At 63.9% G+C, this 56,539-nt stretch carries 51 protein-coding genes, 1 tRNA gene and 2 pseudogenes (2 of these 54 cut by a window edge); 28 read left to right on the top strand and 26 right to left on the bottom strand.

Annotated features, from left to right (window positions below; genetic code table 11):
• A protein-coding gene (locus UP06_RS17010; RefSeq protein WP_045004023.1) for an adenylate/guanylate cyclase domain-containing protein crosses the window boundary here: on the bottom strand, positions 1-1,262 show its 5' portion. 520 nt of this gene lie to the left of the window's left edge; only the first 1,262 of its 1,782 coding nucleotides appear in the window; its start codon is at positions 1,260-1,262; its stop codon lies beyond the left edge, outside the window.
• 229 nt (positions 1,263-1,491) lie between these two features.
• Here UP06_RS17010 and UP06_RS17005 point away from each other — a divergent pair, with 229 nt between their 5' ends.
• On the top strand, positions 1,492-2,124 hold the full coding sequence (locus UP06_RS17005) for a LysE family translocator (RefSeq protein ID WP_045004022.1): 633 nt from the start codon (positions 1,492-1,494) through the stop codon (positions 2,122-2,124).
• Positions 2,125-2,131: 7 nt separating this feature from the next.
• Here UP06_RS17005 and UP06_RS17000 read toward each other — a convergent pair whose 3' ends face one another.
• The gene (locus UP06_RS17000; protein WP_045004021.1) at positions 2,132-2,884 is read right to left on the bottom strand and encodes a sulfite exporter TauE/SafE family protein; all 753 of its coding nucleotides are present in this window, start codon (positions 2,882-2,884) and stop codon (positions 2,132-2,134) included.
• 102 nt (positions 2,885-2,986) lie between these two features.
• Between UP06_RS17000 and UP06_RS16995 the strand changes: the two genes are divergently transcribed.
• Positions 2,987-3,877, top strand: a complete 891-nt coding sequence (locus UP06_RS16995) for a LysR substrate-binding domain-containing protein (RefSeq protein WP_045004019.1) — start codon at positions 2,987-2,989, stop codon at positions 3,875-3,877.
• A gap of 227 nt (positions 3,878-4,104) precedes the next feature.
• Here the strand turns inward: UP06_RS16995 and UP06_RS16990 are convergent, their stop codons facing one another.
• From UP06_RS16990 to UP06_RS16980, 3 genes are all read right to left on the bottom strand, one after another.
• Positions 4,105-5,070, bottom strand: coding sequence for a Bug family tripartite tricarboxylate transporter substrate binding protein (locus tag UP06_RS16990; RefSeq protein WP_045004017.1), 966 nt, complete (start codon positions 5,068-5,070; stop codon positions 4,105-4,107).
• A 17-nt stretch (positions 5,071-5,087) separates the two neighbouring features.
• Positions 5,088-5,870 (bottom strand): histidinol-phosphatase, encoded by a 783-nt coding sequence (hisN, locus tag UP06_RS16985; protein ID WP_045004015.1) that lies wholly within the window; start codon positions 5,868-5,870, stop codon positions 5,088-5,090.
• A gap of 564 nt (positions 5,871-6,434) precedes the next feature.
• Positions 6,435-7,325: an N-formylglutamate amidohydrolase gene (locus tag UP06_RS16980; RefSeq protein ID WP_045004013.1), complete on the bottom strand. Its 891-nt coding sequence runs from the start codon at positions 7,323-7,325 to the stop codon at positions 6,435-6,437.
• A gap of 343 nt (positions 7,326-7,668) precedes the next feature.
• Between UP06_RS16980 and cpdR the strand changes: the two genes are divergently transcribed.
• Complete coding sequence (cpdR, locus tag UP06_RS16975) at positions 7,669-8,028, top strand: cell cycle two-component system response regulator CpdR (protein WP_007597092.1); 360 nt, start codon at positions 7,669-7,671, stop codon at positions 8,026-8,028.
• A gap of 74 nt (positions 8,029-8,102) precedes the next feature.
• Positions 8,103-8,177: transfer RNA gene (locus UP06_RS16970), tRNA-Val, on the top strand.
• Between the two features lie 232 nt (positions 8,178-8,409).
• Here UP06_RS16970 and UP06_RS16965 read toward each other — a convergent pair.
• A complete protein-coding gene (locus UP06_RS16965; protein ID WP_045004011.1) occupies positions 8,410-8,985 on the bottom strand; it encodes a TetR/AcrR family transcriptional regulator in 576 nt (191 codons plus the stop codon).
• A 131-nt stretch (positions 8,986-9,116) separates the two neighbouring features.
• Here UP06_RS16965 and UP06_RS16960 point away from each other — a divergent pair, with 131 nt between their 5' ends.
• Together UP06_RS16960 and UP06_RS16955 are read left to right on the top strand one after the other, a co-directional pair.
• A complete protein-coding gene (locus UP06_RS16960; protein ID WP_045004009.1) occupies positions 9,117-10,100 on the top strand; it encodes a zinc-dependent alcohol dehydrogenase family protein in 984 nt (327 codons plus the stop codon).
• A 111-nt stretch (positions 10,101-10,211) separates the two neighbouring features.
• Positions 10,212-11,279, top strand: coding sequence for an alkene reductase (locus UP06_RS16955; RefSeq protein WP_045004008.1), 1,068 nt, complete (start codon positions 10,212-10,214; stop codon positions 11,277-11,279).
• Positions 11,280-11,390: 111 nt separating this feature from the next.
• Here the strand turns inward: UP06_RS16955 and UP06_RS16950 are convergent, their stop codons facing one another.
• A complete protein-coding gene (locus UP06_RS16950) occupies positions 11,391-11,915 on the bottom strand; it encodes a Cif family virulence factor (RefSeq protein WP_045004006.1) in 525 nt (174 codons plus the stop codon).
• Positions 11,916-12,030: 115 nt separating this feature from the next.
• Here UP06_RS16950 and UP06_RS16945 point away from each other — a divergent pair, with 115 nt between their 5' ends.
• Positions 12,031-12,582, top strand: a complete 552-nt coding sequence (locus UP06_RS16945) for a TetR/AcrR family transcriptional regulator (RefSeq protein WP_045004004.1) — start codon at positions 12,031-12,033, stop codon at positions 12,580-12,582.
• Here UP06_RS16945 and UP06_RS16940 read toward each other — a convergent pair.
• Positions 12,574-13,857 carry a heme-binding protein gene (locus UP06_RS16940; protein WP_045004003.1) on the bottom strand — a complete coding sequence of 428 codons (1,284 nt, stop codon included), beginning with the start codon at positions 13,855-13,857 and terminating at the stop codon, positions 12,574-12,576. The genes UP06_RS16945 and UP06_RS16940 overlap by 9 nt on opposite strands.
• Positions 13,858-14,194: 337 nt before the next feature.
• Here UP06_RS16940 and UP06_RS16935 point away from each other — a divergent pair, with 337 nt between their 5' ends.
• Together UP06_RS16935 and UP06_RS16930 are read left to right on the top strand one after the other, a co-directional pair.
• Positions 14,195-14,668, top strand: coding sequence for an L-2-amino-thiazoline-4-carboxylic acid hydrolase (locus UP06_RS16935; RefSeq protein ID WP_045004002.1), 474 nt, complete (start codon positions 14,195-14,197; stop codon positions 14,666-14,668).
• A 14-nt stretch (positions 14,669-14,682) separates the two neighbouring features.
• Positions 14,683-14,925: a hypothetical protein gene (locus UP06_RS16930; RefSeq protein ID WP_045003999.1), complete on the top strand. Its 243-nt coding sequence runs from the start codon at positions 14,683-14,685 to the stop codon at positions 14,923-14,925.
• A 75-nt stretch (positions 14,926-15,000) separates the two neighbouring features.
• On the opposite strand, the gene UP06_RS16925 is transcribed toward UP06_RS16930, so the two are convergent.
• Both UP06_RS16925 and UP06_RS16920 read right to left on the bottom strand, forming a co-directional pair.
• Positions 15,001-16,092, bottom strand: coding sequence for an enolase C-terminal domain-like protein (locus UP06_RS16925; protein WP_045003997.1), 1,092 nt, complete (start codon positions 16,090-16,092; stop codon positions 15,001-15,003).
• A 103-nt stretch (positions 16,093-16,195) separates the two neighbouring features.
• On the bottom strand, positions 16,196-17,419 hold the full coding sequence (locus tag UP06_RS16920; protein WP_045003995.1) for an ABC transporter substrate-binding protein: 1,224 nt from the start codon (positions 17,417-17,419) through the stop codon (positions 16,196-16,198).
• Here UP06_RS16920 and UP06_RS40840 point away from each other — a divergent pair.
• Positions 17,418-17,567, top strand: a complete 150-nt coding sequence (locus UP06_RS40840; protein ID WP_156163013.1) for a hypothetical protein — start codon at positions 17,418-17,420, stop codon at positions 17,565-17,567. The genes UP06_RS16920 and UP06_RS40840 overlap by 2 nt on opposite strands.
• Positions 17,568-17,797: 230 nt before the next feature.
• Here the strand turns inward: UP06_RS40840 and UP06_RS16915 are convergent, their stop codons facing one another.
• From UP06_RS16915 to UP06_RS16905, 3 genes are all read right to left on the bottom strand, one after another.
• Complete coding sequence (locus UP06_RS16915; protein ID WP_045004254.1) at positions 17,798-18,727, bottom strand: alpha/beta hydrolase; 930 nt, start codon at positions 18,725-18,727, stop codon at positions 17,798-17,800.
• Between the two features lie 137 nt (positions 18,728-18,864).
• A complete protein-coding gene (locus UP06_RS16910; protein ID WP_502691559.1) occupies positions 18,865-19,362 on the bottom strand; it encodes a hypothetical protein in 498 nt (165 codons plus the stop codon).
• Positions 19,363-19,489: 127 nt separating this feature from the next.
• Positions 19,490-19,906, bottom strand: coding sequence for a DUF3606 domain-containing protein (locus tag UP06_RS16905; RefSeq protein ID WP_045003992.1), 417 nt, complete (start codon positions 19,904-19,906; stop codon positions 19,490-19,492).
• A gap of 271 nt (positions 19,907-20,177) precedes the next feature.
• Between UP06_RS16905 and UP06_RS41555 the strand changes: the two genes are divergently transcribed.
• On the top strand, positions 20,178-20,324 hold the full coding sequence (locus UP06_RS41555; RefSeq protein ID WP_197087279.1) for a hypothetical protein: 147 nt from the start codon (positions 20,178-20,180) through the stop codon (positions 20,322-20,324).
• On the opposite strand, the gene UP06_RS16900 is transcribed toward UP06_RS41555, so the two are convergent.
• Genes UP06_RS16900 through UP06_RS16890 form a run of 3 tightly spaced genes read right to left on the bottom strand, consistent with a single transcriptional unit; the run spans position 20,321 to position 24,123 of the window.
• Positions 20,321-21,907, bottom strand: a complete 1,587-nt coding sequence (locus UP06_RS16900; protein ID WP_045003991.1) for an ATP-binding protein — start codon at positions 21,905-21,907, stop codon at positions 20,321-20,323. The genes UP06_RS41555 and UP06_RS16900 overlap by 4 nt on opposite strands.
• Positions 21,904-22,608 carry a response regulator gene (locus UP06_RS16895; protein WP_045003989.1) on the bottom strand — a complete coding sequence of 235 codons (705 nt, stop codon included), beginning with the start codon at positions 22,606-22,608 and terminating at the stop codon, positions 21,904-21,906. Before UP06_RS16895 ends, UP06_RS16900 begins: the two co-directional genes overlap by 4 nt.
• 12 nt (positions 22,609-22,620) lie before the next feature.
• Positions 22,621-24,123 carry a DUF4153 domain-containing protein gene (locus tag UP06_RS16890; RefSeq protein ID WP_045004252.1) on the bottom strand — a complete coding sequence of 501 codons (1,503 nt, stop codon included), beginning with the start codon at positions 24,121-24,123 and terminating at the stop codon, positions 22,621-22,623.
• Between the two features lie 189 nt (positions 24,124-24,312).
• Between UP06_RS16890 and UP06_RS16885 the strand changes: the two genes are divergently transcribed.
• Positions 24,313-25,650 (top strand): glycoside hydrolase family 3 N-terminal domain-containing protein, encoded by a 1,338-nt coding sequence (locus tag UP06_RS16885; protein ID WP_045004250.1) that lies wholly within the window; start codon positions 24,313-24,315, stop codon positions 25,648-25,650.
• On the opposite strand, the gene UP06_RS16880 is transcribed toward UP06_RS16885, so the two are convergent.
• A complete protein-coding gene (locus tag UP06_RS16880) occupies positions 25,647-27,269 on the bottom strand; it encodes an ABC transporter substrate-binding protein (RefSeq protein ID WP_045003987.1) in 1,623 nt (540 codons plus the stop codon). The two genes, UP06_RS16885 and UP06_RS16880, sit on opposite strands and share 4 nt — an antisense overlap.
• Before the next feature lie 84 nt (positions 27,270-27,353).
• Positions 27,354-28,235 (bottom strand): LysR family transcriptional regulator, encoded by an 882-nt coding sequence (locus tag UP06_RS16875; RefSeq protein WP_045003985.1) that lies wholly within the window; start codon positions 28,233-28,235, stop codon positions 27,354-27,356.
• A gap of 97 nt (positions 28,236-28,332) precedes the next feature.
• On the opposite strand from UP06_RS16875, the gene UP06_RS16870 reads away from it, so the two are divergent.
• On the top strand, positions 28,333-29,022 hold the full coding sequence (locus UP06_RS16870; RefSeq protein WP_045004248.1) for a peroxiredoxin-like family protein: 690 nt from the start codon (positions 28,333-28,335) through the stop codon (positions 29,020-29,022).
• 3 nt (positions 29,023-29,025) lie between these two features.
• Here the strand turns inward: UP06_RS16870 and hydA are convergent, their stop codons facing one another.
• Positions 29,026-30,480 (bottom strand): dihydropyrimidinase, encoded by a 1,455-nt coding sequence (gene hydA, locus UP06_RS16865; protein WP_045003983.1) that lies wholly within the window; start codon positions 30,478-30,480, stop codon positions 29,026-29,028.
• 270 nt (positions 30,481-30,750) lie between these two features.
• On the opposite strand from hydA, the pseudogene UP06_RS16860 reads away from it, so the two are divergent.
• The 4 genes and pseudogenes from UP06_RS16860 (at position 30,751) to UP06_RS16845 (ending at position 33,595) form a co-directional block, all read left to right on the top strand.
• A pseudogene (locus UP06_RS16860) lies at positions 30,751-31,811 on the top strand (amidohydrolase family protein).
• A gap of 14 nt (positions 31,812-31,825) precedes the next feature.
• Positions 31,826-32,895, top strand: a pseudogene (locus UP06_RS16855) (amidohydrolase family protein).
• Positions 32,896-32,903: 8 nt separating this feature from the next.
• Positions 32,904-33,317 (top strand): Rieske (2Fe-2S) protein, encoded by a 414-nt coding sequence (locus tag UP06_RS16850; protein WP_045003981.1) that lies wholly within the window; start codon positions 32,904-32,906, stop codon positions 33,315-33,317.
• Positions 33,318-33,388: 71 nt separating this feature from the next.
• Positions 33,389-33,595, top strand: a complete 207-nt coding sequence (locus UP06_RS16845) for a hypothetical protein (protein WP_045003979.1) — start codon at positions 33,389-33,391, stop codon at positions 33,593-33,595.
• A gap of 10 nt (positions 33,596-33,605) precedes the next feature.
• Here UP06_RS16845 and UP06_RS16840 read toward each other — a convergent pair whose 3' ends face one another.
• Entirely contained in the window at positions 33,606-34,451 is an 846-nt protein-coding gene (locus UP06_RS16840) for an SDR family NAD(P)-dependent oxidoreductase (protein WP_045003977.1), read from the bottom strand.
• A 186-nt stretch (positions 34,452-34,637) separates the two neighbouring features.
• Here UP06_RS16840 and UP06_RS16835 point away from each other — a divergent pair, with 186 nt between their 5' ends.
• From UP06_RS16835 to UP06_RS16820, 4 genes are all read left to right on the top strand, one after another.
• Positions 34,638-36,134: an aldehyde dehydrogenase family protein gene (locus UP06_RS16835; protein WP_045003975.1), complete on the top strand. Its 1,497-nt coding sequence runs from the start codon at positions 34,638-34,640 to the stop codon at positions 36,132-36,134.
• Positions 36,135-36,253: 119 nt separating this feature from the next.
• Entirely contained in the window at positions 36,254-37,381 is a 1,128-nt protein-coding gene (locus UP06_RS16830) for an alkene reductase (RefSeq protein ID WP_045003972.1), read from the top strand.
• 81 nt (positions 37,382-37,462) lie between these two features.
• On the top strand, positions 37,463-37,966 hold the full coding sequence (locus UP06_RS16825; RefSeq protein ID WP_045003970.1) for a GFA family protein: 504 nt from the start codon (positions 37,463-37,465) through the stop codon (positions 37,964-37,966).
• A 108-nt stretch (positions 37,967-38,074) separates the two neighbouring features.
• Positions 38,075-39,736 (top strand): thiamine pyrophosphate-binding protein, encoded by a 1,662-nt coding sequence (locus UP06_RS16820; protein ID WP_045003969.1) that lies wholly within the window; start codon positions 38,075-38,077, stop codon positions 39,734-39,736.
• A 159-nt stretch (positions 39,737-39,895) separates the two neighbouring features.
• Here UP06_RS16820 and UP06_RS16815 read toward each other — a convergent pair whose 3' ends face one another.
• Entirely contained in the window at positions 39,896-41,275 is a 1,380-nt protein-coding gene (locus UP06_RS16815; protein ID WP_045003967.1) for an LLM class flavin-dependent oxidoreductase, read from the bottom strand.
• A 252-nt stretch (positions 41,276-41,527) separates the two neighbouring features.
• Here UP06_RS16815 and UP06_RS16810 point away from each other — a divergent pair, with 252 nt between their 5' ends.
• From UP06_RS16810 to UP06_RS16785, 6 genes are all read left to right on the top strand, one after another.
• Entirely contained in the window at positions 41,528-42,925 is a 1,398-nt protein-coding gene (locus tag UP06_RS16810; protein WP_045003965.1) for a M20 family metallopeptidase, read from the top strand.
• A gap of 98 nt (positions 42,926-43,023) precedes the next feature.
• Positions 43,024-43,935, top strand: a complete 912-nt coding sequence (locus UP06_RS16805) for an amino acid ABC transporter substrate-binding protein (RefSeq protein WP_045003963.1) — start codon at positions 43,024-43,026, stop codon at positions 43,933-43,935.
• A gap of 141 nt (positions 43,936-44,076) precedes the next feature.
• Complete coding sequence (locus UP06_RS16800) at positions 44,077-44,808, top strand: amino acid ABC transporter permease (RefSeq protein WP_045003961.1); 732 nt, start codon at positions 44,077-44,079, stop codon at positions 44,806-44,808.
• A 4-nt stretch (positions 44,809-44,812) separates the two neighbouring features.
• Positions 44,813-45,505, top strand: a complete 693-nt coding sequence (locus UP06_RS16795; protein ID WP_045003959.1) for an amino acid ABC transporter permease — start codon at positions 44,813-44,815, stop codon at positions 45,503-45,505.
• 12 nt (positions 45,506-45,517) lie between these two features.
• A complete protein-coding gene (locus tag UP06_RS16790; RefSeq protein WP_045003957.1) occupies positions 45,518-46,249 on the top strand; it encodes an amino acid ABC transporter ATP-binding protein in 732 nt (243 codons plus the stop codon).
• Between the two features lie 187 nt (positions 46,250-46,436).
• Positions 46,437-47,297, top strand: coding sequence for a D-amino-acid transaminase (locus tag UP06_RS16785; RefSeq protein ID WP_045003956.1), 861 nt, complete (start codon positions 46,437-46,439; stop codon positions 47,295-47,297).
• A gap of 141 nt (positions 47,298-47,438) precedes the next feature.
• Here the strand turns inward: UP06_RS16785 and UP06_RS16780 are convergent, their stop codons facing one another.
• The 3 genes from UP06_RS16780 to UP06_RS16770 form a co-directional block, all read right to left on the bottom strand.
• Positions 47,439-47,900, bottom strand: coding sequence for a carboxymuconolactone decarboxylase family protein (locus tag UP06_RS16780; protein WP_045003955.1), 462 nt, complete (start codon positions 47,898-47,900; stop codon positions 47,439-47,441).
• 52 nt (positions 47,901-47,952) lie between these two features.
• Complete coding sequence (locus tag UP06_RS16775; RefSeq protein ID WP_045003954.1) at positions 47,953-49,572, bottom strand: MDR family MFS transporter; 1,620 nt, start codon at positions 49,570-49,572, stop codon at positions 47,953-47,955.
• A gap of 118 nt (positions 49,573-49,690) precedes the next feature.
• A complete protein-coding gene (locus tag UP06_RS16770; RefSeq protein WP_045003952.1) occupies positions 49,691-50,872 on the bottom strand; it encodes an HlyD family secretion protein in 1,182 nt (393 codons plus the stop codon).
• Positions 50,873-51,172: 300 nt separating this feature from the next.
• On the opposite strand from UP06_RS16770, the gene UP06_RS16765 reads away from it, so the two are divergent.
• Positions 51,173-52,084, top strand: a complete 912-nt coding sequence (locus UP06_RS16765) for a LysR family transcriptional regulator (RefSeq protein WP_045003950.1) — start codon at positions 51,173-51,175, stop codon at positions 52,082-52,084.
• Positions 52,085-52,197: 113 nt separating this feature from the next.
• Here the strand turns inward: UP06_RS16765 and iaaH are convergent, their stop codons facing one another.
• Positions 52,198-53,622: an indoleacetamide hydrolase gene (iaaH, locus tag UP06_RS16760; RefSeq protein WP_045003948.1), complete on the bottom strand. Its 1,425-nt coding sequence runs from the start codon at positions 53,620-53,622 to the stop codon at positions 52,198-52,200.
• Positions 53,623-53,699: 77 nt separating this feature from the next.
• Positions 53,700-56,539, bottom strand: partial view of an indolepyruvate ferredoxin oxidoreductase family protein gene (locus UP06_RS16755; protein ID WP_045004247.1) — the 3' portion only. Its footprint extends 610 nt past the window's final position; the window shows 2,840 of its 3,450 coding nt (coding positions 611-3,450); its start codon lies off the right edge, out of view; the stop codon is at positions 53,700-53,702.

Genomic DNA, 56,539 nt, shown 5'->3' with positions numbered 1-56,539 from the left:
ATGGCGTGGGCCCAGGACAGAACTGAGAACGCGAAGGACGAGCGCGGGTCGAGCCGGACGCTGTTTTCGGCGAGGTTCATCGCCTCGGCCCACAATTCGCGCGTTCCCTTGATCCAGCCGAACTGGATGCTCTGGATCTGGATCGTGGCGAGGTAGGCGTGTGCAATCGACAGTTTCGGATCGAGTGCGATCGCCTCCTTGAACAGGACCATGGCGGAATCCAGGTCCTCCTTGGTCTGCCGGTAGTAATGCGAAAGCCCCTTGAGGAAGCGGTCCCAGGCTGTCACGTCGGTGGTGAGGCGCGCGGGTGCGGAGGCCTCCGCGCGGACAATCTCGGTGGCGATGGCGGCGGACAGGCTGGTCGTGATCTCGTCCTGCATCGCGAAGAAGTCGCCGATGTCGCGGTCATAGCGGCCGGTCCAGAGTTGCTCGCCGGTCTCCGGCGCGATCAACTCGGCGGTGACGCGGATCTTGGCTCCGGCACGCCGCACCGAACCCTGGATCAAATAGGTGGCGTCGATCTCGCGCGCGATCAGGCGGGTGCTCGCGTTCTTGCCCTTGAATGCGAAGGTCGAGTTGCGGCTCAGCACACGGTAGAAGGATTGCAGCGACAGTGCGTGGATCAAATCCTCGGTCAGGCCGTCGGAGAAATATTCGTCCTGGGCGTCGCTGAGATTGGCAAAGGGCAGCACGCCGACGATCGCGGTCCGCGACAGGGCCTCCTTCGCCTCGGGCACGCGCGTAGTCGCGCCCTCGGGCGTCCAGGTCCAGATCCCGACCGGATCCTTGATGTTCTTGAAGCGGTGATTGCCGCCATCGACCAGCGGCACAGTGAGATGCTTGCTCGCTTCCTTGTAAGCCTTGGCCGAAATCGCGAACCCGCCCGGGCTCGCCACGGATTCGAGGCGGACGGCAATGTTGACGTCGTCGCCGAACACCTCGTCCTCGTCGGCGATGACGTCACCCATATGGATGCCGAGCCGGAACTGCATGGCGCGGTCGGCGGGCAGGTGGTCGTTGCGCTCCACCATCAGCGTCTGCATCGCGATCGCGGCTTCGGTGGCGCCGACGATAGAGGGGAATTCCAGCAGGAAGCCGTCGCCGGTGTTCTTCACGACGCGGCCGCCGTGATTGAGGATGATGGGGTGGATCGCGCTGCGATGGGCCTTGAAGGCGGCATGGGTGCCGGCCTCGTCACTGCCCATCATCCGCGAATACCCGGCGACATCGGCGCAGACGATGGCGGCCAGACGTCTTTCCATATCCTCGGAGCTCCAAAGGAGCGGAGACCTGCCACCGCGTGGCAGCGGCCCGCGAATCCCGCATTTCAAGAACCCGGCCTTTATAGAGCAGATGAGGCCGAGCGAAAGTATGAACCGCATTGCAAATTCGATGCAAATCCCACGCAATTCCGGCGGTGGACGATTGGGTGCGAACCGATTAAGCCGAATCCCTTCAGGCCGCCCGGCCGGGGCGGCGGGGGCTTCTCATATGCTGGGCATTCACGAGATCTGGCTGTTCATCCTGTCGGGCGTGCTGCTCAACATCACGCCGGGACCTGATACGGTCTATGTCATCGGCCGCAGCATGCAGATGGGCTGGCGCGGCGGGGCTGCTGCGGCATTCGGCATCAGTTGCGGCTGCTTTTTCCACGTCGCGGGAGCGGCCATCGGTCTTTCGGCCCTCCTGATGGCCTCATCCACCGCGTTCTCGATCCTAAAGCTGGTCGGCGCGGCCTATCTGGTCCTCACCGGCCTTCAGATGCTGTGGTCGCGGCCGGCGCTTGTGGCGGTCAAGGACGAGGCGGAGCGGAACTCGCTGCGGCGGGTTTTCCTCCAGGGCGTCTTCACCAACGCGCTCAATCCCAAGGTCGCGCTGTTCTTCCTGGCCTTCCTGCCGCAATTCGTCGCGGTCGATGCGCCCCACAAGCCGCTCGCCTTCCTGACGCTCGGCCTGATCTTCATCTGCACGGGAACGCTGTGGTGCCTGGTGCTGGCGGCGTTCGCCGCGAAAGCCGCCAACCGGTTGCGGCAGTCCGAGGGCGTGATCGCCTGGGTCAACCGGACCCTGGGCTGCCTCTTCATCTATCTCGGCATCCGCGTCGCTATGCTGGAGACGCGGTAACGTTCCCTTACGCGAATTCCTTCAGCAGCGCGCTGCCGGCCAGATAGACGCCGAGCAGGACCATCGCGATCAGGAACCAGCGGCGAAACGCTTCCGCCGGCATCCGCACCCGCACCGACTGGCCGATGAACATGCCGGCAAAGGCCGTGGCCATGGCGACCGCGCCAGGCACGGCATTGGCTGGCGTCAGCAGGCCACCCGCGGTCAAGTTGAAGGCGAGCGCCAGCGTCGCCGTCGTGAAGAACACGCCGAGTGCCTGCACCAGTTCGTCCTTCTCCATGCCGATCGCCTGCATGAATGGCATCGAGGGGATCACCTGCACGCCGGTCGAGGCCGAGATCACGCCGGTGATGACGCCGACCACACCACCGACCCATTTCTCGTTGTTCGGCGCGACGTGGAACTGGAACTTGTTCAGCCCGATCACGGCATAGATGACGAGCAGCACACCCAGCACGACCGTGCCGTAGCGCGCGTAGGGACCGGTCAGCGCACCGGCATTGAGCCAGCATCCGATCACGGTGCCGATCATCAGCGGCCATAGCCGCTTCAGGATGTCGCGCAAATGAGGGCCGACAAAGGTCTGCCAGATGTTGGTGACGATGGCGGGCACGATCACGATGGCGATCGCGCGGCTGGGGGCCATGTTCACCGCGAGCAGGCCCATGGAGACCGTCGGCAGGCCGAGCCCGACCACGCCCTTGACGAATCCGGCGATCAGGAAGACGGCGGCGATAAGAATGAGAAGCGGGTCGATCATCCCTGCACATTGACCGAAGCCGCGCGTCGGCACAATCTGGAGGTTACGGAGAGAGCCTTCGTCCTGGCCGAAGGCTGAGGAGACCTGCCAAGGAGATCTGCCATGCGTTTCGACCTCGTCGATCTCCAGCTTTTCATTGCGGTCGCCGACCAGCGCAGCATCACCCGCGGCGCGGAGCGGTCGCATCTGGCGCTGGCTTCGGCCAGCGCGCGGATCAAGGGGCTCGAGGACGCCTTCGGCGTCGCGCTCTTGAAGCGCGGCCGCCGCGGCGTCGAATTGACCGCGGCCGGCGAGAGCCTGCTCGACCATGCGCGGGTCGTGATCCACCAGGTCGACGCCATGCGCGGCGATCTTGCGGGCTTTGCCAGCGGGGTGCGGGCAAGCGTTTATTTTCTCGCCAATACCTCGGGCCTGTCGGAGCATCTGCCGAAGGCGCTCGCCGGCTTCCTGCGCGAGCATCGCGACGTTGCCGTCGACATCGAGGAACGCGAGAGCACCGACATCGCGGCGGCGATCACCGCGGGTGCCGCCGATCTCGGTTTTGCCGCCGAGCACGCGCTGCCCGACCATATCGAGCGCTTCGTCTTCAGCGAGGATCGCCTGACGCTGGTGACGTCGCGCCGCGGCCCGTTCGCCGGCCGCCGCCAGATCGATTTCCAGGAGGCGGGGGCCTGCGAGTTCGTCGGGCTGACCAGCGCCACCGCGCTTCAAGTCCATATTTCGAAGCACGCCGCGCGGCTCGGCATGCGCCCGCATTTTCGCGCGCGGCTGCGCGACTTCGACGCGATCTGCCAGATGGTCGCCGCCGATGTCGGCGTTGCACTCGTGCCCGAAGCCGCCGCCCGCCGCTGCGCAAAACTGATGCCGCTCGCCATGGTCCGCCTGCGCGACACCTGGGCCAACCGCAAGCTCGTGATCTGCGCAAGGAGTTTCAAGACGTTGCCGCGGCCGGCGAAGATGCTGGTGGAGCATTTGCGCGCGGCGGCGATGTGAGCGTGTTGATGTGAGCCGACGCTGCGGCTGCGCGCACAACTGCGCTCCCTCCCCCCTTGCGGGGGAGGGTGGGGGAGAGGGGTAGCCCAGGAAAAGGTATCTCTGTCGCGAAGAAAGTTTTTTGAGCGATCGATGGAGTCCCCGTGTGGACCCCTCTCCCTAGCCCTCCCCCGCAAGGGGGGAGGGAACGCACCTGCTTCGTGGGGGCGCTGAGCTCAAACGGTTGATTACTTCGCTGTCTCCACCCCAGCGTCCTTGATCACCTTCGCCCATTTCGCGGTCTCATCCGCGATGAAGCTGCGAAAATGCTCCGGACTGTCGCCGATCAGCGTCGCGCCTTGCGCGGCGAGCCTTTCCTTGACCGCCGGATCCGCCATCGCCTTCGTCGCCAGATCATGGAGCGCCGCGACGATCTCCTTCGGCGTGCCCTTCGGCGCCACCATGCCGTACCAGTTCTCGATACGGAGATCAGGAAAGCCCGCCTCCGCCATGGTCGGCACATCCGGCGCAGTCGGGGCGCGCTCGGGTGAGCCGACTGCGATTGGCCGCAAGGCGCCGGCCTTGACCTGTGGCAGCAGCACGGGGAGATCGAGGAACGTCATCTGCACCTGCTGGCCCAGCAGATCGTTCACCGCGGGCGCGGCGCCGCGATAGGGCACGTGCACGATGTCGATCTTGGCCGTCAGCTTGAACAATTCGCCGGCGAGATGCGGCAGGCTGCCGGGGCCGGAGGAGGCGAAGTTCAGCTTGCCGGGCTGCGCCTTGGCCAGCGCAATCAATTCGCCGATGTCCTTGGCCGGCAAATTGGTCGCCACCACCAGCATTTCCGGCACGGTCGCGACCAGCGTCACCGGTGTCAGGTCGGCGAGCGTATCGTAGGCGACCTTCTCCATGCTCGGGCTGATCGCGAGCGCGCCGGCAGAGGAGATCGCGATGGTGTAGCCGTCGGGCGCACTCTTGGCGACCGCATCGGTGCCGAGCACGCCGCCCTGTCCGCCGCGATTGTCGATTAGCACCGGTTGGCCCGACAGTTCCGACATGCGCTGGCCGATCACGCGCGCGATGATGTCGTTGGGCCCGCCGGCCGGGAACGGCACGATCAGCTTGATCGGCTTGGCCGGAAAATTCTGGGCGGAGGCGAAGGTGGGAAACAGCAGCAGGATTGCGAGGAGGAGCTTACGCCAGTTTTTCATGCAGGCCCCTTGGTCGCCTAGCCGTTGAGCAGTTTCAGTGCTTCTTCGTGAACGCGTGCATCACCGGCAGCGATGATACGGCCGCCGCCCTGGGCCGGCTTGCCTTCCCAGGTGGTGACGACGCCGCCGGCGCCGGTCACGATCGGGATCAGGGCTGCAATGTCGTAAGGCTTCAGCTCGGTTTCGACCACGAGATCGACGTGGCCGGCCGCCAGCATGCAATAGGAGTAGCAGTCACCGCCATAGCGCGACAGCCGTGCGCCCTTCTCGATACGGCCGAAAATGGCGCGGTCGCGCTCGTTCATCAGCAGCGGGCTGGTGGTGTAGGTCGTTGCCTCCGCCAGCGAGGCGCAGCGGCGAACCTGGAGCCGGCGCTCGCCGGACGGGCCTTTATAAGTGGCCGAGCCGTTGTCGCCGGAGAAGCGCTCGCCGATGAAGGGTTGGTGCATCATGCCGTAGACCGGCGCGCCCTTGTGCAACAATGCGATCAGCGTGCCCCAGATTGGAAAGCCGCCGATGAAGGATTTTGTGCCGTCGATGGGGTCGAGCACCCAGACATAGTCCGAGTCCTCACGCTCATTGCCGAATTCCTCGCCGACGATGCCGTGCTGGGGGAAGTTGGCCTTGATCAGCCGTCGCATCACCGCCTCTGCGGCGCGGTCGGCTTCCGTGACCGGATCGAAATCCTTGGTCTTGCTCTTGTCGTCGATCGACAGCGAGGTGCGGAAGAACGGCAGAATGGTTTCGCCGGAGGCAGTGGCGAGCCGTCCGATGAAGGCTGAGAAGTCGATCACCGTCACGGTGCATCCTCAAAACGAAAGTCGGGTGAAGCTCGCTTCTGCCTAGCTCAAATCGTCTGAGACGGGCAGCGCTGTGTTGGCTTGCACCCCGGTATTTTGAACGCGAATGCCGGTTGCCTCATCTGAGCCATATGCTGGCCAAATATCGATCATTGAGTTGAATACTTAGTTCCGAACATGCCTCGTTCGTATGCAAACGACTATCAACCCATTGAATTTCCTTATCAAAGAAACTGAATCCGGGTTTCTTTGTAAGCAATTGAGCTATGTGTTTTTGCATGGGAAACCGCTCAAAAGCCCTTGCACTTTGTGCGTCGCGGCCGCATATTGTTGCGGTGCGGTAGCGCTCTGCGTTACCGCTGCCCTCCTTGGGCGTTTCCTCCCTAGACTTGGGCCGCTTCTTCATCAGAAGCGGCCCTTTTTTCTTTGAGCTTTCTTTCAGCCTCCGTCTTCACTTCAGGCGCGTGAAAACGCGAAGCGAAGATTCGGCGCGCGATACGCTTACACTCGCAGCTGTGTCTTATCGTTTCGTTGATCCCTGACGCGACCGCGCTGACGGCGCACTTATTCCGCGGCGGCCTGGAACGGGCCGAGATCGCTGAACGGGATCGTTGTGGCCAGCACGTCAGCGAGCACCGCGAAGTCGGAAGCGATCTGGCCGAAGCGCGGGCCGCGCTCGCGCCGCCGCTCGTCCATGTAGATCGCGCGGTTGAGCTCGAGCTGCACTGCGTGCAGGCCGCTCGCCGGATTGCCGTAATGCTCGGTGATGAAGCCGCCGGCATAGGGCTTGTTGCGGCCGATCGAATAGCCGAGCCCGGTCATGGTCTCCTCGATCCGGTCGGGCAAGAGCGGTGTGCAACTTGTGCCGTAGCGGTCGCCGATCACGAGTTCGGGCCGGCGCGGCTCGTCGCGGGACACGCCGACCGACGGCATCGAGTGGCAGTCGACCAGCACCACGGTGCCGAACATCTGGTGCACCTTGTTGATCAGCCGGCGCAGCGCGCGATGATAGGGCTTGTACAGCGTCTCGATCCGCGCCAGCGCGTCGTCGACCAGGATGCGCTCGCGATAGATCTCCTGGCCGTCGCCGACCACGCGCGGAATGGTGCCGAGGCCGCCGGCGACCCGCATCGAGCGGGTGTTGGCAAAGCTCGGCAGGCGGCCGGTGAACATCCGGGGGTCGAGCTCATAGGGCTCGCGATTGACGTCGACATAGGAGCGGGGAAAGTTGACCCGCACGGTCGGAAAGCCGCGCTCGCTGAGATGGCCGATCAGCTCGTCCATGAAGGAATCTTCGGAGCGCCGCAGCGTCGGCACGTCGATCCGCGACGCGCTCAGGAATTCGTCCGGATAGGTCGAGCCGGAATGGGGCGAGTTGAAGATGATCGGCGCGCGCCATTCGGCGGGCTCTACGATCTCGAAAGCTGGCGACTTGTCGCCGTCAAACCGGGTCATCTTCTCAGGCTTCGTCCCTTCGTGCCGCACGATCCGGCAAGGTCCCGGATCGAAGTGATTCGGCCGGTCGAGCGGCTCTTATGTGTCGTCATTGTCCGGAATCGCAACCATTCTGCCAAGCGAAAAAGCGTGATCGGCGCTGGAACATGTCTTAACCGTGTGGCCATCGAGGCGGGGACGGGCCGGCGCTGGTCGATTGATTCGTGCTGCATTCGGGTTCACAAGGGTCGCGCCGGTCGAGCCAGGGTAAAGATTTTCACCCGAAATTTACCCTCTGTCGGGCTTAGTGACCTCTGCTGCTGATGCCGCCTTGTAATTGTCTTGGGGATTCAACGTTCCTGTCATGCCAAAAATCCTGCTCGCCGAAGACGACAACGACATGCGCCGTTTCCTGGTCAAGGCGCTGGAAAACGCCGGTTTTCAGGTCTCGTCCCACGACAACGGCATGGCCGCCTATCAGCGGCTCCGGGAAGAGCCGTTCGAGATGCTGCTCACCGACATCGTGATGCCGGAGATGGACGGCATCGAGCTCGCCCGCCGGGCCTCGGAACTCGATCCCGACATCAAGATCATGTTCATCACCGGCTTCGCCGCGGTCGCCCTGAACTCGGATTCGGACGCCCCCAAGAACGCCAAGGTGCTGTCCAAACCCGTGCATTTGCGCGAATTGGTCAGCGAAGTGAACAAGATGCTGGCGGCCTGAATCGGCCCCCTTCCGTCCTTGCACCGGCTCCCTTGAGCCGTTATAGGGACCCGACCCGATCTAGACGACATCTAGGGCGCGTAGCTCAGCGGGAGAGCACTACCTTGACATGGTAGGGGTCACAGGTTCGATCCCTGTCGCGCCCACCATCCTTCGCTCGCGATAGCCGAGAGAAGGATGCCGCGCCGAAGCCCAAAGGGCGCAGGCGGGCTTTTCGCCGCGAGCTACGGCTAGGCAAGCCACGACCTTCGCTCGCGATAGCCGAGAGAAGGATGCCGCGCCGAAGCCCAAAAGGCGCAGGCGGGCTGCCGCCGCGAACTTCGGCCAGCCAAGCCATCCCCAACAATCGGTCAACACGAAGCGTGTGCCACCAGCCCATCGCTAGGCGAGCAGGGTCATCACCTGGTCGATCACGGCCTGAACCTGCTTCGCATCGGAACCCTGGTGCGCGAGCGTCATCAATCCCGTGTGCACCACCATGATCGTGTGCGCGGTGAGGTCGGGATCAAAGCCCTTCTTGAACTGAGCCCGGTCGGCACGCAGACGCGCGCGCAGCAGCTCCTCGAGGCGCCTGTTATAGCGCTCGATGCTGTTGCGGACCTTGGTCTGGTCGAGTGAGCCGTCGGTCGCCGAGTTGATCGACAGGCAGCCCCGCAATCCTTTCGCGCCCGAGCAATACGGCACGAAGCCCGTGAGCCATTGCCGGATGACCTCGCGGGCCGGACCGGGCTGGGCCAGCACGCGCTCCGCCCAGCCGAGGATGCCGTCGTGATAGCGATCGAGCACGCGCAGGAACAGCGTGCTCTTGTCGCCGAACGCCGCATAGAGGCTCGGCTTGGCGATGCCGCTCGCCGCTGTGATCTCGTCAAGCGATGCGGCCTGGTAGCCCTTGCGCCAAAACACTTCGCGCGCGACTTCGAGCACGTCGTCGGGATCGAAACTGCGTGGTCTTGCCATACGACCTGTTTATGCACTCTCGCCGCGGATGTTAAGCCCTCAAGGAGATGTGACCGGATCAATCTGCCGTCTTGTTGACGCTCGTTTCATTTAATACTATCGAGTACAGAATGAAACAAGGGAGACGGCGGATGAAGGCGGTTCAAGTCGTGGCGTTTGGAAAGCCTGCTGATGCAGTGAAGCTGAACGACGTGCCCGACGTCAGCGCGCCGGGCCCGGATGAAGTCGTGGTCGCTGTCGAGGCCGCCCCGATCAACGCCACCGATCTCATGATCATGGCGGGACGATACGGATTTCTGCCGCCGCTGCCGGGCACGCTCGGGATCGAGGGTGTCGGCCGCGTGGTCGCGACCGGTGCCAACGTGAAGACCCTGAAGGAAGGCGATCGAACCCTGATACCGATCCTGAATCCGACCTGGACCGAGCGGGTGAAGTTCACCGCGACGTGGCAGCGCCCCTTGTCGCCGCAAGCGGATATCCAGCAACTCGCGATGGTTGGGGTCAATCCGGCGACGGCGTATCTGTTGTTGACCGATATCGTGAAGATCCCGAACGGCGGCTGGGTGATCCAGAATGGCGCCAATTCGGCAACGGGGCGCGCGGTCATCGCGGTTGCGAAATCACTGGGAATCAAGCTGGTCAATGTCGTTCGACGCGAGGACGTCGTGCCGGAACTGCGCGCGCTCGGAGCGGATGTGGTGCTCGTCGATGGTCCCGACCTGCAAAAGCGCGTGGCCAAGGAGACGGGTGGAGCGCCGATCCATCTGGCGCTCGATATGGTCGGCGGCAATTCGACCCTGAACCTGATGAACTGCGTTGCCCCGAAGGGTGTGGTTGTTCTCTACAGCGCAATGAGCGGACAGCCCTTCGCCGGATCGAGCCTCAGCGCGATTTTTTCCGAAGTGTCCGTGCGCGGCTTCTGGCTCGTGCATTGGCACAAGACCGCCAAGGACGCGGCCATGGGTGAAATGTACGATCATTTGACAGCGTTGGTGACGTCAGGCGCGCTCACTGCGCCGGTCGCGGCGGCCTATGGTCTGGAGCAATTCTCCGAGGCGATCACCCAGGCAGCAAGCTTCAAAGGCAAGGTGATCTTTACGCCGAACCGGGCCTGATCGGAGATCGAAAATTCCCATACGCCCTGCGTTTCGAAATCAATTTCTATACCGCATAGTATAGAAATCTGGAACAACATCATCGCGATCCCATCACCGGAGAACTAGTTCATGCCGTCTCTCTTCGACCCGCTTTCCATTGGCGACCTGACGCTTCCGAACCGCGTGATCATGGCGCCACTGACGCGGCTGCGCGCCGATGAAAACAAGGTACCGACCGCGATCATGGCCGACTATTACGCGCAGCGTGCGTCCGCCGGGCTGATCATCTCCGAGGGCGTGCCGGTTTCGCAGCAGGGCGTCGGCTATCGTGGCGTTGCCGGAATCTGGTCCGACGAGCACGTGAACGGTTGGCGAAGCGTGACCAGGGCCGTGAAGGCTGCCGGGGGGCGGATCTTCATGCAGATCTGGCACGTGGGCAGGATTTCCGATCCGGAGTTTCACAATGGACAGGCGCCGGTAGCGCCGAGCCCGCTGGCGGCCAAGGGCAATGTCAGCCTGCTGCGTCCCGAGCGTCCCTTTGTCGTGCCGAGGCCACTGCCGACGGCGGACGTCGCGGCCGTGGTCGGAGATTTCCGCCGGGCCGCGCAGTTTGCCGAAGCGGCCGGGTTCGACGGCGTCGAGCTCCACGGTGCCAATGGTTACCTGCTTGATCAGTTTCTCCAGGATGGATCGAACCAGCGCACGGATCAGTATGGCGGCGCCATCGAGAACAGGGCGCGTCTCATGCTCGAATCCGTCGATGCGGCGATTGATGTCTGGGGACCATCTCGCGTCGCCATGCATCTGGCGCCAAGGGCGGACGTGCACTCGATGGGCGATTCCGACCGGGCGAGCACCTTCGGCTACGTCGCGCGCGAGCTCGGGCGGCGCAGGATCGCATTTCTCTGCGTCCGCGAGCATGTCGCGGCCGACAGCCTCGGTCCCCAGCTCAAGGCGGCGTTCGGCGGCGTCTACATCGCCAATGAAGGTTTTACCGCAACGACGGCGCAGGACGCCCTCGATGCCGGATGGGCCGATGCCGTCGCCTTCGGCAAGGCCTTTATCGCCAATCCCGATCTTCCCGAGCGGCTGCACAGCGGTGCCCCGCTCAATGCCCCGCAACCGGCGACGTTCTATGCGCCCGGGCCCGAGGGCTACACCGATTATCCTGCCCTGCAATTGCAGGGCGTTGGCTAAGGCGCCGTTCTCGATGACACCTGTACGACCCGCACCTCCTGGCGAGATGCGGGCCGTCTGCACCGGCGCTGCCGGCACGAGCGAGGCGAGCGCGGGGGCGGGGAAGCGCCGTTATTTCAGCTCCGTGTTCGCGACCGGCATGATGGACGCGACGTGCCAGCCGCTGGCGTCCTGAACGTAGGTCTGGCTGATCAGAAAAATGTTTTGCTGCGGCGGTTTGCCCGGCAGGCCGCGCGTGAAAACGATGGGGACAAGAACCTGCATGACATCGTTCGAGATCACGGCGACCCGGAATTTCGACATGTCGGGTTCGAGGTGCCAAATACCTTCGTAGTATTCCTTGAACCGGGCAGCGACCGCATCGCGGCCTCGCGTATCGACGTTTCTCGCGAACAGCAGCGTGCTGGGTGAATCCAGCAGCATGGCCTTCACCGCGTCGGCGTCGTGGGCATTCTGCGCGGCGATGAATTTTTCAAAGATGGTTTTGGCCTCAGCGTCATTTGCGGCGGCCTGCGCCGGTCCGCCCGCGCCGATCGTCGCGACCAGGACGAACAGCATTGCAATGGCCGAAAGACTGCGGAGCCGTGCCAATGGCCGTGGTTTGGCCAGGGCCGCCGACGTCATCGAATAGATCATGCTTACCTCGTTGTTTCGGCACCGGTCGCCCGGGCACCACTTAATCATTATCATCATCATGATTATATTCATGATAGATATCATGTAAAATGACGGATCATCACGAGGTGCACAAATGAAAGTGAGCAAAGAACAGGTGGCGGAGCATCGCACGCGGATCATGGTCGCGGCCGCGCGCCTGTTCCGGCAACACGGCTTCGACGACGTCACCGTCGCCGACGTGATGAAGGAAGCCGGTCTGACCCACGGCGCCTTTTATGGGCACTTCCCGTCGAAGGAAGCCCTGATCGCGGAAGCGGTCGGGCACGTGTTGCCGTCGGCCGCCAACAGTCCGGACCCGCGCCGATCGGCGGCGGATTTCGCCGACGGCTATCTCAGCGTCCGGCATCGCAACAACCGCGCCACAGCCTGCCTGTTCTCGAGTCTCGGAACGGAGGCGGCGCGGGGCTCAGCCGAACTTCGGCACCGGATGACGCAGGCCATTCGCTACAGGATCGATCACCTGACGGTGGACGCCGATGGCGACACGCCTCACACCAAACGCCGCGCAGCGATCGCCGCATGGGCGTCGATGGTCGGCGCGATGGTGCTCGCCCGCATCGTCGACGACGAGGAATTGTCGCGAGAGATTCTGTCGGAGACGCGCGCATCCCTGCCGCTACGTTAGCGGCAGCAGATGCTCCGGGATCGGCACTGGCGCCGCCGGCACGAGCGAGGCGACCGAGACGTGCGGCCAGGTCAGGCCGTTGAAATCCAGCATCACTTTCTGCGAATACTGGATCTGCGTCGTCGCCACCCGGACGCGGCCGCCGGCAAACCCCTTGTTGGGCACGAACGGAAGCGTGGCGACGAAGCTCGGAACCAGCGGCACCGTGCCCTTCTGCAATGGCTGGAGAATGATCGGCGGCTCCCCGGACGGGATGCGCGGCACGTCGATGTCGTAGATCACCGTCTCGATCCAGAACACGGCATCCATCTGGAAGGCGTTGGCGTTGGCGCCGTTGCCGCCCGGCGGCGGAGCGGGCACGCCCTGGAGGAACGCGATGTTCGAGGTGCCACCGGCGAAGTTCGGCGCCTGTGGATGCGGTCCCGCTGAAGGCACGGCCGGCAACGGGCCGCCCGACAGCGGTGAGCCGGGCTTGGTCGAGGTCTCGATGATGATGGTATGGCTGATGGTCTGATGCGCGATCTGATTGCGCAGCACCGTGTTGGGGTCGGTGATCATGGCCTGGGTGAGCTTGCCGGAGGCGATCAGCGCCGTGAGATCCTGGGGCAGCCTGCGCGTAGACTTGTTGGCGGCGGTCTGATTCTGGAACGTGAACTTGTTGTTCGGGTTGCCGCCGAGGAATGGCGTGATGTCGACCGCCGCGATGGTCGGCTTGCCGGCGACGGGCGGCAGCGCGGTGCCTTGCGCGGTGATCGTCGTGCCGTGCGGGATCGAGGCCATGCGCGCGACGGTGAACGGCTCGTGCGGGTTGGTGCTGGCGGGCACCGCGAGCCAGATGCCGGGCTCGAAATGAATGCCGACCGGCGTTCCCGTCGTCACGTCGTTGATGGTCTGGAGATACGGCACGCCGTTCAGGAAGGCGTCGGCTTCCGGCCCCGAGCCGCGATTCGGGATCGAGCCGAGATTGTTCGAGAACGACAGTGTCTCATCGGTGAGGTTCAGCTCCAGCACGTTGTCCGCGGGGTCGGTGGTGTTGATCGGACCCGGCATCTGTGTCGGCGTCGTCGTGCTGTCGGGCCGGAAGATCGTGTTGAAGCCCTGTCCGGTGAACGTGCCCGTGAAGGCGGACAACGGCCCGAGCGTGGGCGGCAGCGTGAAAGGCACCGCGGCGGGGACGGCGGCCTGCGCGGCAGCCCTGAATACGATGTCGACCTGGTGGATCGAGAAGTTCGCGGTCTTGGAGAATGCGCTGGTGAGCGGCTTGGGGTCGTCCATGGGGCGGTCCTTTCGATGGCTGCAAGCTCGACTGTCGATGCCGGCGCGGGCGCACGAGGCGGCGTTCGCATCGCTGGGGTCAGCGAGACGCCGGACGGAATTTTTCGAAGCTAATCGCGATCTCTGAGGTCGTCGTCCGCCTCACCCCGAGCGAGAGGACGCATTGCCTAATCCAACTCTGTGTTCGACAATGAATGATCGAAAAATTGGTGCGGGGTCGTCTGCCCCGTTCTCCTGGTTACATCTTGAATATGATACAACCTTAGCGATGCTCCAAATGTGTTCCATTTCACAGGGCACACTGAAAGCGCAGCATCCGGGGACGAGAAGGCCGCCCATGAGCATATCCGTCATCGAACAGGCCAGGATCCAGGCGCAGGTCCTGGTGCCGCTGGTCAAAGCGCTCCAGGCCGAGCTCGGCGAGGGCCGCGCGAATGCGCTGGTGCGCAACACGCTCGGCGATCTCTATCGTCGCTTCGGTGAGGAGTTCTGGAAAGCGAAGAGCGAGGCCAATCTCGGCCAGGCTGTCGCCTCCGCGTTCAAGACCTACGCCCGCGACGACGCGCTCGCTTACGACGTGATCGAGCAGACCGAGGACGCCTTCGCGTTCGACGTGAAGCGATGCGCCTACGCCGAATTCTACCAGTCGCTGGGCGAGCCGGAGCTCGGCTTTCTCCTGGTCTGCACCGCCGATTTTGCAACTGCGGAAGGGTTCGGCCCCGACATCAAGCTCACGCGCACGCAGACCATCATGCAAGGCGCCAATCATTGCGACTTCCGCTACCGGCGCAATAAAGGGGAATCACAGTGAAGGGAATACGGACAATGCGAGCGAGCTGTCTTGCCGTGATGGCGTTGTTGCTGATCGCGTCGCGCGCAGACGCTGCGATCATCGACTGGCAGGCCGAGCTGCAGCGCTGCCGTACGCTGCGCGAGAACATCGCGCCGTTGCTCCAGGCCGGCGAGGGGATATCCTCCGTCGGCCGCTCCAACAGATCCGTGCGTCGCTGTATCTGGATCCAGCGTCTGGCGGTGCGCAAGAAAATCTCCGGCGCGGAGGTGTGGTAGGCATCTCAATCACCGTCACCCCCGCGCAACCGCGTAGCTGTTGCGCGGGGATGACGGGGCTGAGGCCATCTTGGATCACCCGACCAGATATGTCTTCACCGCCGCCTCATCCCATTCAATACCGTTGCCGGGCTCCTCGCCCGGCAGCGCAAAACCGTCCTTGATGGTGAGGCGGCTCGCCAGCACCGCGTCGGCCCAGTCGACATATTCCAGCCAATGCGCGGTCGGCGTCACGCAGAGCAGATGCGCGCTCACCTCCGAGAACAGATGCGTCGACATCTCGATGCCGGCGGCATGCGCCAGTGACGCCGCGCGCATCCAGCCGGTGACGCCGCCGATGCGCTGCACGTCCGGCATCACGAAGTCGCAGGCCTCGGCGGCCAATGCCGATTGCATCGCAAAAGCGCTGTCAAAGTTCTCGCCGATCTGGACCGGCGTGCCCAGCGCATCCGCAATGCGGGCGCAGCCGTCATAATCGTCGTGGCGGATCGGTTCCTCGATCCAGGTCAGCCCCTCGTCGTCGAGCATCTCGCCGCGGCGTATGGCTTCGGTCACCGTCAGCGCCTGATTGTAGTCGCACATCAGCGTCACCTGATCGCCGACGGCTTTCCGCACGGCGCGCACCACGGCGAGATCCTCCCGCGCATCGGGCCGGCCGACGCGGATCTTGGCGGCCTGAAAGCCCTCGGCCAGCAGCTTGTGCGCTTCGTCCACCGCGGCACCCGCCGGCATGATGCCGAGCCCCTTCGAATTGTAGGCCTTGACCGGCTTCGGTGCGCCGCCGAGCAGGCGGGCCAGCGGCAGGCCTTTGCTGCGCGCCAATGCATCCCACGCCGCCATGTCGATGCCGGATTGCGCCAGCCGTTGCAGGCCGGCGAGCCCGAGCAATGTGAAGCGCTGGGTCAGCTTGCGCTCGATCTCGAACGGCAGCAGCTCGTCGCCCGCAAGCAGCTCTGACATCTCCGCGACCATCGCCGTCAGCGGTTTCAGGGCCGAAGGCGTGATCGAGAACAGATAGGCGTGCCCCACGGCGCCCTGATCGGTCTCGCAGTCGATCAGCACCAGCGGTGCCTTCGCAACCGTGCCGGTGGAGGTTTTGAGCGGCAAATTCATCGGCACGATCACGGGGCGCGCGACGAAGCGTTTGATGCGGATGGTCTCGGTCATGGGATCTCCCGGCGGAGCGGATGCAGGTCGGCGCCGATCTTATACATTCGTCATGAAACGAAAAGGCGTCTGCTGCAACCACCATAGCCTGGCGTTGCGTGGCTCACCGCGCCGCGCCTTCCGTGAATGCGGTCTCGATCACCGCCCCGAAGGGTTGCCAGGAGCGGCCGTCAAACTGGACAAGCCGCATTTGCTTGATCGGCAGATAGCTGTCTGGCGAGGTATTCATCCTGATGTTGGGTAGCGCAACGGTGGGGTGATAATCCTTAAGCGAAGCTGCCTGACGCATGATGTTCTCGCGCGACAGGTCGTCGCCGCATTGCTTCAGCACCTGCGTCAGCGCCTCGGCCGCGGCGTAGCCATAGAGCGCGGCACTGTTGTTCGTGCTTTCGACTTGATGGTATTTGTCCATGAAGGCGAACCAGTCCTTCATGGCGGGATCGTCTTTCCATGCGGGATCGCTCGGATCCTTCAGAAAGGCCGCCGAGATCACGCCGGCCGAATTCTCCAATCCTGCGGGCGCCATCGCATTGGCGATTGAGGCGGAGGCGTCGTTCACGATGAAGACCGGGTGCCAATTGAGCGACGCCGCCAGCTTGATCACCTGGGCCGCCGTCGACGGCACGCCGAGAAAGACGAAGATGTCGGCGCCCGCGCGCTTGAGGATCGAGACGTGGCCTTCGAGATGCTCATCGGCAATGTCGAAGGCGATGTCGACGAGGACAAGACGGTTCAGATCGCCAAGACCTTCCTCGATACCCCTGAGGAGCGCGCGTCCGAACTGGTCGTTCTGCCAGAGCACCACGATCTTGCGATGCGGATAATAGGCCTGGATGTAGTTGGCGTAGATGCGCCCCTCCGACCGGAACGCCGGCTGCCAGCCCATGGTCCAGGGAAACGCCTTGGCCTGGCTCAGCTCCTCGTCGCCGGAGGCGACGAAAAGCTGCGGGACCTTCTTCTCGTTCAGATACCAGCGCGTGGCGAGATTGCCGGGCGTGCCGAACGACCCGAACATCAGCTGCACGTCGTCTTTCTCGACCAGACTGCGCGTGAGCTCCAGCGCGGCCATGGGATCGGAATTGTCGTCGCGCGTGATGAAGCGGACCTTGCGGCCGTTGATGCCACCGCGATCGTTGACCATGTTGAAATAGGCGGCTTCCGCCTTGCCGATCGCGCCGAATTCCGAGAGCGGTCCCGAATAGGGCACGATATTGCCGATGCGGATTTCATTGTCGGCGGTGGATTGCTCTGGCTGCTGTTGCGACATCGCCCCGAGCGAGGCGAGAGCGGCGATCAAAACGAACAGCAGTCTGCCGGTGACGCGCATGCTCGACACCTTGTCGTTGGCCCCTCACAGAGGTCGGCTCGATCTGCACCAGGGCGAGTTGATCTACGTCAAGCGTTTGGCAATCCTGTGGCTGAGTAACCGGCCCGACGAAGCGGCAGGCGTGCTGACGCGCCGCACTTCTGATTGAGAAAGTCCCCGTGTGGCACCCCTCTCCCTAACCCTCCCCCGCAAGGGGGGAGGGAACGCACCTGTGGGGTGCGGCTGGCTAAGTGGCTAACAATTCGCGTTGAGTCTTCGCTCTGAGCTTTTGAACTCAGCTCTCGCCGCACGGCACACTGCGCTCCCTCCCCCCTTGCGGGGGAGGGCGGGGGAGAGGGGTGGCTCGGAAAATGGTGCGAATAGTTGTCGTGTCGCCCCTTACGGCAGCCCCCGCGCCTCGAGCTGATGCACCAGCAGCAGCGTCGGTTCGGCGAGGCTGTCGCCGGAGCCGTCGAGGCCGAACGCGGCGGCTATGCCGTCGCGGCTGCGCAGGAGCGTGAGGCGCGGGCAGTGGCCGGCGCCGCACAGCGTCTTCTTCAGGGTCTCGCCCTGTGTCACGATTCTTGCGGGATCATCCGTGGCCCAGGCCAGCACGATGGGCTCGTCGAAATTGAGAATGCCGGGAAAGACCGACCGCTTGTCATATTGGGCGGCATCCTGGCCGAGATAGGCCTTCTCGCTGTCGCTGGCGTCCTTGCCGACGCGATAGATGCCGGACACCAGCACCACGGCAGCGACATCGGCGCGGTCGGCCTGGAGCTCGGGATGCGCCAGCAGGGTGGCGATATGGAAGGCGCCGGCGCCATAACCGACCGCGACGATCTCGCGGGCATCGCCGTTGAACAGGTCGATATTGCCGTGGATCCAGGACAGCGCCGCTGCGACATCGGTCGCACCCTTCGGCCACGTCGCCGCGGGCGCCAGCCGATAGTTGACGCGCACCCCGATCATGTCGTTGCGCGCGGCGAAGCACATCGCCTGGTCCTGGATTTCGCGCGACAGGTCCGGCGCCGCACGGTCGCCGGTGAAGGTGTCGCCGGCCACGAACAGCAGCACCGGCCGCGGTGTATCCGCCTTGGTCGAGCTGGTGGCGACATCGAGCACATTGGCCTCGCTGTCGCCATAGCGCAGGCCGCGCGAGAAGGTGACCTGCTCGCACAGCCGCGCGGTGCCGCCGGCCGTCGTGTCGGAGTCGGTCAGGCCGACGCGCACGAGATCGGGCGGCGCTGTCAGCCGCGCGGGCAACGGGCCGTGCGCGGAGGCGGTTGTCACGGTCAGAACAAGGAAAAAAGCGAGATAATTCTTCATCATGTGGGTGCCGGCCTTGTGCGCTTGATACTGACGCGCGGGTTTGGCCTGTCTTTTCAGTTCGCCTTATTAGTTCGTCTTGTTGGTTTAACTTGCGGCGATTTCACGGCACCCCTGGTTCGTCCTTCAAGCTCATCTCAATTTCCCGGCTGGAACGTGCAATCCGCCCCGCTGCCGTCCTTTTGCCGGATGGCGTTGGGATCGATCGTGCAGCTCAGTTTGCTCAGGCTCTCGAAATTCGATCCCGCCGCACCATCCGGCGGAACACCGGCCAGCGCCTCGGTGGCAAAGATCTCGTTGGCGGTCGAGCCGGCCACGGTCTTCACCTTCTTGCCGAAGGTGACCTCGCAGTTGCGTACCGTGATGTCGACATTGCCGGTGCGGCAGACGATCCTGTCCGCAGTCACCACGATTGCCTTCTTGTAGGGGATGTCGCTGTTGGCGGCGAACAGCATCGCCATCGCCTTCTTCTCCGCGCCCGACAGGAGCGGCGACAGCGGCGCGATCACGCCCGCCAGCGCCAGCGCAACCGAGCCTGAGACCTTTGCCGGCGTGCCGCCAGACGCGCCCGCGACATTGGAGGCGGCGGCGACAACGAGCGCAGCGGCGGTGCAAGCCGTCACGATGAACTTCATTTTCATGTCTCCTGGCCGATCAGGGCTTCGATGTCGCAAGCGGTGTCAACCTACGACAGAACCACCGGCTTTGGCAGCCTGAAGCGCGACCGGGCGTGGCGCGACGGCAGAACAGATGTCCGACGCCTCAGCTGGCCGTCTTCCGCTTGGCGGCTTTCTTCGTCTTCTTCTTGACGGTCTTCTTGGCCGCCTTCCTCTTCGCTGCCTTCTGGGCGGTCAGATACGCCTCGACCTTCTTTGCGGAATGGCCGGCGGCGGCGATGGCGGCCTTCAGCTTGGCCGGCGTGATCTTGAATTTCTTCGACCAGTAGCGGACTTCATAGGCCTCGCTCAGCGCGATCCGGCTCTTGTCGGCGGCGCGGTGTTTCTGGAGCTTGATGTATTCCTCTACCTTCCGTGCGGAATGGCCCACCTTCTTGACGGCGTATTTCAGCTTGGCCGGGGTCACCTTGAATTTCTTCGACCAGTAGGCGACTTCGTATCTCTCGGTGAGCGCGATCAGCGCGCGATCGGCGCCGCCCCGCTTTGCCTTGTCGTCAGCCATGCTTCCCTCCTGCCGCAAATGCGTGCATCCAGTCTAGCATGCAATCGGATTTGGAAGGCAAGGTGCGAGCCGCGCAGCGGTTTGCGCGGCGCCGCCGTTTTGCCGCGCCGTGTCCAATGGTTGTCGCGCGTCAGATGCCCCATGCGGGAAGGGTCCCGTCTACTGTGCATGGGGTTGTTTTCGACTTTTTTGCCATTCGCGTGTCCGTGATGGAACCTTATGCCGGCTGACGCGACTTACCTATACGCGGGGAGAAACGTGCGAGGCTGTCATGTCTGAGCAGTGGAAGCATACCGCCGATCCGGCCGAGATCATGCGGGCGACCGGTCACCCTGAACTGGAATATGCCGCGGGCTGGACCATTGCCGGCCTGGTCACCATCGGCACCATCGTCGCCGCCTGGGTGTTTGCGATCTAGGCGATAGGAAACTGAAGCTCGAAGGCCGCGCCCTCGTCGGTCGGCTTGAGCCTGATCGAGCCGCCATGGCTCGCCATCACCGCGCGTGCAATCGCGAGCCCCACCCCGGTGCCGCCCTGGTCGCGGCGGGTCGTGAAGAACGCGTCAAAGATCCTGTCGCGGTTCGGCGCCGAGATCGGCTCGCCGTCGTTGCTGACCATCAGCAGCAAGGTCGTACCCTCGTCGACCGCCTCCAGCCTGATTGACTTTGCCTTGTGCCGCATCGCGTTGTCGGCGAGATGCGACAGCACGATCAGCGCCTTCTCGCCGGACATGCTGATCGCCCGGTCGAGGCTGCCGCTGGCCAGAATCGCGCTTTCCGGAAACCGGCTCTTGAGATCGGCGATGACGGGCGCGAGCTCGGTGCGCTCGTTCTGCGGCAGGCTCTCGGCGCGGGCGAGTTCGCGCAGCCGCTGCGCCATCGCCTCCAGCCGCTTGGTGTCGGAGAGGATGTTGGCGATGAACGTCTTCTGCTCGGCCGGCGTCAGGCCCTCGGGCCTGCCGTGATACGAATCCTGCAACAGCTCGGCCGCGCCCTTGATCGAGGTCAGCGGCGATTTCAGCTCGTGGGTGAGGTGGGCCGAGAACGTCGCGATGTAGTCCGAGCGCCGCGCCAGCTGCTCGGCCATGCCGAGGAAGCTGTGCGAAAGCTGCGCGAACTCGCGCGTGCCGTAATGGCTGAGCGGCTGGAAGGCTTCGCGGTCGCCGCGGCCGATCCGCGCCGCGCGATCGATCAGCTCGCGCATCGGCCGGGTGATGGTGCGCGAGAACACGAGGCCAATCGCGATGGTGCCGAGGATCACGGCGAGCCCCGCCAGCACGAATTTGGCCCTCTCCTGGTAGAGATGGTCGAAGATGTTGCTCGGCGTCCGCGTGGTGTAGATCACGCCGGCGACGCGGTTGTTGACGATGACCGGCATCGCCGAGAACACGTGGACGCCGAGGCCGCGGCTGAAGGAATAGATTGGCGGCGGCGGCTTGTCCGGCACGCGGTTGCGCAAGGTGGCGCGGTATTGCCCGTGCAGCGCGTCCGCGACCTCCTCGATGTGGGCGAGCGATTGCCCGACCTCCTGCCGTCCGGCGATCACTACGCCCTGCGGGTCGAGGATCCGAAATCCCGCCAGCGTCACCTTCTGCGTCTCGCGGATGATCGGCGTCAGTTTTGCGCCGATCTCGACATAAGCCTGCTGCGCGGGCCGGGGCGCGGCCTGCGCATCCGGCCGCCGTCGCAACAGGTCGTTGGCGGTGAGATCGAGCGCGGCACGGATCGGTGTGAACTGGTCGCCGGGGTCGGGCAGCACGTTCGGCGCGACCTCGGCGCCGAGCGTCAGGCCGCTGTCGAGCCGCGCCGTGACCTCCTGCGCATAGATCGTCGCAAGCACGCGGCTCTGCGCGATCAGCTCGGCCTGGGTCTGGCGGATCAGCTGGTTGTCGTAGAGGCGGAAGAAGAACAGGCCCACCAGCGGCAGCACGGCGACGGTCGCCAGCACCGCGAAAATCACGAGCCCCAGCGACGGCCGCCATTTGTCGGGCGCCGCGCTCATGCCTCTTTCTCGCAGCGGCCGAGCTTGAAGCCGACGCCGTGGATTGTTTCGATCACATTCTCGCAGTCCTGCGCCGCGAGCTTGGCGCGGATGTTGCGGATGTGGCTGTCGATGGTGCGATCCGAGACCTGGATGTTGAGCTGATAGGCCGCCCGCATCAGCTGCTCACGATTGAACACGGACGTCGGCCGGGTCAGGAACGCGCGCAAGATGCCGAACTCGATCGCGGTGAGCTTCAGCAGGGTGCCGGCGAAGGAGGCGACGTGCTGCTCGGGATCGATCAGCAGGCCGCCTTGCGACAGCGCGCCAGGGCCGGCCTTGGCGTCGCCATTGCGGGGGCTGAGGCGGCGCAGGATGACGTTGACCCGCGCCACCAATTCGCGCGGGCTGAACGGCTTGGTCACATAATCGTCGCCGCCGATCTCGAGGCCAAGGATGCGGTCGATCTCCTCGTCACGTGCCGACAGGAACAGGATCGGCACGTCGGAGTTTTTGCGCACCTCACGGCAGACGTCGAGGCCGTCGAACTCCGGCATGCCGATGTCGAGCACGATCAGGTCAGGCATGTCGGCGGCAAAGCGGCTCAGCGCCTCCTTGCCGTCGCGCGCCTCGATCACGTCCATGCCGGCTTTCTTCAAGGCGACGCGGATGACCTCGCGGATGTGGCCCTCGTCGTCGACGATGAGAATGCGATGCGCCAAGACTATCTCCGCTCAACCCGCCGGCTGACTGTTGGACTGGCTCTTGGCTTGGGCGTCAAGCCTGCGCTGTAGCCGCCAGCTTCGAAAGCCCCCGGCCCGCCAGGCCAGGTCCTGCCGTTGACTTTCTACAAGCCGATCTCGGCGTCTCGCAAGACAGTAGTCGCCCCCGCGAAGCGAGATGACTTTGTCAATTGCAGGCAGCGCCTGCGGGCCCAATGTGAGGAGGTAGTCGGCATCGATCTTCACGCCCTGGCCCCACATTTCGCTGCTGTGGCTCAGATTATAGTCGGCAATGAACGCATCGAAGTTCACCAGCGAGGCACCGTAGAGCACGATCGTTAACGCGATCAGATTGGCACTGACAAGCCACCGGTTGGACCGATCGAGCGCGATGCGCGCTACGATCAGGACCAGCCCGAGCGCCACCAGCCCCATCCAGATGAAGGCCGCGATGCGCCAGTAGGTCAGCATGTAGATGTCCACGTAGAGATCGAGGCGTAGGATGGAGGAGGCGACCAGCAGGACATTCTGCCCGACCCAGAGATAGACCAGCGGCCGGATCACCGTCGATTTCTCGGCCGGTCCACCCGGACGCATCGCCACCAGCACGAAGGCGGCGGCGAGCAGCGCGGTCGCGATCAGCGGATAGGCGCCGCGATGGGCGTAGGCCGCGTAGGTCATGCTGGCAGGCAGCGCCAGATGGCCCCAGAGGTAGATGCCGTCGAGGAGCGACTGCGCCGCGAACAGCAGATTGAATAGGATCAGCGAGCGCAGGATGGCGGACGGTCCCAGGAACTCGGCCGGAATGATGGGTGCGAGAGGCTCCGGCTCGGCGGTATCGGCGATGGCCTCGGTAACCACTTTCCTGCGCCGCCAGCGGATATGGATGAATGGCCAGACCAGCGCCAGCATCGCCGTCCAGAACAGCACGCGCGGGATGCTGACATAGTCGAGGATGAGCTTTGGATTGAGCAGCGACACCCACTGCTCGATCAGGGGATTGGCCGCGGCGAACAGCGCGACAAAGACGGTGCCCAGCACGATCGGCAACAGCCAAAGGGCGAGGCCGCGGGTGAACGCCGACATGTTGAAGATTTGGAGCGCCTCGGGGAAGAATCTGAAGGGACCGAACAGGACGAAATTGCGCAGCGCGCGGGCACGGTCGGCGAGCCCTTTCGTCTCCGGATTGGTCGCGAGCAGCAGCGCAACGACCAGCGCAGTGACGAGGATCAGGAATGACTGCGTATTGAGCTCCTCGACCGCCGGCACGAAACCGAGGGTGACGATCGCACCGCCGATCGCCGCGCGCCGAAAGTCCAACACCGCGTGATTGAAAAGCACGGACACGCAGGCGATCGCGATCGTAAACAGCGTGACCGACAGCCCGATCCGCTCGCCGTAGAACAGCCAGTCGGCAAGCGCGGCCAGCGCCAGTGCGAGGCCGACCTTGGTCGGAATCGAGGAGTGCCTGATCGGCTGAATGTCCGCTGCGATCGTCGAAGCCAGGCTCGTCATGTTCAAAAGACCTTTCGTGGAGAGGGACACCACGAAGTCTGGACGGGCCTTGTGCAGAAGCCGGGATCATCGTCTGCACAAGTTCAGGAGTCTTTTGCAGATTTCGTGCAGTCGCGCTTTTGCCTCTCGCACGGCGTGAATCGCTTTGATAGGTGCGAAGCATTCGCCATCTCGCACATGTTGCATCCCATGCAATTCCTTCGTCGAACCGGTCTCATCCTGCTCTGGCTGGCCGCGCCCGTTGTTGCCTTCGGGGCCACCAACAAGAACGATCCCTATCTGCTCGTGCTGCGTGGCGCCGGAAACATTGCGCTCGTCGTCATAAGCATCATGATCGTCATCGTCCTGATCCGCAGAGGGCGGTGGCGAAGCATGACCGGCAAACTCCTCATCATCCTCTGGTGCTTGCAGCCGCTCCTGATGTCGGCGGCGCATCTCAAGTTCGAGCTGCGCAAGCACGAGGTTCTTGCCGCCAGCACTGCCGAGGCGCGGCAGCTCGGGCCTCACTTCATGGTCGGCTATTCGTCGTTGCCCGAGGTGGCGCGCCTTGCCGAACAGGGATTGATCGGCGGCGTCTACGTCACCCGCCACAACATCCGGGGCCGGACGGCCGATGCGCTGCGTGCCGAGATCGCTGTACTCCAGGACAAGCGGCGCGCAGCTAGCCTGCCGCCGCTGATCGTCGCCGCGGATCAGGAGGGCGGCATTGTCGGGCATCTCTCGCCGCCGCTGACAAAAGTGCCGGCGCTGGCGACGCTCGCGGGGCTTGCCCCTGACGATCAGCAGGTCAAAGCGGAGGAGTTCGGCCGCATCCATGGGCGCGAGCTTGCCGGGCTCGGCATCAACCTCAATCTCGCGCCGGTGCTCGACCTCAAGCCGCCGGTCCGGCGCAACCGTCTCGATTTCCATACGCTGATCGGCCAGCGCGCGATTGCCACCGATCCTGTTGTCGTCGTCGCGATCGCGAGCGCCTATGTACACGGGCTGGAGGCCTCAGGTGTTGGCGCGACGCTCAAGCATTTCCCGGGCATCGGCCGCGTCCGCACCGACACGCACCATTTCAGTGCCAATCTCGATACACCGGTCAGGGAGTTGGAGGCGACCGATTGGCTCCCGTTCCGCGAGGTGCTGTCTCAATCGCACAGCGCGCTCATGGTCGGCCATGTCACGCTCACCGTGGTCGATCCCGATCGCGCAGCATCGCATTCGAAGGCCGTCGTCGAGGGGATCATCCGCGACAAGTGGAAGTACCAGGGCGTGGTGATGACCGACGATCTCGTGATGGGTGCGATCTACCAGCACGATGTCTGCAAGGCCGTGGTCGAGGCCATCAACGCGGGCGTCGACCTGCTGCTGGTCGCCTATGACGGTGCGCAATTCTATCGGATCTTTGCCTGCGCGCTGGACGGATCACGCCAAGGCAAGCTCGATACAGCAATGTTGCGCGCGAGCGCAGCACGACTGGAAAGAGGCTCTCCGAAAGATCAGGCGCGAGCCGCCTCAGGCGTCGTCGGCCTCGCCCGTTAGCCTTTCGCGAACTGACGGTAGTCCGGCTCGCGGTGAAACCAGAACTCGTAGCCGGATACGCCTTTCTGCATGGCGACGTCGTGGATCGGCTGGTTGAGCGGGATGACGGGAACATCGCTCATGCAGAGTGTGATAAAATCCTTTACGGCCTTGTCGTACTCTGTCGCGTCGGTGGTGAACCGCGCCTTGTCGATCAGCGTGTCCATCGCCTTGTTCTGGTACGAGGAGATGTTGAAGATCGAGTTGTTGCCGTGGAAATTCCAGTAGAAATAATACTCGGGATAATCGAGCCAGCCGCTGAAACGATTCAGCGCGAGCGGCAGCTCCTTCTTGTTCAGCGTCGTGCGCCAGTTCGCGCCCGGTATCTTCTCGATCGACGCCTTGATCCCGATCTTGGCGAGGCTCTCCTGGATCAAGATGGTCGTGGGCTCGCCGACGGTCGCAGTCCCCGTGTCGAGCGACAAGGTTGTTTCCAGGCCGGACTCGAAGCCCGCCTCTTTCATCAGCGCCTTGGCCTTGTCGAGATCGGTGACATAGGGAGATGGTTGCGGCCACACCGGCTTTGAAACCTCCGCTGCCCCGCCATACATTGGAACGGCGCGCCCGAAGAAGGCGCTGCTCTGGATCTGCTCATACGGCATCGCCCAGGCGATGGCCTGCCGAAGCTTTACATTGTCGAACGGCGGCTTCGCCGCATTCAACGCCACGTACCAGAGCGCGTTGGGGATCGGCACGCCCGAAACCTTGACCTTGCCCTCCTTGATGATTTGCTCGAAATCGCGCGGTGCAAAACCGCTGGAGAGGTCGGCATCGCCCCGCTCCAGCATCGCGCGGCGCGTGCCGGCGGAAGGAACGTCGCGCGCGATCACGCGCCTGATTTTCGGCAGCGGCCCGCTGGTCCAGTCGTCGAAGCGCGACAGCACAGTTTCGCTGCCAGGCTTCCAGCTGTCGATCTTGTAGGCGCCGCCGCCGGCCTCGTTGTTCTTGAGCCACACCAGCGCCCAGGGGTCTTCGAGTGTTGCGTTCTTCTTCGCGAGTTCGGAGTTGATGATGAAGGGCACGACCACCGCGACGTTGAAGAGCAGCATCTTGTCCTTGCGCACATAGTCGATGCGGAAGGTGTGGTCGTCGACGACCACGAACTGCTCGGGCTTCTCCAGCGATCCCGCCGACATCTGAAAGGTCGGAAAGCCGCCGACTTTCACCGCGCGGTCGAACGACCATTTGACGTCCTTGGCCGTGACCGGCGTGCCGTCGTGGAATTTCGCGTTCTGCCGGAGCTTGAAGGTGCAGGACATGCCGTCGGCAGCAACCTCCCAGCTCTCCGCGAGCTCAGGGGCGAGCGTCGCGCGATCATAGGACAGTGTGCCGTCCGGAAGCGTCTTCGACGCATAGGTCAGCAGGCGATCGTAGCAGTTCCAGGACAGGCCGTTCACGGTCTGATTGGAGCCGACGCCCTGCATGTCGAGCGAGTTCGGCCCGAGCTCCTGCACCACCAGCAGCGTTTCCGCGCGCCCCTGCGCCCAGGCGAAGCGCGGCGCGACGGCCGTCATTCCGGCGATGCCGAGGCCACCGAGGACGACGTTACGACGGCCTATATGAAAAGACGAATCGCTCATGGCTGCCTCTGTGCGAGAGTTGTCCGGGATCGAGAGGCAAGGCGTATGCCACCAGTGCGCTTCAAGGTGTCGCACTTGTCTGGGTTATCGGAGCTCCTCCGCCAGAAAGTCGACCAGCGCCCGCACCTTGGTCGAGGGACGCCGGCCGCCTGGGAAGACAGCATGCACGTCGACGGGCGAGAGCTTGTAGCTCTTCAGCAGCGGCACCAGCGCGCCGACCTTGATCTCGGGCCCAGCCATGATGGGCGATGTCACGGCGATGCCGAGCCCCGCCAGCACGCATGCAAACACACCGGGACCCGAATCGGCACAGATGCGACCGCGGACATCGACGGACATCTCCGTGCCGTTGCGGCTGAACGACCATGTGGTGCGGCCGAATAGGCCGGGGCCGAAGATACAATCATGCGACGCGAGATCCGCCGGCGTCTTCGGCGTGCCGCGCCCGGCAAGATAGGACGGCGCCGCCACGAGCAGCCGCGGGAGCGTTGCCAGTTTTCGTGCACCAAAGCCGGAGTCGATGAGCGGGCCGAGGCGAATGGCGACGTCGGTCCCCTCGGCAACGAGATCCTGCCGCTCGTCGACCACGGATAGCTCAACGCGCAGCAGGGGATGTGCGGCAAGGAACTTTGGCAGGCGCGGGATGATGTTTCGCGTGCCGTAGACGATAGGCATCGTGACGCGCAGCGTCCCGCGCAAGGAGTCGACGCCGCGCGCGGCGTCCTCGGCATCCTCGATGTCGGCGAGAACCTCGCGCGCACGGGTGAGGAACAGCGCGCCGGCATCCGTCACGGTGATGCGTCGCGTGGTCCGCAGCAGCAGCTTGACGCCGAGCCGCGCCTCCAATTCGCCGATGATGCGCGACACCGAGGGCTGCGACAGGCCGAGCTCGCGTGCGGCCTTCGAGAAGCTGCCGCTCTCCGCCGCCCGGGCGAAGACAGCCAATTCCTGCAATCGGTCACTCATTTGAAATCCAGATAAATGTTCTCCGTAATCGCCATATACCCCTTCATTTCCAAATGATCCAGATAGAGCGGGCCAACAGCAACCGATGGAGCTTCTCATGGCCCTGCAAGACAAACTTCAAGACAAACTCGATGCCCTTAAAGCCGACTTCGAAGGCGGACGCTTTCCGCTCAAGCCCACCAAGGAGGCGCTCGACACCATGCACCGCGCCACCACTGGGCTAATCGCGACTGGCCAGGCGCAACGCGCGAAGAAGGCCGGCGACGTCGCGCCGGAGTTCATCCTGAATGATCCAGACGGCAAGCCGATGTCCTCACGCGACCTGCTCGCGAAGGGGGCGCTGGTCGTGTCGTTCTATCGCGGCGTCTGGTGCCCGTATTGTAACCTCGAGCTTCAAGCGCTTCAGGAGACTTTGCCGGAGATCGCCGCGCGCGGCGCCAGCCTGGTTGCGATCTCGCCGCAGACAGCGCCGAACAGCCGCAAGTCGCAGCGCGATAACAAGCTGGCCTTCCCTATCCTGAGCGACGTCAAGAGCAAAGTTGCCGACGCCTTCGGTATCCGCTTCGCGCTGCCGGATGATCTCGTCGCACTCTACAAGTCATTCAAGAACGATTTGCCGACGTTCAACGACGATCCATCCTGGGTGCTTCCGATGCCCGCGCGCTACGTCATCGGCCGCGACGGCATCATCGCCTATGCGGAAGTGAACCCGGACTACACGCACCGTCCGGATCCGTCTGAGCTCTTGCCGGTACTTGACCGGTTGCGGGCGGGCAAGGCGGCCTGAGCCCTAAGGCGTCACCGCTCCGCGGCTTACGGCCCGCGGGGCGGTCAGCTCTTTCCAGGTCGAGTTGGCGACATGCACCGGCGAGAAGGCGGGACGCTCGACGTAGTGGCCATCGCCGGCTTCGGCACGCAGATCGCCATCCTTCCAGACGATGCGGCCGCGCGACAGCGTCGCGGCCGGTCCGCCGGTGCAGGAAAAGCCCTCGAACACGTTGTAATCGATCCGGCTCATCTGCCGCTTGGCACTGATGGTTTTGCTCGCTCTGGGATCCCACACCACGATATCTGCATCCGAGCCCACGGCGACGGCGCCCTTGCGCGGATAGATGTTGAGGATGCGGGCGATATTTGCCGAGGTGACCGCTACGAACTCTTCCTTCGTCAGCCGGCCCGTGGCCACGCCCGCGGTCCACAGCAGCGCCAGGCGATCTTCGAGGCCGCCGGTGCCGTTCGGGATCTTTCGGAAGTCGCCGAGCCCGAACCGCTTCTGCTCCGTGGTGAAGGCGCAGTGGTCGGTCGCGACCACCTGGAGCGAGCCGGATTGCAGACCGGCCCACAGGCTGTCCTGATGCGATCTGTCGCGGAACGGCGGCGACATCACGCGCTGTGCGGAATGATTCCAGTCCTTGTTCTGATACTCACTCTCATCGAGCAGCAAGTGCTGGATCAATGGCTCGCCATAGACGCGTTTTCCCGCGGCCCGCGCCCGAGCGATCGCCTCGTGTGCTTCTCGGCAACTCGTGTGCACGATATAGACCGGCGTGCCCGTCATGTCCGCGATCATGATGGCGCGGTTGGTGGCCTCGCCCTCCACCTCCGGCGGCCGGGAATAAGCGTGTCCTTCGGGGCCGGTGACGCCGCGCGCGATCAGCGCCTCCTGCATCAGCGCGACGACGTCGCCGTTCTCCGCATGCACCACCGGCATGGCGCCGAGATGGGCGCAGCGCGCGAACGAATTGTAGAGTTCGTCGTCGTTCACCATCAGCGCGCCCTTGTAGGCCATGAAGTGCTTGAAGGTGTTGATGCCGTAGGTTTTGACCACGGTTTCCATCTCGTCATAGATCTGCTTCGACCATGACGTCACCGCCATGTGGAAGCCGTAGTCGGTCGCCGCCTTCTCGGATTTGTGCCGCCACTCCTGATAGGCCGCGAGCATCGACTGGCCGGGATCGGGCAGGCAGAAATCCACCACCATGGTGGTGCCGCCGGTCAGAGCCGCCTTCGTGCCCGACTCGAAATCGTCGGCGGTGACGGTGCCCATGAACGGCATTTCGAGATGGGTATGCGGATCGATTCCGCCGGGGATGATGTAGGCGCCGCCTGCGTCGATGATCTCGGTCCCCGTCGGCGCCGCGATCGATGCGCCGACCGCGACGATGGTGTCGCCGTCGATCAGCACGTCCGCGCGGCGCGAATGATCATGATTGACGACGGTGCCGCCGCGGATGAGGAGGGACATGGGAACTCCAGAGGAAGTGAGTGCTGCGTTGAAGCTAAGCGGGCCAGTCGGCGTACAACAGGCGAAATTTTAGTCATTCTCTGGAGTGTGCCTGAGCGCGCCGATTGGCGACGGAATACGTGTTGCATGTGCGAAGACGCACCCGAGGCATGTCTTCTCGTGCTGCCTCGCACCCTTGCGCATCATGCCTTGCCGGAGCACTCTGCCCAGGCGGCGCGAAGAACGCCGCCAATAAGGACGTACGTACAAGATCTTGGCGAGGAAGCATCCATGGCGGTGACGCGGATCGACTGCGACATCCACCCGGCGGTTGGTGGCACGCGCACGACGCTGTTGCCCTATCTCAGCGATCACTGGAAAGAGCAGGTCGTGAGCCGCGCCATCGACGGGCTCGATCTCACCTCTTATCCGCCAAGCATGCCGTTCTCGAGCCGCTCTGACTGGCGGCCGGCCAATGGTGCCAAGCCGGGCTCTGATCTGGCGATGGTGCAGAAGGGCGCCTTCGAGCAACTGGGTGCCAGCCACGCCATCCTCAACGTGCTCTATGGCGCGCAGGCCGTGTTCGACGCCTATATGGCGGCCGACTTCTGCAAGGCCATCAACGACTGGATCGCCGCGGAATGGCTTTCGCGCGATCCGCGCTTGCGCGCCTCCATCGTAGTGCCGATGCAGGCGCCTGATTTGGCAATCGAGGAGATCGAGCGCCGCGCCGGCGACAACCGCTTCGTCTCGATCCTGGTGCTGGCGCAGGGCGAGACTCTGCTGGGTCGGCGGCACTCTGGCCGGTCTATCAGCTCGCGGAAAAATACCAGCTGCCGCTCGCGATCCACGCCGGCACGCAATATCGGCAGGCACCGAGTTCGGCCGGCTGGCCCTCGCACCGCTACGAATATTACTTCGTCGAGGCGCAGGCGTTTCAGGCGCAGATCTTGAGCCTGATCTACGAGGGCGTGTTCGGCAAGTATCCTGATCTCAAAGTCGTGCTGATGGAATCCGGCGTGAGCTGGCTGCCGGCCTTCATGTGGCGCGCCAACAAGACCTGGCGCGGCGTTCGCGTCGAGGTGCCCTGGGTCGAGCGCGAGCCGGCCGCGATCATCCGCGACAACTTTCGCGTGACCATGCAGCCGTTCGATGCGCCGGGCGACGCGAAAAGCGTCGAGGAGATCATCGACCAGATCGGCTCGGACAAGATGTTCCTGTTCGCGTCCGACTATCCGCACTGGCAGTTCGACGGCGACGATCCGATCCCGCCGCACCTGCCGAAGAGCTTGATCTCGAAGATGTGCGTCGACAATCCGCTGGAGACGTTTCCGCGGCTGTCGGTCAACTAATTTTGGAGGTTCGCATGAGTGAAGTCATCGACCGTCCGCTGCGCGAAGACGAGAAGCCCGCCACAAGCCGGCTGCGCATCGTCGATTGCGACGTGCATCCGAGCCTGCATTCGCTCGACGACCTCAACGAATTCCTGCCGAAGCGCTGGCAGCAGCATCTGAAGGAATATGGCAGCCATCTGCGCACGCCCTATCTCTTCACCACACCCTATCCGCGCTCCTCGCCGCTGATCGCGCGGCGCGATGCGTGGCCGCCGACAGGCGGACCGCCGGGCTCGGATCTCGCGTTCATGCAGAAGCAGCATCTCGATCCGCTCGATGTCGAGTTCGGGATTCTCCAGGTCCTCGATCTCTTCATCTTCTCGCAGCAGAACCTCGAATTCGGCGCCGCGATCCAGCGCGCCATCAACGACTGGCAGTTGGCGTTCTGGTCGCATCGCGATCCCCGCCTGAAGGCCTCGATCCTGGTTGGGCAGGACGGAACGGACCTTGCGATTGCCGAGATCGAGCGCTGCGCCAAGATCGGCGAGTACATCCAGATCAACGTCTCGCCGCGCGCCAACGAGCCGCTCGGCCGCCGCCGCTACTGGCCGATCTACGAACGCGCGCAGGAGCTCGATCTGCCGCTCGGAATCCATGTCGGTGGCTATGGCGGTCATGCGCCGACCGGCGGCGGCTGGCCGTCCTATTATGTCGAGGAGCATCAGTCCAACGCGCACACCATCGCGGCGCAGCTTGCGAGTCTCGTCATCGAGGGCGTGCTCGAGCGGTTTCCAAAACTGAAAATCGTTTTCATCGAGGGCGGCTTCGGGTGGGTCCCGTCGGCCGTGTGGCGGATGGACCAGCACTTCGAGCGCTTCCGCAGCGAGGTGCCGCATCTCAAGCGAAAGCCGTCGGAATATGTCCGCGAGCACTTCTGGTTCACGACGCAGCCGAATGGGTCGGCATCGACCGGCTGCTGTTCTCGTCGGACTATCCGCACTGGGATTTCGACGACCCGCGCTTCGCCTTCAAGACGCCACTCACCGAGGCCGAGCGGAGGAAGATCTTCAGTACCAGTGCCCGCGCCGTCTACAAGTTCTGAAACCAGCAATGGCCCGTCACATCGTTGCCCGCACCACCGACATCCCGCCCGGCGGCAACAAGGTCGTCGATATCGCGGGCCGCGACATCGTCGTGTTCCATGTCAATGGCGAGTTCTTCGCGCTGCTGAACCGCTGCCCGCACGAAGGCGCTCCGCTTGAGAAAGCCGCATGCGTGGCGCGGCTGACCTCGCCGGAGCCCGGCATTTACGAGCGCTCGCGTGTCGGCGAAATGCTCCGTTGCCCCTGGCACGGTTGGGAATTCGATATGCGTAATGGCCAGTCGTGGTTCGACCCGAACCGGGTCAAGATCCGGTCCTATCCGGTCGCGGTGGAACGCGGCGAGGAACTGCAGAAAGGGCCGTATGTCGCCGAGACCTTTCCGGTGCATGTCGAAGACAGTTATGTGATTGTCGAGGTCTGAGCAGCCGTTTCGGATTGTGATTTCGTCGCAGGTGCGATAAGCCTCGCCCGCATTCATGGCGGAGACGAGCTTTGTCGAAACAATCCCTGCGTGAGGAGGCCGAGCGCCTGATCCGCGAATCGATGGAAAAGAAGGCCATCGTCGTGAAGCAGGGCTCGACCCGCATCGAGGCAGTCTGCGGCAAGTGCGGCGCGCCGAACCGGGTCCAGGCGGAAAAAGGCCAAAGCCGCGTCAAGTTCGCCTGCAAGCAGTGCGGGCACCAGCAAGAGACGCTATAGGCCGCGGCGTCTAGCCGCCCTTCACGAACTTCGCGAACGGCTCCGCATAGTCGGGATGCCAGCGCGACAGCGGCGGGCGGTTTTCCACGATATCGCCGGCGGCCCACAGCATGCGCTTCTCGTCGAGCGCGCGCGGCACGTCATTGTCCGGGCACAGGATGTAGAAATCGCCGGCCTCCAGCCGCGCGAGCATGAAGTCGACGGTCTGCTCCGCCGTCCAGGCGCCGGCTGGTTTCTCGGTGCGGCCCTTCGCGGTCAACCCGGTGAAGACGAAGCCGGGGATGAGCAGATGCGCGGTGATGTGGCAGTCTTTGGTATTGCGCAGCTCGTGCTGGAGCGCCTCGGTGAACGCTTTCACGCCGGCCTTGGAGACGTTGTAGGCGGGGTCGCCCGGCGGCGTGGTGATGCCTTGCTTCGAGCCGGTGTTGATGATCAGGCCGGCCTTGCCGCGCGCAATCATGCCGGGTGCGAAGATGCGCGAGCCGTTGATGATGCCCCACATGTTGACGCCGATGATGCGCTGCCAATTGTCTGGCTCAGCGAATAGCGTGCTGCCGGGCTGAATGCCGGCGTTGTTCATGAGAATGTCGGTGCCGCCGAAACGCGCGCCGACGGCGCGTTCGAGTTCCGTCACGCTCTCGGCTCGGCTGACATCGACCACTGATGTCATCACATCTGCGGCAGCCGTAACGGATGACAGTTTTGTTGCGGCCTCCGCCAGCCGGGCCTCGTCGACATCGACGATGCACACCTTCATCCCGGCGCGCGCAAGGGCCATGGCGGCGGCGAGGCCGATGCCGGACGCGCCCCCGGTGATCACGGCGACATTGCCTTTGGCGATGACAGGATGCGGCATGGCTATTCTCCGGGACAGGTGTTCGATCGAGCTATAACATGGCGCTCGCGCGACCCTGCACAAGTCGGCATGGGAGGTCTTCGTTCCGCGCCGACTTTACGCCCTTCCTCCATCGCTGTATTCTGTTTCACCTAACGATCCCGCCCAGATCGAACCAATCAATCATCCTACCTAGGGAGTGCAGCCATGGCTGTGTCGCAGGCTATTCCGATCACGCGCCATCCGTTCGCCAACGGGTCCTACAAGCAGATGCTGATCGACGGGAAGTGGGTCGACGCCGCGTCCGGCAAGCGCTTCGAGACCCACAATCCAGCGACCGGCGAACTGCTCGCGACCGTCGCTGAGGGCGACAAGGAAGACATCGACCGCGCTGTCGCGGCCGCCCGTCGCGCCTTCGAAGGGCCCTGGAGCAAGGTCAAGCCGTTCGAGCGCCAGAACCTGCTGCTCAAGCTCGCCGACCTCGTCGAGAAGAATTTCGACGAATTGTCGCAGCTCGATACCCTCGACATGGGTGCGCCGCTCAGCCGCACCCGGGCCTACCGCCTGCGCGCGATCGGCATGCTGCGCTACTATGCCGGCCAGACCACTGCGATCCACGGCGAGACCGTCGAGAACTCGCTGCCCGGCGAGATTTTCTCCTACACGCTGAAGGAGCCGGTTGGCGTCGTCGGCGCCATCATTCCCTGGAACGGGCCGCTGACCGCGACCCTTTGGAAGATCGGTCCCGCGATCGCGACCGGTTGCACCGTGGTGCTGAAGCCGGCCGAAGAAGCGCCGCTGACCTCGCTGCGCATCGCCGAGCTGGCGATGGAGGCGGGCATTCCGGCCGGCGTCGTCAACGTCGTGCCGGGCTATGGCGAGACCGCAGGCGCGGCACTCGCCTCGCATCACGACGTCGACAAGGTCGCCTTCACCGGCTCGCATATCACGGGCCAGTCGATCATCCGTGCATCGGCCGGTAACCTCAAGCGCGTCTCGCTCGAGCTCGGCGGCAAGTCGCCGGACATCGTGTTTGCCGATGCCGATCTCGATGCCGCCGTCCCAGGTGCGGCGATGGCGGTGTTTGCCAATTCGGGGCAGATCTGTAGCGCCGGCACGCGCCTGTTCGTCGAGCAGTCGATCTACGAGGAGTTCGTCGGCCGCGTCGCCGAGTTCGGCAAGAAGCTGCAAGTCGGCAACGGCCTCGATCCCAACACCCAGATCGGACCGCTGGTCTCCGCGCAGCAGCTCGAGCGCGTCACCAGCTATCTCGATATCGGCCAGAAGGAAGGCGCCACGGCGCTCGCCGGCGGCGGCCGTGTCACCGAAGGCGCGCTGTCGAAGGGCTTCTTCGTCTCGCCGACGGTGTTCGCAGGCGTCCAGGACAATATGCGGATCGCGCAGGAAGAGATCTTTGGTCCGGTCATCTCCGCGATTGCCTTCAAGGACATGGACGAACTGATCAAGCGCGCCAATGCCACGACCTTCGGCCTCGGCTCCGGCCTGTGGACGCGCGACGTCAGCAAGGCGCATGCGGTCGCGAAAAGCTTGCGCGCCGGCTCGGTGTGGGTGAACTGCTACCAGGCCATGGACCCCGCCATGCCGTTCGGCGGCTACAAGATGAGCGGCTATGGCCGCGAGTCCGGCAAGCAGCACGTCGAGGAGTATCTCAACGTGAAGGCTGTCTGGATCAAGACGGCGTAACACCTATTCTCTCCCGCGTTCCGCGGGAGGGAATATCTACTTTTGCAGGGGCGGCGCCTTTTCCGGTGGCCGCCCCTCGCTATATGATCTGCATCCTTCCATAGCCAATTGGGGCGAGCATGAAATTCCCGGCGTTGTTTCAACCCTTGCAGGTCGGTCCGTACAAGCTCGCGCATCGCGTGGCGATGGCGCCGCTCACCCGGATGCGGGCCGAGCGCGAGAGCTTTTCGCCGCGTCCGCTCAATGCCGAATATTACGGCCAGCGCGCGACGCCGGGCGGCCTGATCATCGCGGAAGCCTCGCCGGTGCTCTCCCATGGTCGCGGCAATCCGGCAACGCCCGGCATCTATTCAGAGGCGCAAGTTTCCGGCTGGCGGAAGGTGGTCGATGCCGTGCATGCCAAGGGCGGCATCATCTTCCTTCAGCTCTGGCATGTCGGCCGCGTCTCGCATTCCTCCTTCCACGGTGGTGAGCTGCCGGTGTCGGCCTCGGCGATTGCGATCAAGGCCGAAGGCATGAAGGCGATGACCGCCGATGGCAAGATCGGCGACTATGAGACACCGCGCGCGCTCGAGACCGAGGAGGTCAAGGGTATCGTCGAAGCCTTCCGGCAGGGTGCCAAGAACGCGCTCGCCGCCGGCTTCGACGGCGTCGAAATCCACGGCGCCAACGGCTATCTGCTCGAGCAGTTCTTGCAGTCGCGCAGCAACCAGCGCACCGATCAATATGGCGGCTCGATCGAGAACCGCGCGCGCCTGTTGCTGGAGGTCACGCAGGCTGCGATCGACGTCTGGGGTGCCAACCGTGTCGGCGTGCGGCTGTCGCCGCACGGCATCGCCAATGATTCCGGCGAAGCCGATCCGATGCCGCTCTACACCCACGTCGTGAAGGCGCTCGACAAGCTCGGTCTGGCGTATCTGCATTTCATCGAGCCGCGCTCCAGCGGAGCCGGCCGTGCCGACGTCAACTGGCAGAACGTACCGTCCGCAATGGTGCTGTTCCGCCCCGTCTGGAGCGGTGTGCTGATCACCGCCGGCGGTTTTGTCGGCGAGACAGCGAATGCGGCGATCGCGGACGGGCATGCCGACATCATCGCCTTCGGCCGCATCTTCATCTCCAACCCGGATTTGCCGCGGCGCCTGGAGCACGACTATCCGATCACGCCGTACAACCGCGCGACGTTCTATGGCGGCGAGGAGAAGGGGTATACGGATTACCCGGAGCACGACGAGCTCGCGACGGCGTAAACCACTTCCGTAGCCCGGATTGCGCTTCGCTCTATCCGGGCTACGGGGCTATTGTGTCCCTCCGACGGAGAGAGACGCACCATGGCCAAAGCCGCAGCCGCCGCAGGAACTGCCACCGGCCAATGCCTCTGCGGCAAGGTCACCTTCGAGATCGACATTCCCGCGCGCTGGGCCTGGCACGATCACTCGGCCAGTAGCCGCCGCGCGCACGGCGCAGCCTATGCGACCTATGTCGGAAGCTGGAAGAAGCGCTTCCGCATCATTTCAGGCAAGACCGCGCTCACCCGCTACGAGGACAAGGCGACCAAGACCGCGCGCAGCTTCTGCGCGCATTGCGGCACGCCGATCGCCTATGAGCGGCCCCGCGGTCCGCATATGGTCAACATCCCCCGCGCTCTCTTCAACGAACGCACCGGCCGCCAGCCGCTCTATCACATCGCCATCGAAGAACTCCAGGAATGGGCCTATACCGGCGAGCCGCTGGTGCCGCTGAAGGGTTTTCCGGGCGTGGTCTGGCAGCGCTCGAAAAAGAAAAAGCGCGCGAGCGGCGAGGATCCGTTCGAGTTGGGCCGCGAGGAGATGTGACGCGCGCCCGCGCAACGCAGCCATGACCGCGCTTCCTTGCGCGCATCCTCCGACTTCGGCCATCATGCGGCTCACCTCGCGGCAACGCCCGCGAGGCCTGGAGGAAATATGAAGAACAAGATCACCGGCCGCTCCGCTTTTCTTGCGCTGCTCAAGGACGAGGGCATCACGCATCTGTTCGGCAACCCCGGCACCACCGAGCTGCCGATCATGCATGCGCTGAAGGACCATCCCGACCTCACCTATGTAATGGCGATGCAGGAGAGCCTAGTGGTGGCGATCGCGGATGGCTACAGCCGCGCCTCCGGCAAGCTCGTCGCCTGCAACGTCCATGTCGCGCCTGGCCTCGGCAACGCGATGGGCTCGCTCTACAACGCTCAGTTCACGGGCACGCCGATGATTTTGACCGCAGGCCAGCAGGAGCAGGGCCACGGTCTGATGGAGCCGGTGCTCTATGGCCCGCTGGTGCGCATGGCCGAGCCGTTGGTGAAATGGGCGGTCGAGGTGACGCGGCTGGAGGATCTTCCGCGCATCGTGCGTCGCGCCGCCAAGGTCGCGATGACGCCGCCAACCGGACCGGTGTTCATCTCGCTGCCCGGCGACATCCTCAACAGCGAGGCCGGCATCGATCTCGGCCGCTCCACCCGCATAGACGCGCGAACAAAACCTTCGGACGAAGCGCTGAGGGCGTTCGCCGCGCGGCTGCTGAAGGCCGAGCGTCCCGTCATCGTCACCATGGACGAGGTGGTCAAGAGCGACGCGTTGAAGGAGGCGGCCGAACTCGCCGAGTTGCTGGGCGCTGCCGCTTACCAATCCTCGACGCCCTACGGTTCGCACTTCCTCTCGGAGAGCCCGAGCTTCGTCGGCACGCTGGCGCGGGTGCAGAAGGTCGCGCGCGATACGCTCGCACCCTACGATCTCCTGATCGCGCTCGGCGGCGATCCGCTGCGCATGTCGGTCTATAGCGAGGTCGATGCGCTACCCGATGGCCTCGGCATCGTGCAGGTCGGCCTGGTCGATTGGGAGATCGCGAAGAATTACGGTGCCGAGATCGCGCTCAAGGCGGACGTTAAGGAGACGCTGCGCGCGCTGATCCCGGTGCTGAAGGAGATGGGTGGCGCTGCATTGGCGCAACGCGCAAAACAGCGGCTCGCCGAGCTCGCGCCGAAGAACTGGACCGCGCGGCGCGCGGCACTTGTGGAGCAAATCGGCAAAGCCGCGGATCGCAACCCCATCGATCCGGACTTCCTCGTGTTGCAAATGGTCGAGGCCATGCCCGACCATGCGATCCTGGTCGACGAAGGTCTCACCTCCAGCCGCCAGATCACCGCGCTGCGCGCGCATCGCGACCGCTACGGCTATCACGGCCTTGCGTCCGGCGGCATCGGCTGGGGCCTGCCGGCTTCGGTCGGCGCCAGCATCGCCAATCCGGATCGCCCCGTCGTGTGCTTCTCCGGCGACGGCAGCGCGATGTATTCGATCCAGTCGCTGTGGACGGCGGCGCATCACAAGCTGCCGCTCAATGTCGTCATCGCCAACAACGGCGGCTACCGCATCATCAAGCAGCGCCTGCTCGCCTTCCATGGTGACGACAATTATGTCGGCATGGATTTTGTCGATCCGCCGGTGGACTTTGCGGGGATGGCGAAAGCGCTCGGTTGCGAGGCGATCAAGGTGAGCGATCCCCGCGAGCTGAAGGCGACGTTGTCGTCGGCGTTCAACCGGCCGGGGACCAAGCTGATCGAGGTAATGGTGGACGGGAAGGTGTGAGGCGGCCGCTGTCGCACTGGCACTCGCCGCGCGCTCGGTCGTCATCACCCGCGAAAGCGGGTGATCCAGTATTCCAGAGGCGGCGGTGATTGAGCCGAGGCGCCGCGGCGTACTGGATGCCCCGGTCAAGCCGGGGCATGACAGCAGGCCTGGTGGCGCCTACCCTGTCTTCCCCACCCGATACCCCGCCGCCGGATGCGGCCCATCGAGCCTTGCCCGGCCTGCGCCGAACAACTTCTCCCGCAGGGTGCCTTTGGCATATTCCGGCTTGTACCGGCCACGCCGCGTCAGCTCCGGCACCAGCATGTCGGCGATGTCCTCGAAATCGCCGGGCGAGATCGCAAACGCGATATTGAGGCCGTCGACATCGGTTGCCTCGAACCAGTCCTCGATCTTGTCAGCGACGCTTTCCGGCGTGCCGACCACGACCGGCCCTGCGCCGCCGACGCCGACATGCTCGATGACGTCGCGCACGGTCCAGACGCGGTCGGGATCGGCGCGGGTGACGTTGTCCATGGCACTGCGTCCGGCGTCGTTCTGGACGTGACGCACCTGCTGGTCGAGGTCGTAGCCGGAGAAGTCGACGCCGGTCCATCCCGACATCAGTGCCAGCGCGCCCTCGGGACTGATGTGGCGGCGATAGTCGGCGTATTTCTCTTTCGCCTCGGCTTCCGTTCGTCCGAGGATGATCGTCATCATCGAGAACATCAGAATTTCGGCGGGGTTGCGGCCGAGCGCAGCGGCCTCCTGGCGGATCGCGGAGACGCGCGGCGCGATCACCTTGGCCGACGGTCCCGACATGAACACGCATTCGGCATGCTTGGCCGCGAACTGCCGTCCGCGCGGGGAGGTGCCGGCCTGATACAGCACGGGTGTCCGCTGCGGCGACGGCTCGCTCAAATGAATGGTGTTGTTGATGCGGTAGTTCGCGCCCTCATGATTGACGCGATGAACTTTTGTGGGATCGGTGAAGATGCCGCTCTTGCGGTCACGCACCACCGCGCCGTCCTCCCAGCTCCCTTCCCAGAGCTTGTAGACCACCTCCATATATTCGTCCGCGACGTCGTAGCGGTCGTCATGCCCGGTCTGCTTCTCCTTGCCGGCGCCGCGTGCGGCACTGTCGAGATAGCCGGTGACGACGTTCCAGCCGATCCGGCCCTCGGTGAGATGATCCAGCGTCGACATCCGCCGCGCGAACGGATAGGGCGGCTCGAACGAGAGATTGCTGGTGACGCCGAAGCCGAGATTTTGCGTCACCGCCGCCATGGCGGAGAGCAGCAGCAGCGGCTCGTTCGACGGCGTCTGTGCTGCATTGCGCAAGGCTGCGTCAGGGCTGTTGCCATAGACGTCGTAGACCCCAAGCACGTCGGCGAGGAACAGCCCGTCGAAACGGCCGCGCTCCAGCGTCTTGGCGAGATCGATCCAGTAGGGCAGGCGGTTATATTCGGCGGTGCGGTCGCGCGGATGGGTCCACAGCCCCGGTGACTGGTGCGCGACGCAATTCATCGCAAACGCGTTGAGCCTGATCTGCTTAGCCATGCTGGTCCCCCGGCGCCCTGTACTGAGCGCTCTTCGAATGATAGATGTGCGCCCGAACTTGGCGAAGTTCTTGCATATAGCGCGACATTGGCAAGGCCAAAATCAGTGGGCTCTGGCCCTTGGCAAGCCAATCTCAAGAGAGCAAGAACGAAATCCCAAGAACGATCTAAAGAACCATCCAAGTCCCCGCCACTTTCGATGGCCAGTGTAGCCCGCTACGCTCCCCGCCTCGAGACCTTGAAAACGAAAACAATGACCAGAGCCGACGCCATCGCCCGCGCCCGGGACGACTTCAAATCCGGTGCGTTCCTCGCTGAACTCGACCGCCGCGTCGCCTACCGGACCGAGAGCCAGAATCCGTCGCGCGGCGCCGAGCTGCGAGGGTATCTGGAACAGGAGATGGTGCCGGCCTTCGCCGCGCTCGATTTTGCCAGCCGCCTGGTCGAATCCCCGAGTGGCAAGGCGCCGTTCCTGTTCGCCGAGCATCACGAGAGTGAGACGGCGCCGACCGTGCTGATCTACGGTCATGGCGACGTCGTCGATGGCATGGAAGGCGAATGGCGCGACGGCCGCGATCCCTGGCGCACGACGGCGTCAGGCAATCGCCTCTACGGCCGCGGCACCGCCGACAACAAGGGCCAGCACAGCATCAACATGGCGGCGCTTCGCGCGGTGCGCGAGGCCCGTGGCGGTAAGCTCGGCTTCAACGCCAAATTCATCGTCGAGATGGGCGAGGAGATCGGTTCGCCAGATCTCGGCAAGGTCTGCGATCTCAATCGCGACGCGCTCAAGGCCGATCTGTTCATGGCCTCTGATGGACCGCGTCTGTCCGCGGATCGTCCCACGCTGTTCCTCGGCTGCCGTGGCGGCATCCGCATCCATCTCGATGTGAATTTGCGCGACGGCGGGCACCATTCCGGCAATTGGGGCGGCGTGCTCGCCAATCCCGCGACCATTCTGGTCAACGCCATCTCTACGTTGGTCGATGGCCACGGTCGCCTCCAGCTCGACGCGCTGAAGCCGCCGCGGCTCACCAATCAGATCAAGAGCTATCTCGCCGATGTGCAGGTGGTGCCGACTGAGGACGAGCCCGCGCTCGCGGAGAACTGGGGCGAGGACGGTCTGTCGGCTGCCGAGCGGCTCTATGCCTGGAACACGCTGGAAGTGCTGGCGATGTCATCAGGCAATATCGAGAAGCCGGCCAACGCCATTCCCGGCCACGCCAATGCCGTGCTGCAATTGCGTTTCGTGGTCGGCACCAAGGTCGAGGGCCTGATCGAAGCCGTCCGCGCGCATCTGGTCCAAAAGGGATTTCCGATGGTCGAGGTGCGGGCGGCGCAGAGCTTTGCCGCCTCGCGTACCGATTTCGACAGCCCCTGGATCAAATGGGCGGCGGGTTCGGTGCAGGAAACCACGGGCAAGGCGCCGGCCGTGCTTCCGAACTTCGGCGGCTCACTGCCCAATGACGTGTTTTCCGAGATCCTGGGCCTGCCGACGATCTGGGTCCCGCACTCCTATCCCGGTTGCTCCCAGCATGCGCCCAATGAGCACATCCTGCTGCCTTTGACAGAAGAGGCCTTGACGGTGATGGCCGGCCTGTTCTGGGATCTCGGCGAATTGCCAGGACCGCTGAAAAGACCGCTGGCCTGAGCCCATCAACCTGAGACGCGATCCAGCCAAAAGTCACATTCTAATCCGGTCTGATTTGTGCTTGCATCCGGCCGCATCATCCTGAAAGGGGAGAAAACGTGAAACATTTCCGTCACATCGGCCTCGCGCTCGTCGCGACCTTTGCCGTGAGCCAGGCTGGGGCCGAAGAGCTCACCGGCACGCTGAAGAACATCAAGGACACCGGTGCCATCACGCTGGGCTTCCGCGATTCCTCCATCCCGTTCTCCTATCTCGACGACAATCAGAAGCCGGTCGGGTTCGCGATGGACATCTGCTACAAGATCGTCGACGCCGTGAAGAAGGAGCTCAAGCTCGACAAGCTCGAGGTGAAGCTCAACCCGGTGACCTCGGCGACCCGCATCCCGCTGATGGCGAACGGCACGATCGACCTCGAATGCGGCTCGACCACCAACAATGTCGAGCGTCAGAAGCAGGTCGCCTTCACCAACACCCACTACCTGACCGCGAGCCGCTACGTCTTCAAGAAGTCGAGCGGCATCAAATCGATCGACGACCTCAAGGGCAAGACGGTGGTCTCCACCGCCGGCACCACCAACATCAAGCAGCTCACCGAGGCCAACGTCGCGAAAAGCCTCGGCGCCAACATCATCCCGGCTAAGGACCACGCCGAAGCCTTCCTGATGGTCGAGACCGACCGCGCGGTGGCCTTCGTGATGGATGACGTTCTGCTGGCCAGCCTCGTCGCCGGCTCGAAGTCGCCGGATGACTACGTCATCTCCAAGGATGCGTTCTCCAAGCCCGAGCCCTACGGCATCATGCTGCGCAGGGACGACGCGCCGTTCAAGAAGGTGGTCGATGCCGCGACCGCTGCGGTCTACACCTCCGGCGAGGCCCAGAAGATCTACGACAAGTGGTTCACGGCCAAGATCCCGCCGAAGGGCCTCAACCTCAACACCCCGATCTCGGCCGAGCTGAAGAACGAGTTCGCAAAGCCCTCGGACTCGCCGAATCCGGACGACTATAAGTAAGCCGAGTTGATCGCCTCTCCCCGCTTGCGGGGAGAGGCGGCACATTCCGGCCATTCTGGAGGGAGAGTGGCCGGACATTTGCATAGGCGCCCAAGACCTCTTTCGAGGCATCTGTGATTGGCGCGTTCGCGCGGGGGACACGTGAACTACCACTGGAACTGGGGAATTTTCTTCGAGCCGAACCCAATGGGGACCGGCACCTATCTCGACATGCTGTTGTCGGGACTGGCGCTGACCCTGAAGACGGCAGTGCTCGCCTGGATTATCGCGCTGATCTTCGGCTCGCTTATCGGCGTCATGCGCACGCTGCCCTCCAGGGGCGCCTACTGGTTCGGCTTCTGCTGGGTCGAGTTCTTTCGCAACATGCCGCTGCTGGTGCAGCTGTTCCTGTGGTTCTTCGTGCTGCCGGAATTGCTGCCGAAATCGGCCGGCACCTGGCTGAAGCAACTGCCGAACGCGCCGTACTGGACGGCTGCGATCGGCATTGGCTTTTTCATGTCTGCGCGTGTCGCGGTGCAATTGCAGGCCGGCATCGGCTCGCTGCCGCGCGGGCAGAAGATGGCCGCGACCGCGCTCGGGCTGACCACCGTGCAGGGCTATCGCTACGTGCTGCTGCCGATGGCGTTCCGTATCATCCTGCCGCCGCTGACCTCCGAATTCCTAAACACCATCAAGAACACGGCGGTCGCTATCACCATCGGCCTGCTCGAACTGACCGGACAGGCGCGCTCAATGCAGGAATTCTCGTTCCAGGTGTTCGAGGCCTTCTCGGCTGCGACCCTCATTTATCTCCTCGTCAACGCCGTCGTCGTGACCTCAATGCGCTTCCTCGAGCGCTATGTCGCGATCCCCGGCTACATCACGGGGAGATAGCGCCATGTTCAGCAATTTCGATTTCGGGGTCATCATCCGTGCGTTGCCCTATCTGTTCTACGAGGGCATGAGCTTTACGCTGATGCTGACGGGGCTTGCCGCACTCGGCGGCCTCATCTTCGGCACGGCGATCGCGCTGATGCGGCTTTCCGGCTACAAGGTGCTCGGACGCATTGCCGGCTTCTATGTCGACTTCATGCGCTCGTTGCCGCTGGTGCTGGTGATCTTCTGGTTCTACTTCCTGGTGCCCTATATCGGGCAATGGGTGACCGGCGCGTCGCGGCCGATCAGCGTCGGGGCGTTCGCATCCTCGCTCATCACCTTCATCATGTTCGAGGCGGCGTATTTCTCCGAGATCATGCGCGCCGGCATCCAGTCAATCTCGCGCGGCCAGCCGGCCGCGGCCAACGCACTCGGCCTGACCTACGCCCAGACCATGCGCTACGTCGTACTGCCGCAGGCGTTCCGCAACATGCTGCCGGTGCTGATTACGCAAACCATCGTGCTGTTCCAGGATACTTCGCTGGTCTACGTACTGTCGATCACGGATTTTCTCGGCGCGGCCAGCAAGATCGCGCAGCGCGATGGCCGTCTGGTCGAGATGTATCTGTTTGCTGCCATCGTCTACTTCACCATCTCCTGTATCGCGTCCTTCGGCGTCCGCCGCCTCCAGGCGCGCATCGCCATCATCCGCTAGAGCAAATCGGTCATGATCGAAATCAGCCACGTCGACAAATGGTACAGCCCGACATTCCAGGTGCTGACCGACTGCACCACCAGCGTCACCAAGGGCGAGGTCGTCGTCGTCTGTGGTCCCTCGGGATCGGGAAAATCGACGCTGATCAAATGCGTCAACGCGCTGGAGCCATTCCAGAAAGGCGACATCTCGGTCGACGGCACCAAGGTCAACGACCCCAAGACCAATCTGCCGAAACTGCGCTCGCGCGTCGGCATGGTGTTCCAGCATTTCGAGCTGTTTCCGCATCTCAAGATCATCGACAATCTCTGCCTCGCCCAGCAGAAGGTGCTGGGCCGGTCGTCTGACAAGGCGGTGGCGAAGGCCATGCAACTCCTGGATCGCGTCGGCCTGAAGGAACAGGCGCAGAAGTTTCCCGCGCAGCTCTCCGGTGGCCAGCAGCAGCGCGTGGCGATCGCGCGCGCGCTTGCCATGGACCCGATCGTCATGCTGTTCGACGAGCCGACCTCGGCGCTCGACCCCGAGATGGTGAGCGAGGTGCTCGACGTCATGGTCGACCTCGCCCATGAGGGCATGACCATGATGGTCGTCACCCACGAGATGGGCTTTGCCCGCAAGGTCGCCAACCGCGTGATCTTCATGGACCGCGGCGAGATCGTCGAGGACGCGCCGAAGGAGGACTTCTTCGGCAAGCCGCGCAGCGACCGCGCGCAGAAGTTCTTGTCGAAGATTCTGTCGCATTAGCCACCGCCGTCATCCCGGGGCGCGCGATAGCGCGAGCCCGGGATCCATCGGGCGGCAGGACGCGAGGTGAAATGGATTCCGGGCTCGTCGCTTCGCGCCGCCCCGGAATGACGGGTTGAGGGTTTCGTGAGCCAAACAAATCCCGTATACGGACAGGCAATTCCCCATTCCCGCCAGGAGACCTGCCTTGGATTCGATCGCCTACGTCAACGGCTCATTCGTCCCGCTCTCGGACGCTAAAATCTCGGTTCTCGATCGCGGCTTCCTGTTCGCCGACGGTATCTACGAGGTTTCGGCCGTGCTCGACGGCAAGCTGGTCGACAATGCCTCGCATCTGGCGCGGCTGGAGCGTTCGGTCGGCGAGATCAGCTTGAGGCTGCCGGAGACGGTCGAGCGCATCACCGAGATCCAGAAGGAGCTGATCGCGCGCAACAAGGTCGAGAGCGGCCTGGTCTATCTCCAGGTGACGCGCGGCGCCGACAAGGGCCGCGACTTCCCGTTTCCCAAGGGCGACGTCAAGTCGAGCCTGGTGATGTTCACGTCCGAGAAGGACATCATCAATGCCGCCTCGGCCAAGACCGGCGTCAACGTCATCACGGTGCCCGACATCCGCTGGGAACGGCGCGACATCAAGAGCGTGGCGCTGCTGGCGCAGGTGCTGGCGAAGCAGGCCGCTGCCGAAGCCGGTGCGAGCGAGGCCTGGATGCTGGAAGACGGTTACGTCACCGAGGGTGGCTCGTCGTCGGCGTTCATCCTGACCAAGGACGACGTCATCGTGACGCGGAAAAACTCCAACGCGATTCTGCCGGGCTGCACCCGCAAGGCGGTGATCGCGCTCGCGGAAGAGCGCCAGCTCCGCGTCGAGGAGCGGTCCTTCACGGTCGCCGAGGCGTTGGCCGCGAAGGAAGCTTTCATCACTTCGGCGTCTTCGTTCGTGCAGCCGGTGGTCGTACTCGACGGCAAGACCATCGGCGACGGCAAGCCGGGCCCGATGGCGACGCGGTTGCGCGAGATTTACGTCGAGTTCGCCAAGGCGACGGCGGTTTAGGCCACACTCTCAGCTATCGTAGGGTGGGAAAAGGCGCGCTTGCGCCGTGCCCACATCTTCTCTCGCGTTTGCCGAAGAAGCGGTGGGCACGCTTCGCTTTGCCCACCCTACGAGACTTGGCTGCAAGGGACGCGCTACCCCTCAAGCCACCGATGCCTTCACCTTCACCGGATGCACCGCGCGGAACGCGATCGCGAGCCTGTTCCAGGCGTTGATTGTCCCGATCAGCACGGTCAGATTCACCGTCTCTTCTTCCGAGAATTGCGCGCGCACCTGCGCGTAGACGTCATCGGGCGCGTGCGTCTCGGAGATCAGCGTTACCGATTCGGTCCAGGCCAGCGCGGCGCGCTCGCGGTCGGTGTAGAGCGGCGATTCGCGCCAGGCGTTGAGCAGATAGATGCGCTGCTCGGTCTCGCCGCGCTTGCGGGCATCTTCAGTGTGCATGTTGATGCAGAATGCGCAGCCGTTGATCTGCGACGCCCGGATTTTGACGAGCTCGATCAGCGATTTCTCGAGGCCCGTTGACTGGATGTGGGTCTCGAGCGCGGTCAGCGCCTTTATCGTGTCGGGTGCGGCCTGGTAGAAATTCATACGGGGTTTCATGGTCGTTCTCCTTGCTTGAGTTGATGCCTTAAGTTGATTCTTGGGGTTGAGGTCAGTGGGCTCCGCCGGCCGAGGCTTGGCTGGCCTTCTTCAGGAACAGGACGGCGATCAGGGCCACGATCAGCGCCATGCCGAGCAGATAGAAGGTGTCGCTGAAGGCGAGGATATAGGCCTGCTTCTGCACGACATGGCCGATCGCGACATAGGCACGATGCGCGGCGTCGGCCCGGTCGAGGACGCCGTGATTGATGAAATACTGCGTGAGCTGTTCCAGCCGCGTGCGGGTGGCCTGCTCGAACACCGAGACCGACTGCATCAGCACGTTGGAGTGATACTGCTCGCGCTTGGTCAGCACGGTCTGAAGCAACGCGATGCCGACGGCGCCGCCGAGATTGCGCATCATGTTGAACAGGCCGGAGGCCGAGCCCGCATTCTCCGGCTCGATGCCGGCGGTTGCGACCGCCGACAGCGGCGCCAGCACCAGCGCCTGGCCGATCGCACGGACGATGTTGGGCCAGAGCAACTGGTCGGACCCATAGTCGTTGGTCATGTAGATGTTCATGAAGTTGGACGCTGCGAACAGGACGAAGCCGACACCGATGATGATCCGTGCATCGAACTTCTGCATCAGGCGCGGAACCAGCGGGATCAACAGCAGCTGCGGCAGTCCGGTCCAGGCCAGCACCATGCCGATCTGCTCGGAATTGTAGCCCTGAATGCGCGACAGATATTGCGGCAGGATGAACACCGAGCCGTACAACGCGACGCCGAGCAGGAAGTTCGCGAGCATGCCGAAGCCGAAATTGCGGCGCACGAGCAGGCGAAGGTTCAACAGCGGCTTCTTGACCGTGAGCTCGATGATCAGGAAGGCGACCAGCGCGACGGCCGCGATGACGGACAGCTTGACGATGAAGGGCGAGCCGAACCAGTCGTCCTTGTTGCCTTCTTCCAGCACGGTCTGGAGCGCGGACAGGCCGATCGCCATCGTGATGATGCCGGCCCAGTCACCTTCGCGCAGCAGCGACAGCTTCATCGGCTTGGCGTCGAGCGCGTACCAGAGCATGCCGACCATGATCGCGCCGGGCACGACGTTGACGTAGAAGATGTACTGCCAGCCAAAATTCTCGGTGAGATAGCCGCCGATGGTCGGGCCGATCGCGGGCGCAAACGTTGCCGACAGCGCGAACAGCGCTAGGCCGACCGGCTGTTTTGTACGCGGCAGCAGCGTGATGATCAGCGTGAAGGCCATCGGGATCAGAACGCCGCCGGTGAAGCCCTGCACGGCGCGCAGCACGATCATCTGCGGAAGGTCCTGTGCAAGCGCGCAGGCTGCGGAGAGCAACAGGAACAGGATCGCGTTGGTGAGCAGATAGATCCGGATCGAGAACACCTGCGCGAGCCAGCCGGACAACGGGATCACCACGATCTCGGCGATCAGATAGGAGGTCGAGATCCAGCCGCCATCATCAATGCCGGCACCGATCGCGCCTTGGACGTCGGCGAGCGAGGCGTTGACGATCTGGATGTTCAGCACCGCCATGAACGCGCCGAGCGTGGCGCCGATCACGGCGATCCAGGTTTTGGCCGAGACGGTCGGTGTGGTGGGAGCCGCAGCCGGGGCCGGGATATTGGGGGCAGTGGCGGCGTTGAGGGTCGGTTGGAACGTGGTCATGGAAGCCTCGTCTCGGTTACGGAGACAGGATGCATTAGGCGGATGGTTTCGATAATCGAGGATGTTTGGGAAGGATCATCCGGCAGAACTTGATAATCCTGCCGGTATCCTTTCGGCGTCAGCCGCCGTTCGGCCGCGTGGCGCTGTCGGCAACGCGCTTGGCGGTCTCGCGCTCGGCGACCACGGTCGTCTTGGTGTCGACGGTCGGCACCGCCGACATGCCGGGCCGCAACAGGCCGGTCAGGCTGTGGTCGTCGAGCACGATCTTCACCGGCACGCGCTGCACGATCTTGGTGAAATTGCCGGTGGCATTGTCCGGCGGCAGCAGCGCGAATTCGAGCCCGCTCGCCGGCGACAGGCTGTCGACATGGCCGTGCAGATTGTGCTCGCGGAAACTGTCGACGCGCAGCTCGACCGGCTGGCCGGCGCGCACATGGGTGAGCTGGGTTTCCTTGAAATTCGCGACTACGTAGACCGCATCGAGCGGAACCACCGCCATCAATTGCGTGCCGGCCTGCACGTATTGGCCGACGCGGAGCGAGCGGGCGCCGACCGTGCCATCGACCGGCGCGGTGATCTCGGTATAGGACAGGTTCAGCTCCGCCTGGTCTGCAACTGCGCGGGCGTGCTCGAGCTGGGCTGTCGCCTGGGCGCGCTGGGTGGTGAGCACGTCGACCTTGCGCTGTGCGGCCACCAGGCCCGATTTGGCGTGCTGCAATTGCGCGTTGCTGGCGCGGAGCGCCGCGTCCGTCTGCTGCGCGCGCTGGATCGTGCCGGAGCCCGACTTCATGAGGTCGTCGTAGCGTGCGCGCTCCTCTTGCGCGAATTGCAGATTGGCACCCGCTGCGGTGACGTCGGCGGTGCTTTGCTCGATGATCGGCTGTTGCAGTTCGAGCTGGGCATCGAGGTTGCGGACCGAGGCTTCGGCCGCGGCAACGTCGGCGCGGGCTTGGCCGAGCGCCGCCTTGAAGTCGCGGTCGTCGATCCTGGCCAGCACGTGGCCGGCCCTGACCTTTTCATTATCGCCGACCAGCACCTGGGCGATGTAGCCCGAAACCTTGGGCGCAATGATCGTGGAATCGGCCTTCACATAGGCGTCATCGGTGGTCTCGAGGTAGCGGCCGTTGGTCCAATAGTCGTGGCCGTAATAGGCAGCCGTTGCCGTACCTGCGAGGAGCGCGAGCATCAATGCCGCGCGCCGGGCCATATTCCGTGCCGGGACGCGCGACGGCTCTTTTTGGTAATACTGAGTAATTTCAGTGGCTTGCTGGAATTTATCGGTGCGGGGCATCTCGGACATCGCAGTCTCCTATCGGCTGGCTGAGACTATCGTTCTTTCTGGGGCGAGTGATAATTGACGAAATTCGGGAAGGATTATCCATCAGAGGTGGATAGTCGAAGGCATTGCCTTGGCTTGAGAGGGTCTACCGAATCAGGCCTGTGACTGCCCCAGAGCGATTGCCGGGTCTGTCGAGCGATTGCTGCTAACGCATGCGTCCCACACGAAGCTGCTGGCGGGATGAGACCACATGTATGATCTGATAGATAATCAGGATGAATTCTCTGCAATTATCGATCAACAGCGGATAATCAGGCAACCATGGATCGATTGACCAGCCTCGAAGTGTTCAGCCGGGTGGTCGAGACCGGCGGCTTCTCCGCAGCGGCCCGCAGGCTCAACATGTCGACCACCATGGTGAGCAACCATGTTCAGGCGCTCGAAGAGCGGCTCGGGGTAAGGCTGCTTCAGCGCACCACGCGCAAGGTCAACCTGACTGAGATCGGCAAGGCCTATTACGACCGCTGTATCCAGATCCTTGCCGATATCGAGCAGGCCGATGACATCGCGGGCGAGTTGCAGTCGGCGCCTCGGGGCACGCTGCGGATCCACGCCGCCACCCACATGGTGCCGATGGTCGCCTCTGTCGTGGCCAAACTCCTGTCCACATATCCCGAGGTCAAGGTTGACCTGCGCATGGGCGAGGCCGATGTCGATCTGATCGAGGAGGGATACGACATTGCCTTGCGCATGATTGCGCCGCCGGATTCGAGCTTGATCGTCCGCCGCCTCGCCACGTGGCGGCATGTGCTGTGCTGCTCGCATGATTATCTCGAAAAACACGATCGCGTGCAGCGGCTCGATGAACTCACCCAGCACAATTGCGGCCGCCACCTGAACTACCCCTTTGGCGACGAGTGGCGCTTTCTCGATCGCAAGGGTGCACCGGCATCGGTACGCATCTCCGGCAGTCTCGTCACCAACAGCGGCGAAGCGTTGCGGAGCATGGTGCTGGAGGGCGCCGGCATCTGCCTGATGGCTGGCTTCCTGGTGCAGGACGACCTCGAGGCCGGCCGGCTGGTGCGCCTCTTGCCCGAATATCGTCCGGTCGAGATGTCGATGAACGCGGTCTATCCACATCGCCATCATTTGTCGGCGAAGGTGCGGACCTTCATCGACATGCTGGTGGCGCACAGCGCCGAGCAGCAGAAGCTGATCAACCCGTATTCGTAAAGCCGGCACGTTAGACCGTAGGGTGGGCAAAGGCGCTTTTGCGCCGTGCCCACCATCTCTCCCCGAATCTAGAAGAGGTGGGCACGCTTCGCTTTGCCCACCCTACGATTTCGTCAACGTGGCGGCGGCAGCCGTCCGAATATGGTGTCGAGCGCCATGCCGATCGCGAGCAGCCGGCGATCGCTGCCCGCTGGGCCATCCAGCTCAAGTCCAATCGGCAATCGGCTGGTGGCGCCGAGCGCGATTGGAATCTGGATACCGGGAATTCCCGCATTGCTGCCGGGATCGGTGTTCTGGATGAAGAGCCCGAAATTCTCGAGGCTGCTGGAGTCTGGATTGGAGGCGATGGCGACGCGCGGCGTGGTCGGAAAGGCGATGGCGTCGAGCCTGTTGTCCGCAAAAGTTTTGCCGTAGAGCGTCTGAAGCGCCGGCCGCGCGGTCTTGATCGCGGCGTCATAGATCGGCTTGGCGTCGACCAGCGTGTTGTCTGGGCCGGGCAATTTGCGCGGGATCACCAGGCCGTCATAGGTGCCCTGCACGTCGGGGCTCGCGATTTCCTTCGCCATCGCCTCGATGGTGAGGCCGGTGCCGGTGTGTTTGAGATACGTGACCATGTCGTCATAGGCTTCATAGAGCGCAATGGGAAAGCCGACCTGGCCGTTGAGCTCGGCCAGCTCCGGCATCTCGATCTCGACAACCGTGACGCCCTGCGCCTTCACTTTTGCGATCGCCGCGTGGAAAGCGGCTTCGGTGTCGGCATCGAGATTGGTCAGCATCGTCTTCACGACGCCGATGCGGACCTGCTTCAGATCAGCCGGCGCAACCTCGTCTCCACCCGCGATGACGCGGTCGAGCAGTGCGACATCTGCCATGGTCGCGGCCATCGGGCCTGCGGTGTCGCGGGTGTGCGAGATCGGCGCGATGCCCGCTTGCGGATAACGTCCGAGGGTCGGACGCAGCGAGGCGCATCCGTTCAGCGCAGCCGGCACCCGGACCGATCCGCCGGTGTCGGTGCCGAGCCCGCCCGCGACGATCCGCGCGCCGATCGCGGAGCCCGTGCCGGACGAAGAGCCGCCCGCGATCAGGGCGCGGTCATAGGCATTGCGCACGCCGAACTCGGGCCCGGTCTTGAACGCGGTGTTGTAGCCGGAGATGCCGAAGGCGAGCTCGTGCATGCTGGTCTTGCCGATGATGACCGCGCCGGCGGCCCGCAGCTTTGCCACGACAGGCGCGTCGGCCCTCGGAACGTAATCCTTCAGCGCGGGTGTACCGGCACTACAGGGCAGCCCTGCGACTTCGATATTATCCTTGATCACGATGGGAACGCCGCCGAGCGGCCTGCCCGCGGTGCCTGCACCCTGCGTATCGAATGCGACGGCGGCCTTCAGGGCGCCCTCTTCATCCAGGGTGACGAAGGCGTTCAGGTCGGCATTGGCCTTGGCGCGGGCGAGCGCCTCGGAGGTGAGCGCATGGCTCGTGATTTTTCCGGCGGCAAGCTCGGCCGCTGCCTGGGTCAAGGTCAGCTGATCGTAGTCCATGATGCATCACCCGATTGCCGGGCTTCATGAGGAAGCCCCTTTTCAACCCGGGAGGCTGAAGCCTCCCGGGCGCGGCGTCAACCGTAAGCGCGCATCTTTGCCGGCGACGAAGCCGCGAGATCGGCGAGCATTCGGTCGACCTCGGGCTTCACCTTCGCAATCGCGATGTCCTTCACCGGCCCATAGCCGCGGATCTCCATCGGAGCTTTGGCGATGGCGACGAGACCGGGCAGATGCACGGCGTCGAGCCGGTCGAGTATCTGTGCGATCACCCCCTCATACCAGGTGATCAACTCCCGCTCCGCGCGCCGCTCGGCCGTGTAGCCGAACGGATCGAACGGCGTCCCGCGCAATCCCCTCAACCGTGCCAGCATGGCGAGCGGCATCTGAATCCACTGACCAAAAGCGCGCTTGCGCGGACGGCCGCGCGCGTCGCGCTCGGATGGCAGGAACGGTGGTGCGAGGTGGTACTGGACGCTGAAGTCGCCCTCGAATTCGCGCTTCAGCTCGTCGAGGAAGCCGCTTTGCATGTGCAGGCGTGCCACCTCGTATTCGTCCTTGTAGGCCATCAGCTTGAACAGGGCGCGCGCAACCGCTTCGGTCAAGGCCTCGCTGTTCAGCGCGGATTCGGCGTCGCGGATTTTTGCGACGATGGTCCGGTAGCGCGCCGCATAGGCCGTGCTCTGATAGGCGGTGAGGAATTCGGCGCGACGATCGATGAGCTGGTCGAGCGTCTCGGCTTTGGGCGCTTCGTCCGTCTTCGGAATAAAGTCCGGATCGGCGGCGGCGATCCGGCCCCAGGCCAAGGCGTGCTTGTTGCGCTCGACCGCAATGCCGTTGAGCTCGATCGCGCGCAGCAGCGCCGATAGCGAGATCGGCACCAGTCCACGCTGCCAGGCAAAGCCGAGCATGATGATATTGGCATAGACGGCGTCGCCGAGCAGGCGCTCAGCCAGCGCATTCGCGTTGATGGTGTCGAGATTGTCGTTGCCGATGACCTGCCGGATCGCGCGCAGGCGCGCGGGCGAGGCGAGATCGGCGTCGCGGAAGCGGACGACGTCGCCGGTCGGCATTTCCGCCGTGTTGATCGCCGCGCGCGTGCCGCGATGATAGGTACCGGACGCCTTTGGCGAGGAGCTCACCACGAGATCGCAGCCGATCAGCGCATCGGCCGCGCCCTGGTCGATGCGCACCTGATGCAGCGCCTCGGGACTTGACGCCAGGCGGAGGTAGCTCAGCACGGGCCCAAACTTCTGCGCAAAGCCGGTAAAATCCAGCACCGAAACGCCGCGGCGTTCCAGATGCGCGGCCATACCAATCAGCGCGCCAACCGTGATCACGCCGGTGCCGCCGACGCCGGTCACGAGCAGGTCGTAGGGACGGTCGAGCGTGGCAGGGGCGGGCAGGGGAAGCGTGGCGGCGCGACCGACGGCGTCCATCTCGCTTGCGGTCTTTTTCCGGCGTGTCGCACCTTCGACGGTGACAAAGCTCGGGCAAAAGCCGTTGAGACAGGAAAAGTCCTTGTTGCAGGACGAGAGGTTGATCTGGCGCTTGCGGCCGAACGGCGTCTCCTTCGGCTCGACGCTGAGGCAATTGGATTCGACCGAACAGTCGCCGCAGCCTTCGCAGACGAGATCGTTGATATAGGCAAAGCGCTTGGGATCGGCCATCTGCCCGCGCTTGCGCCGCCGCCGCTTTTCGGTGGCGCAGGTCTGCTGATAGATCAGGACCGAGACGCCGGAGACGTCACGCAGCTCGCGCTGTACCGCATCCATCTCCTCACGGGGATGAATGCTAACGCCGGCGGGCAAATCAGCCGGCGAAAATTGCGCGGGATTGTCCGACACCAGGGCGATGCGCGCCACGCCTTCGGCGCGGACGCTGTGCGCGATCGCATGCACGCTCACGGGGCCGTCGACCGGCTGGCCGCCGGTCATCGCCACGGCATCGTTGAACAGGATCTTGTAGGTGATGTTGGCATTGGCCGCGATCGCCTGGCGGATCGCCATCGAGCCGGAATGATAGTAGGTGCCTTCGCCGAGATTCTGGAAGATGTGCTGGTGGCCGGTGAATCTCGACGATGCCGCCCAGTTCACGCCTTCGCCGCCCATCTGGATCAGCGATGAGGTGTCGCGGTCCATCCAGCTCGCCATGAAATGGCAGCCGATGCCGGCAAGGGCCTTGGAGCCTTCCGGCACTTTCGTCGATGTGTTGTGCGGGCAGCCCGAGCAGAAATAGGGCGTGCGCGTCGCGCCAGCGACGTTGATCGTGCGCTCGGCTTCCGGCAACAGGGCTGCTGCCCGCGCGGCGAGATTGAGCCCCGGAAACAGCGGGTCGAGCCGGCGGGCCAACACGGCAGCCAGCGCGCGCGGCGACAGCTCGCCTGTCCACGAGATCAGCCGCGCCCCTCGCTCGTCGTGCTTGCCGACCATGCGCTCGGGCTTCGCGCCGGGATAGTCGTAGAAATATTCCTTGAACTGGCTCTCGATGATGCCGCGCTTCTCTTCGACCACGAGGATCTCGCGCTTGCCCTTCACGAAGTCCATGGCGTCGTGCAGTGCCAGCGGCCAGACCATGCCGACCTTGTAGATGTCGATGCCGATGGCGCGGCAGGCGGCTTCATCGAGGCCCATCAGCCGCAGCGCTTCCATCAGGTCGAGATGCGCCTTGCCTGTCGTGACGATGCCGTAGGTCGCGCCCCGAATGTCGTAGATGTGGCGATCGATCGGATTGGCTTTTGCGAAGGCGTAGACCGCGTGCTTCTTCGCCTCCAGCCGCTCCTCGATCTGCGGCCCCGGCAGATCGGGCCAGCGATAGTGCAATCCGCCCGGCGGCGGCGTGAAGTCGGGCGTTCGGAAGATGCGCGGCGGGCGCAACGCGACGGAGGCACCCGATTCCACGATTTCCGAGATCGCCT

The organism is Bradyrhizobium sp. LTSP857 (genome assembly GCF_000938285.1).
In the GTDB taxonomy this organism is placed as follows: domain Bacteria; phylum Pseudomonadota; class Alphaproteobacteria; order Rhizobiales; family Xanthobacteraceae; genus Bradyrhizobium.
This window is presented reverse-complemented; position numbering and strand designations above follow the sequence as displayed.

Bases quoted from the DNA above. Each gene is read 5' to 3' on its own strand.
- UP06_RS17005 (WP_045004022.1), top strand. From the start codon at position 1,492: ATGCTGGGCATTCACGAGATCTGGCTGTTCATCCTGTCGGGCGTGCTG.
- UP06_RS17000 (WP_045004021.1), bottom strand. From the start codon at position 2,884: ATGATCGACCCGCTTCTCATTCTTATCGCCGCCGTCTTCCTGATCGCC.
- UP06_RS16995 (WP_045004019.1), top strand. From the start codon at position 2,987: ATGCGTTTCGACCTCGTCGATCTCCAGCTTTTCATTGCGGTCGCCGAC.
- UP06_RS16990 (WP_045004017.1), bottom strand. From the start codon at position 5,070: ATGAAAAACTGGCGTAAGCTCCTCCTCGCAATCCTGCTGCTGTTTCCC.
- UP06_RS16980 (WP_045004013.1), bottom strand. From the start codon at position 7,325: ATGACCCGGTTTGACGGCGACAAGTCGCCAGCTTTCGAGATCGTAGAG.
- cpdR (WP_007597092.1), top strand. From the start codon at position 7,669: ATGCCAAAAATCCTGCTCGCCGAAGACGACAACGACATGCGCCGTTTC.
- UP06_RS16965 (WP_045004011.1), bottom strand. From the start codon at position 8,985: ATGGCAAGACCACGCAGTTTCGATCCCGACGACGTGCTCGAAGTCGCG.
- UP06_RS16960 (WP_045004009.1), top strand. From the start codon at position 9,117: ATGAAGGCGGTTCAAGTCGTGGCGTTTGGAAAGCCTGCTGATGCAGTG.
- UP06_RS16955 (WP_045004008.1), top strand. From the start codon at position 10,212: ATGCCGTCTCTCTTCGACCCGCTTTCCATTGGCGACCTGACGCTTCCG.
- UP06_RS16950 (WP_045004006.1), bottom strand. From the start codon at position 11,915: ATGATCTATTCGATGACGTCGGCGGCCCTGGCCAAACCACGGCCATTG.
- UP06_RS16945 (WP_045004004.1), top strand. From the start codon at position 12,031: ATGAAAGTGAGCAAAGAACAGGTGGCGGAGCATCGCACGCGGATCATG.
- UP06_RS16940 (WP_045004003.1), bottom strand. From the start codon at position 13,857: ATGGACGACCCCAAGCCGCTCACCAGCGCATTCTCCAAGACCGCGAAC.
- UP06_RS16935 (WP_045004002.1), top strand. From the start codon at position 14,195: ATGAGCATATCCGTCATCGAACAGGCCAGGATCCAGGCGCAGGTCCTG.
- UP06_RS16930 (WP_045003999.1), top strand. From the start codon at position 14,683: ATGCGAGCGAGCTGTCTTGCCGTGATGGCGTTGTTGCTGATCGCGTCG.
- UP06_RS16925 (WP_045003997.1), bottom strand. From the start codon at position 16,092: ATGACCGAGACCATCCGCATCAAACGCTTCGTCGCGCGCCCCGTGATC.
- UP06_RS40840 (WP_156163013.1), top strand. From the start codon at position 17,418: ATGCTCGACACCTTGTCGTTGGCCCCTCACAGAGGTCGGCTCGATCTG.
- UP06_RS16920 (WP_045003995.1), bottom strand. From the start codon at position 17,419: ATGCGCGTCACCGGCAGACTGCTGTTCGTTTTGATCGCCGCTCTCGCC.
- UP06_RS16915 (WP_045004254.1), bottom strand. From the start codon at position 18,727: ATGAAGAATTATCTCGCTTTTTTCCTTGTTCTGACCGTGACAACCGCC.
- UP06_RS16910 (WP_502691559.1), bottom strand. From the start codon at position 19,362: ATGAAGTTCATCGTGACGGCTTGCACCGCCGCTGCGCTCGTTGTCGCC.
- UP06_RS16905 (WP_045003992.1), bottom strand. From the start codon at position 19,906: ATGGCTGACGACAAGGCAAAGCGGGGCGGCGCCGATCGCGCGCTGATC.
- UP06_RS41555 (WP_197087279.1), top strand. From the start codon at position 20,178: ATGTCTGAGCAGTGGAAGCATACCGCCGATCCGGCCGAGATCATGCGG.
- UP06_RS16900 (WP_045003991.1), bottom strand. From the start codon at position 21,907: ATGAGCGCGGCGCCCGACAAATGGCGGCCGTCGCTGGGGCTCGTGATT.
- UP06_RS16890 (WP_045004252.1), bottom strand. From the start codon at position 24,123: ATGACGAGCCTGGCTTCGACGATCGCAGCGGACATTCAGCCGATCAGG.
- UP06_RS16885 (WP_045004250.1), top strand. From the start codon at position 24,313: ATGCAATTCCTTCGTCGAACCGGTCTCATCCTGCTCTGGCTGGCCGCG.
- UP06_RS16880 (WP_045003987.1), bottom strand. From the start codon at position 27,269: ATGAGCGATTCGTCTTTTCATATAGGCCGTCGTAACGTCGTCCTCGGT.
- UP06_RS16875 (WP_045003985.1), bottom strand. From the start codon at position 28,235: ATGAGTGACCGATTGCAGGAATTGGCTGTCTTCGCCCGGGCGGCGGAG.
- UP06_RS16870 (WP_045004248.1), top strand. From the start codon at position 28,333: ATGGCCCTGCAAGACAAACTTCAAGACAAACTCGATGCCCTTAAAGCC.
- hydA (WP_045003983.1), bottom strand. From the start codon at position 30,480: ATGTCCCTCCTCATCCGCGGCGGCACCGTCGTCAATCATGATCATTCG.
- UP06_RS16850 (WP_045003981.1), top strand. From the start codon at position 32,904: ATGGCCCGTCACATCGTTGCCCGCACCACCGACATCCCGCCCGGCGGC.
- UP06_RS16840 (WP_045003977.1), bottom strand. From the start codon at position 34,451: ATGCCGCATCCTGTCATCGCCAAAGGCAATGTCGCCGTGATCACCGGG.
- UP06_RS16835 (WP_045003975.1), top strand. From the start codon at position 34,638: ATGGCTGTGTCGCAGGCTATTCCGATCACGCGCCATCCGTTCGCCAAC.
- UP06_RS16830 (WP_045003972.1), top strand. From the start codon at position 36,254: ATGAAATTCCCGGCGTTGTTTCAACCCTTGCAGGTCGGTCCGTACAAG.
- UP06_RS16825 (WP_045003970.1), top strand. From the start codon at position 37,463: ATGGCCAAAGCCGCAGCCGCCGCAGGAACTGCCACCGGCCAATGCCTC.
- UP06_RS16820 (WP_045003969.1), top strand. From the start codon at position 38,075: ATGAAGAACAAGATCACCGGCCGCTCCGCTTTTCTTGCGCTGCTCAAG.
- UP06_RS16815 (WP_045003967.1), bottom strand. From the start codon at position 41,275: ATGGCTAAGCAGATCAGGCTCAACGCGTTTGCGATGAATTGCGTCGCG.
- UP06_RS16810 (WP_045003965.1), top strand. From the start codon at position 41,528: ATGACCAGAGCCGACGCCATCGCCCGCGCCCGGGACGACTTCAAATCC.
- UP06_RS16795 (WP_045003959.1), top strand. From the start codon at position 44,813: ATGTTCAGCAATTTCGATTTCGGGGTCATCATCCGTGCGTTGCCCTAT.
- UP06_RS16790 (WP_045003957.1), top strand. From the start codon at position 45,518: ATGATCGAAATCAGCCACGTCGACAAATGGTACAGCCCGACATTCCAG.
- UP06_RS16780 (WP_045003955.1), bottom strand. From the start codon at position 47,900: ATGAAACCCCGTATGAATTTCTACCAGGCCGCACCCGACACGATAAAG.
- UP06_RS16775 (WP_045003954.1), bottom strand. From the start codon at position 49,572: ATGACCACGTTCCAACCGACCCTCAACGCCGCCACTGCCCCCAATATC.
- UP06_RS16770 (WP_045003952.1), bottom strand. From the start codon at position 50,872: ATGTCCGAGATGCCCCGCACCGATAAATTCCAGCAAGCCACTGAAATT.
- UP06_RS16765 (WP_045003950.1), top strand. From the start codon at position 51,173: ATGGATCGATTGACCAGCCTCGAAGTGTTCAGCCGGGTGGTCGAGACC.
- iaaH (WP_045003948.1), bottom strand. From the start codon at position 53,622: ATGGACTACGATCAGCTGACCTTGACCCAGGCAGCGGCCGAGCTTGCC.